This is a genomic window from Rhizobium sp. KNZ2-6A (genome assembly GCF_056755475.1).
Map to the genome: position 1 here is coordinate 1 of NZ_JBNDIC010000007.1, position 56,763 is coordinate 56,763.

At 60.3% G+C, this 56,763-nt stretch carries 52 protein-coding genes and 1 tRNA gene (1 of these 53 only partly in view); 28 read left to right on the top strand and 25 right to left on the bottom strand.

Going from position 1 to position 56,763, the window contains the following annotated elements; all coding sequences use genetic code 11:
* Positions 1-86: 86 nt before the first annotated feature.
* Positions 87-162: transfer RNA gene (locus ACPYOP_RS07075), tRNA-Thr, on the bottom strand.
* Positions 163-332: 170 nt separating this feature from the next.
* Between ACPYOP_RS07075 and ACPYOP_RS07080 the strand changes: the two genes are divergently transcribed.
* Positions 333-1,106 (top strand): NAD kinase, encoded by a 774-nt coding sequence (locus ACPYOP_RS07080; protein WP_481409684.1) that lies wholly within the window; start codon positions 333-335, stop codon positions 1,104-1,106.
* A gap of 89 nt (positions 1,107-1,195) precedes the next feature.
* Here the strand turns inward: ACPYOP_RS07080 and prfB are convergent.
* From prfB to ACPYOP_RS07095, 3 genes are all read right to left on the bottom strand, one after another.
* A protein-coding gene (prfB, locus tag ACPYOP_RS07085) for a peptide chain release factor 2 (RefSeq protein WP_481409685.1) occupies positions 1,196-2,327 on the bottom strand; the annotation gives its coding sequence in 2 pieces (ribosomal slippage) (positions 1,196-2,257 and positions 2,259-2,327; 1,131 coding nt in all).
* A gap of 126 nt (positions 2,328-2,453) precedes the next feature.
* Positions 2,454-4,916 carry a penicillin-binding protein 1A gene (locus tag ACPYOP_RS07090; protein ID WP_481409686.1) on the bottom strand — a complete coding sequence of 821 codons (2,463 nt, stop codon included), beginning with the start codon at positions 4,914-4,916 and terminating at the stop codon, positions 2,454-2,456.
* Between the two features lie 258 nt (positions 4,917-5,174).
* A complete protein-coding gene (locus tag ACPYOP_RS07095; RefSeq protein ID WP_481409687.1) occupies positions 5,175-6,425 on the bottom strand; it encodes an N-acetylmuramoyl-L-alanine amidase in 1,251 nt (416 codons plus the stop codon).
* Between the two features lie 641 nt (positions 6,426-7,066).
* On the opposite strand from ACPYOP_RS07095, the gene ACPYOP_RS07100 reads away from it, so the two are divergent.
* A complete protein-coding gene (locus ACPYOP_RS07100; protein WP_481409688.1) occupies positions 7,067-9,943 on the top strand; it encodes an Rne/Rng family ribonuclease in 2,877 nt (958 codons plus the stop codon).
* Between the two features lie 151 nt (positions 9,944-10,094).
* On the opposite strand, the gene ACPYOP_RS07105 is transcribed toward ACPYOP_RS07100, so the two are convergent.
* The gene (locus ACPYOP_RS07105; RefSeq protein ID WP_481409689.1) at positions 10,095-11,252 is read right to left on the bottom strand and encodes a pyridoxal phosphate-dependent aminotransferase; all 1,158 of its coding nucleotides are present in this window, start codon (positions 11,250-11,252) and stop codon (positions 10,095-10,097) included.
* 212 nt (positions 11,253-11,464) lie between these two features.
* Between ACPYOP_RS07105 and ACPYOP_RS07110 the strand changes: the two genes are divergently transcribed.
* The 6 genes from ACPYOP_RS07110 (at position 11,465) to ACPYOP_RS07135 (ending at position 16,329) form a co-directional block, all read left to right on the top strand.
* Positions 11,465-12,232 carry a DsbA family protein gene (locus tag ACPYOP_RS07110; protein ID WP_481409690.1) on the top strand — a complete coding sequence of 256 codons (768 nt, stop codon included), beginning with the start codon at positions 11,465-11,467 and terminating at the stop codon, positions 12,230-12,232.
* Positions 12,233-12,437: 205 nt separating this feature from the next.
* Positions 12,438-12,875: a type II 3-dehydroquinate dehydratase gene (aroQ, locus tag ACPYOP_RS07115; protein ID WP_481409691.1), complete on the top strand. Its 438-nt coding sequence runs from the start codon at positions 12,438-12,440 to the stop codon at positions 12,873-12,875.
* A gap of 24 nt (positions 12,876-12,899) precedes the next feature.
* Positions 12,900-13,373, top strand: a complete 474-nt coding sequence (accB, locus tag ACPYOP_RS07120; RefSeq protein ID WP_481409692.1) for an acetyl-CoA carboxylase biotin carboxyl carrier protein — start codon at positions 12,900-12,902, stop codon at positions 13,371-13,373.
* Between the two features lie 5 nt (positions 13,374-13,378).
* The gene (gene accC, locus ACPYOP_RS07125) at positions 13,379-14,731 is read left to right on the top strand and encodes an acetyl-CoA carboxylase biotin carboxylase subunit (RefSeq protein ID WP_481409693.1); all 1,353 of its coding nucleotides are present in this window, start codon (positions 13,379-13,381) and stop codon (positions 14,729-14,731) included.
* A 3-nt stretch (positions 14,732-14,734) separates the two neighbouring features.
* Positions 14,735-15,364, top strand: a complete 630-nt coding sequence (gene aat / locus ACPYOP_RS07130; protein ID WP_481409694.1) for a leucyl/phenylalanyl-tRNA--protein transferase — start codon at positions 14,735-14,737, stop codon at positions 15,362-15,364.
* Between the two features lie 329 nt (positions 15,365-15,693).
* A complete protein-coding gene (locus ACPYOP_RS07135; protein ID WP_481409695.1) occupies positions 15,694-16,329 on the top strand; it encodes a DUF1062 domain-containing protein in 636 nt (211 codons plus the stop codon).
* 66 nt (positions 16,330-16,395) lie between these two features.
* Here ACPYOP_RS07135 and ACPYOP_RS07140 read toward each other — a convergent pair whose 3' ends face one another.
* From ACPYOP_RS07140 to ACPYOP_RS07150, 3 genes are all read right to left on the bottom strand, one after another.
* Positions 16,396-16,836 (bottom strand): DUF2155 domain-containing protein, encoded by a 441-nt coding sequence (locus ACPYOP_RS07140; protein ID WP_481409696.1) that lies wholly within the window; start codon positions 16,834-16,836, stop codon positions 16,396-16,398.
* Positions 16,837-16,956: 120 nt separating this feature from the next.
* Complete coding sequence (locus ACPYOP_RS07145) at positions 16,957-17,355, bottom strand: NADH:ubiquinone oxidoreductase subunit NDUFA12 (RefSeq protein ID WP_481409697.1); 399 nt, start codon at positions 17,353-17,355, stop codon at positions 16,957-16,959.
* A gap of 106 nt (positions 17,356-17,461) precedes the next feature.
* Positions 17,462-17,929: an N-acetyltransferase family protein gene (locus ACPYOP_RS07150; RefSeq protein ID WP_481409698.1), complete on the bottom strand. Its 468-nt coding sequence runs from the start codon at positions 17,927-17,929 to the stop codon at positions 17,462-17,464.
* A 47-nt stretch (positions 17,930-17,976) separates the two neighbouring features.
* On the opposite strand from ACPYOP_RS07150, the gene ACPYOP_RS07155 reads away from it, so the two are divergent.
* Complete coding sequence (locus ACPYOP_RS07155; RefSeq protein WP_481409699.1) at positions 17,977-18,612, top strand: hypothetical protein; 636 nt, start codon at positions 17,977-17,979, stop codon at positions 18,610-18,612.
* A 68-nt stretch (positions 18,613-18,680) separates the two neighbouring features.
* On the opposite strand, the gene ACPYOP_RS07160 is transcribed toward ACPYOP_RS07155, so the two are convergent.
* From ACPYOP_RS07160 to ACPYOP_RS07170, 3 genes are all read right to left on the bottom strand, one after another.
* Entirely contained in the window at positions 18,681-19,181 is a 501-nt protein-coding gene (locus ACPYOP_RS07160) for an N-acetyltransferase family protein (protein WP_481409700.1), read from the bottom strand.
* 3 nt (positions 19,182-19,184) lie between these two features.
* Positions 19,185-20,690 (bottom strand): Asp-tRNA(Asn)/Glu-tRNA(Gln) amidotransferase subunit GatB, encoded by a 1,506-nt coding sequence (gatB, locus tag ACPYOP_RS07165; RefSeq protein ID WP_481409701.1) that lies wholly within the window; start codon positions 20,688-20,690, stop codon positions 19,185-19,187.
* Positions 20,691-20,778: 88 nt separating this feature from the next.
* Positions 20,779-21,288 (bottom strand): N-acetyltransferase family protein, encoded by a 510-nt coding sequence (locus ACPYOP_RS07170; RefSeq protein ID WP_481409702.1) that lies wholly within the window; start codon positions 21,286-21,288, stop codon positions 20,779-20,781.
* 300 nt (positions 21,289-21,588) lie between these two features.
* Here ACPYOP_RS07170 and ACPYOP_RS07175 point away from each other — a divergent pair, with 300 nt between their 5' ends.
* The gene (locus tag ACPYOP_RS07175; RefSeq protein ID WP_481409703.1) at positions 21,589-21,846 is read left to right on the top strand and encodes a YjhX family toxin; all 258 of its coding nucleotides are present in this window, start codon (positions 21,589-21,591) and stop codon (positions 21,844-21,846) included.
* A 494-nt stretch (positions 21,847-22,340) separates the two neighbouring features.
* On the opposite strand, the gene ACPYOP_RS07180 is transcribed toward ACPYOP_RS07175, so the two are convergent.
* From ACPYOP_RS07180 to ACPYOP_RS07195, 4 genes are all read right to left on the bottom strand, one after another.
* Positions 22,341-24,338, bottom strand: coding sequence for a DUF4139 domain-containing protein (locus ACPYOP_RS07180; RefSeq protein ID WP_481409704.1), 1,998 nt, complete (start codon positions 24,336-24,338; stop codon positions 22,341-22,343).
* A gap of 214 nt (positions 24,339-24,552) precedes the next feature.
* Positions 24,553-26,034, bottom strand: coding sequence for an Asp-tRNA(Asn)/Glu-tRNA(Gln) amidotransferase subunit GatA (gene gatA / locus ACPYOP_RS07185; protein ID WP_481409705.1), 1,482 nt, complete (start codon positions 26,032-26,034; stop codon positions 24,553-24,555).
* 59 nt (positions 26,035-26,093) lie between these two features.
* Complete coding sequence (gatC, locus tag ACPYOP_RS07190) at positions 26,094-26,381, bottom strand: Asp-tRNA(Asn)/Glu-tRNA(Gln) amidotransferase subunit GatC (RefSeq protein ID WP_120663643.1); 288 nt, start codon at positions 26,379-26,381, stop codon at positions 26,094-26,096.
* A 67-nt stretch (positions 26,382-26,448) separates the two neighbouring features.
* Positions 26,449-27,159: a metal-dependent hydrolase gene (locus ACPYOP_RS07195; RefSeq protein ID WP_481409706.1), complete on the bottom strand. Its 711-nt coding sequence runs from the start codon at positions 27,157-27,159 to the stop codon at positions 26,449-26,451.
* A gap of 116 nt (positions 27,160-27,275) precedes the next feature.
* On the opposite strand from ACPYOP_RS07195, the gene ruvX reads away from it, so the two are divergent.
* A complete protein-coding gene (gene ruvX, locus ACPYOP_RS07200; RefSeq protein WP_481409707.1) occupies positions 27,276-27,770 on the top strand; it encodes a Holliday junction resolvase RuvX in 495 nt (164 codons plus the stop codon).
* Here ruvX and ACPYOP_RS07205 read toward each other — a convergent pair.
* The gene (locus tag ACPYOP_RS07205; RefSeq protein ID WP_481409708.1) at positions 27,707-28,039 is read right to left on the bottom strand and encodes a DUF6105 family protein; all 333 of its coding nucleotides are present in this window, start codon (positions 28,037-28,039) and stop codon (positions 27,707-27,709) included. The genes ruvX and ACPYOP_RS07205 overlap by 64 nt on opposite strands.
* 66 nt (positions 28,040-28,105) lie before the next feature.
* Here ACPYOP_RS07205 and ACPYOP_RS07210 point away from each other — a divergent pair, with 66 nt between their 5' ends.
* A complete protein-coding gene (locus ACPYOP_RS07210; RefSeq protein WP_481409804.1) occupies positions 28,106-28,330 on the top strand; it encodes a hypothetical protein in 225 nt (74 codons plus the stop codon).
* 9 nt (positions 28,331-28,339) lie between these two features.
* On the opposite strand, the gene ACPYOP_RS07215 is transcribed toward ACPYOP_RS07210, so the two are convergent.
* The 5 genes from ACPYOP_RS07215 to ACPYOP_RS07235 form a co-directional block, all read right to left on the bottom strand.
* A complete protein-coding gene (locus tag ACPYOP_RS07215; RefSeq protein ID WP_481409709.1) occupies positions 28,340-28,996 on the bottom strand; it encodes a TetR/AcrR family transcriptional regulator in 657 nt (218 codons plus the stop codon).
* Between the two features lie 103 nt (positions 28,997-29,099).
* Positions 29,100-29,717, bottom strand: coding sequence for a GNAT family N-acetyltransferase (locus ACPYOP_RS07220; RefSeq protein WP_481409710.1), 618 nt, complete (start codon positions 29,715-29,717; stop codon positions 29,100-29,102).
* 52 nt (positions 29,718-29,769) lie between these two features.
* Positions 29,770-30,081: a type II toxin-antitoxin system RelE/ParE family toxin gene (locus tag ACPYOP_RS07225; protein WP_481409711.1), complete on the bottom strand. Its 312-nt coding sequence runs from the start codon at positions 30,079-30,081 to the stop codon at positions 29,770-29,772.
* Entirely contained in the window at positions 30,071-30,316 is a 246-nt protein-coding gene (locus tag ACPYOP_RS07230; RefSeq protein WP_481409712.1) for a type II toxin-antitoxin system ParD family antitoxin, read from the bottom strand. Before ACPYOP_RS07230 ends, ACPYOP_RS07225 begins: the two co-directional genes overlap by 11 nt.
* Before the next feature lie 88 nt (positions 30,317-30,404).
* On the bottom strand, positions 30,405-32,063 hold the full coding sequence (locus tag ACPYOP_RS07235; RefSeq protein WP_481409713.1) for an acyl-CoA dehydrogenase family protein: 1,659 nt from the start codon (positions 32,061-32,063) through the stop codon (positions 30,405-30,407).
* Positions 32,064-32,248: 185 nt separating this feature from the next.
* Between ACPYOP_RS07235 and ACPYOP_RS07240 the strand changes: the two genes are divergently transcribed.
* The 10 genes from ACPYOP_RS07240 (at position 32,249) to rpmG (ending at position 43,753) form a co-directional block, all read left to right on the top strand.
* Positions 32,249-33,205 carry an aspartate carbamoyltransferase catalytic subunit gene (locus tag ACPYOP_RS07240; RefSeq protein WP_481409714.1) on the top strand — a complete coding sequence of 319 codons (957 nt, stop codon included), beginning with the start codon at positions 32,249-32,251 and terminating at the stop codon, positions 33,203-33,205.
* The gene (locus ACPYOP_RS07245) at positions 33,202-34,491 is read left to right on the top strand and encodes a dihydroorotase (RefSeq protein WP_481409715.1); all 1,290 of its coding nucleotides are present in this window, start codon (positions 33,202-33,204) and stop codon (positions 34,489-34,491) included. The genes ACPYOP_RS07240 and ACPYOP_RS07245 overlap by 4 nt, the downstream gene beginning before the upstream one ends.
* Before the next feature lie 33 nt (positions 34,492-34,524).
* A complete protein-coding gene (gene plsY / locus ACPYOP_RS07250; protein WP_481409797.1) occupies positions 34,525-35,142 on the top strand; it encodes a glycerol-3-phosphate 1-O-acyltransferase PlsY in 618 nt (205 codons plus the stop codon).
* Entirely contained in the window at positions 35,142-36,290 is a 1,149-nt protein-coding gene (dprA, locus tag ACPYOP_RS07255) for a DNA-processing protein DprA (protein ID WP_481409716.1), read from the top strand. The genes plsY and dprA overlap by 1 nt, the downstream gene beginning before the upstream one ends.
* 175 nt (positions 36,291-36,465) lie before the next feature.
* Positions 36,466-39,135 carry a type I DNA topoisomerase gene (gene topA / locus ACPYOP_RS07260; RefSeq protein WP_481409798.1) on the top strand — a complete coding sequence of 890 codons (2,670 nt, stop codon included), beginning with the start codon at positions 36,466-36,468 and terminating at the stop codon, positions 39,133-39,135.
* Positions 39,132-41,510 carry a ribonuclease R gene (rnr, locus tag ACPYOP_RS07265; RefSeq protein ID WP_481409717.1) on the top strand — a complete coding sequence of 793 codons (2,379 nt, stop codon included), beginning with the start codon at positions 39,132-39,134 and terminating at the stop codon, positions 41,508-41,510. Before topA ends, rnr begins: the two co-directional genes overlap by 4 nt.
* 32 nt (positions 41,511-41,542) lie before the next feature.
* A complete protein-coding gene (locus ACPYOP_RS07270; protein ID WP_481409718.1) occupies positions 41,543-41,998 on the top strand; it encodes a DUF983 domain-containing protein in 456 nt (151 codons plus the stop codon).
* Positions 41,995-42,312: a hypothetical protein gene (locus tag ACPYOP_RS07275; RefSeq protein WP_481409719.1), complete on the top strand. Its 318-nt coding sequence runs from the start codon at positions 41,995-41,997 to the stop codon at positions 42,310-42,312. The genes ACPYOP_RS07270 and ACPYOP_RS07275 overlap by 4 nt, the downstream gene beginning before the upstream one ends.
* Positions 42,305-43,489 carry an MFS transporter gene (locus ACPYOP_RS07280; RefSeq protein ID WP_481409720.1) on the top strand — a complete coding sequence of 395 codons (1,185 nt, stop codon included), beginning with the start codon at positions 42,305-42,307 and terminating at the stop codon, positions 43,487-43,489. The genes ACPYOP_RS07275 and ACPYOP_RS07280 overlap by 8 nt, the downstream gene beginning before the upstream one ends.
* A 96-nt stretch (positions 43,490-43,585) precedes the next feature.
* A complete protein-coding gene (rpmG, locus tag ACPYOP_RS07285) occupies positions 43,586-43,753 on the top strand; it encodes a 50S ribosomal protein L33 (protein WP_003547442.1) in 168 nt (55 codons plus the stop codon).
* 812 nt (positions 43,754-44,565) lie between these two features.
* On the opposite strand, the gene ACPYOP_RS07290 is transcribed toward rpmG, so the two are convergent.
* Together ACPYOP_RS07290 and ACPYOP_RS07295 are read right to left on the bottom strand one after the other, a co-directional pair.
* Positions 44,566-45,939: a PleD family two-component system response regulator gene (locus tag ACPYOP_RS07290; protein WP_481409721.1), complete on the bottom strand. Its 1,374-nt coding sequence runs from the start codon at positions 45,937-45,939 to the stop codon at positions 44,566-44,568.
* A 16-nt stretch (positions 45,940-45,955) separates the two neighbouring features.
* A complete protein-coding gene (locus ACPYOP_RS07295; RefSeq protein WP_028754034.1) occupies positions 45,956-46,327 on the bottom strand; it encodes a response regulator in 372 nt (123 codons plus the stop codon).
* A gap of 131 nt (positions 46,328-46,458) precedes the next feature.
* Here ACPYOP_RS07295 and ACPYOP_RS07300 point away from each other — a divergent pair, with 131 nt between their 5' ends.
* The gene (locus tag ACPYOP_RS07300) at positions 46,459-46,767 is read left to right on the top strand and encodes a DUF3572 domain-containing protein (RefSeq protein WP_481409722.1); all 309 of its coding nucleotides are present in this window, start codon (positions 46,459-46,461) and stop codon (positions 46,765-46,767) included.
* Positions 46,768-46,769: 2 nt separating this feature from the next.
* Complete coding sequence (locus ACPYOP_RS07305) at positions 46,770-47,417, top strand: hypothetical protein (RefSeq protein WP_481409723.1); 648 nt, start codon at positions 46,770-46,772, stop codon at positions 47,415-47,417.
* Positions 47,418-47,548: 131 nt separating this feature from the next.
* Here the strand turns inward: ACPYOP_RS07305 and ACPYOP_RS07310 are convergent, their stop codons facing one another.
* On the bottom strand, positions 47,549-48,127 hold the full coding sequence (locus tag ACPYOP_RS07310) for a GNAT family N-acetyltransferase (protein ID WP_481409724.1): 579 nt from the start codon (positions 48,125-48,127) through the stop codon (positions 47,549-47,551).
* Between the two features lie 83 nt (positions 48,128-48,210).
* Between ACPYOP_RS07310 and ACPYOP_RS07315 the strand changes: the two genes are divergently transcribed.
* From ACPYOP_RS07315 to ACPYOP_RS07325, 3 genes are all read left to right on the top strand, one after another.
* Entirely contained in the window at positions 48,211-49,500 is a 1,290-nt protein-coding gene (locus ACPYOP_RS07315; protein WP_481409725.1) for a DNA polymerase IV, read from the top strand.
* Positions 49,501-49,690: 190 nt separating this feature from the next.
* Positions 49,691-50,731: a glycoside hydrolase family 25 protein gene (locus tag ACPYOP_RS07320; RefSeq protein WP_481409726.1), complete on the top strand. Its 1,041-nt coding sequence runs from the start codon at positions 49,691-49,693 to the stop codon at positions 50,729-50,731.
* A 198-nt stretch (positions 50,732-50,929) separates the two neighbouring features.
* Positions 50,930-52,201 (top strand): L,D-transpeptidase family protein, encoded by a 1,272-nt coding sequence (locus tag ACPYOP_RS07325; RefSeq protein ID WP_481409727.1) that lies wholly within the window; start codon positions 50,930-50,932, stop codon positions 52,199-52,201.
* Between the two features lie 202 nt (positions 52,202-52,403).
* Here the strand turns inward: ACPYOP_RS07325 and dnaE are convergent, their stop codons facing one another.
* Positions 52,404-55,898 (bottom strand): DNA polymerase III subunit alpha, encoded by a 3,495-nt coding sequence (dnaE, locus tag ACPYOP_RS07330; protein WP_481409728.1) that lies wholly within the window; start codon positions 55,896-55,898, stop codon positions 52,404-52,406.
* A gap of 356 nt (positions 55,899-56,254) precedes the next feature.
* Between dnaE and ACPYOP_RS07335 the strand changes: the two genes are divergently transcribed.
* Positions 56,255-56,763, top strand: partial view of a hypothetical protein gene (locus tag ACPYOP_RS07335; RefSeq protein ID WP_481409729.1) — the 5' portion only. 85 nt of this gene lie beyond the right edge of the window; only the first 509 of its 594 coding nucleotides appear in the window; it begins with the start codon at positions 56,255-56,257; its stop codon lies off the right edge, out of view.

Here is a 56,763-nt window from a genome sequence, read left to right on the forward strand (position 1 = left end):
TTTGCCGAACCCTTTCGGTCCAAAAGTGTTACCTATGTCTCAGGAATAAACCGTAACCTATGTGTCCAGAACGGACCGGAAAAATCTGGTGCCCCCGGCAGGGTTCGAACCCGCGACCCCCTGATTACAAATCAGGTGCTCTACCAACTGAGCTACAAGGGCATATGGGCATGCCAACTAACAGATTTTGAAATCCTGTAAAGGGAAAATCACTCGTTCGGTCTTAAAGCTGGGGATCAGTGTGTGGCTTCAACGATTTACCAGTCCGAGTGAAACGTCTTGTCGCAGGAGGGGAATAACATTACCTAGTATGGCCACTTAAAGGACATTGCATGTCACGCAATCTTCAATCCGTTTGCTTTCTCGCCTCCACCGCGCCGGAGGCTCAGGCGGCGCAGCAGGAACTGATTCTCCTCTATGGCCAGACGCCACAGGAGAGTGCGGATGTCGTCGTAGCGCTCGGTGGCGACGGCTTCATGCTGCAGACACTGCATAGCACCATGAATTCCGGCAAGTGCGTCTATGGCATGAACCGCGGTTCGATCGGCTTCCTCATGAATGACTATCGAACGGATTGCCTGGCCGAGCGCATCGAGGCGGCTGTCGAAAATGCGTTCCATCCGCTGCAGATGACCACGCGCAATGCGGATGGCAGCTCCCGCGTCGCGCTGGCCATCAACGAGGTGTCGCTGTTTCGCCAGTCCTATCAGACGGCGAAACTGAAGGTCGAGATCGACGGCCGGGTTCGTCTGCCGGAGCTGATCTGCGATGGCCTGATGGTAACGACGCCGGCGGGCTCCACGGCCTATAATCTCTCCGCCCACGGCCCTATCCTGCCGCTGGAGGCACCGCTGCTGGCCATGACGCCGGTCAGCGCCTTCCGTCCCCGTCGCTGGCGCGGAGCGCTGCTGCCGAACAAGGTCACGGTCGACATCACCGTGCTCGAAGCGGAAAAACGCCCGGTCAACGCCGCCGCCGACAATGCCGAGGTCAAATCCGTCCTCGGCATCCAAATCCGCCAGAGCGAAGATACGACAGCCCGCATTCTTTCCGATCCGGACAGATCGTGGTCGGATCGGATCCTCGCGGAACAGTTTTCGGATTGAAGCTAGAATTTACGGCGTATCAACAGCGCACCTGCCAATGAAAAAGCCCCGTCTCCGGGGCTTTTTCATTGGTGCTGATATGTTCGAACTTACTCGACGTCGTCGACGACCGCATCGGCGGCACCGCTGATGCGGTGCGCAAGGGCGGCTTCCATGAATTCGTTGAGATCACCGTCCAGAACATCGCCGGGAGCCGTGCTGGCAACGCCGGTGCGCAGATCCTTGACCAGCTGGTAGGGCTGCAGGACATAGGAACGGATCTGGTGACCCCAGCCGATATCCGTCTTGGAAGCGGCTTCGGCGTTGGCAGCCTCTTCCCGCTTCATCAGTTCCGCCTCGTACATGCGGGCGCGCAGCATGTCCCAGGCCTTGGCGCGGTTCTTGTGCTGCGAGCGTTCCTGCTGGCACTGCACAACGATCCCGGTCGGGATATGCGTGATGCGCACGGCCGAATCGGTGGTGTTGACGTGCTGGCCGCCGGCGCCGGACGAGCGATAGGTGTCGATACGGCAATCGCTTTCGTTGATATCGATCTGGATCGAGTCGTCGACGACCGGGTAGACCCAGATCGACGAGAACGACGTATGACGACGGGCATTGCTGTCATAGGGCGAGATGCGCACAAGGCGATGCACGCCCGATTCGGTCTTCAGCCAGCCATAGGCATTGTGGCCCTTGACGAGCAGCGTCGCGGACTTGATGCCGGCTTCTTCGCCGTCATGGACTTCCAGCAGCTCCACCTTGAAGCGCTGACGCTCGGCCCAGCGGGTATACATGCGCAGCAGCATGTTCGCCCAATCCTGGCTCTCGGTGCCGCCGGCGCCCGAATGGACTTCGACATAGGTATCGTTGGAATCGGCCTCGCCGGAGAGCATGGCTTCCACCTGCCGGCGGGCAGCTTCGGCCTTGAGGCCCTTCAGGGCTTCTTCCGCGTCGCGCACGACGTCGGCGTCGCCCTCTTCCTCGCCGAGCTCGATCAGCTCGACATTGTCGGCAAGCTGCTGTTCGAGGGCGCGCACGCCGCTGATGCCGTCATCGAGCTGCTGGCGCTCGCGCATCAGTTTCTGTGCTTCGGAAGCATCATTCCAGAGGGTCGGATCCTCTGACTTGTTATTCAACCAGTCCAGTCGTCTTACCGCCTGGTCCCAGTCAAAGATGCCTCCTCAGCAGGGTGATAGCCTGCTTGGTTTCGTCGACTATTTTCTCGATTTCGGCTCTCATGATCCTGCTTCTTGATTTCGCCGCTCGAGACGAACGGCCATCCAATTCAAAGAGTGCTGGTGACATAGATATACATGCCGCGGCTGTAAAGCCCCGCGGCATGGCGATCTGACAAATAGGATGGGATCAGAAGAGACCGCCCGCCCCGGACGTAACCGCCTGGTTCGCCTGCGGTGATGTCCTTAGAATTTCCTCCGGCGCCACCTGCGCGGCAGCATCGCCGCCGCCAATGACCTGGAGGCTCGTTGCCGGGCCGGTGCCGGGCTTGAAGGCTTCCATGATGGCATTCGGATCGCCCTGCTGCGCGGCCATGCCGGTCGCGCGATTGACCGCGACCATTGTCATGCCAGCCGGAACCTGGAACTTCTCCGGCGGTTCATCCTTCGTCGCCACCTGCATGAATTCGTTGAAGACTGGTGCTGCGAGCGCGCCGCCGGTGCCGCCCCGGCCGAGCGTGATCGGCGTGTCGTAGCCGATGTAGAGGCCGGCAACGAGGCTCGGCGTGAAGCCGACGAACCAGGCATCCTTTTCATCGTTGGTGGTGCCGGTCTTGCCGGCGACATCGGTGTTGAGCTTGATCTTGCCGGCGGCCGTACCGCGAATGATGACGCCCTGCATCATCGACGTAACCTGATAGGCCGTCATCGGATCGAGCACCTGCTCGCGATTATCGGCGATGACCGGCTCGTCCTGATTCTGCCAGGCATTCACATTGCAGTTGTCGCAGACGCGCTCCTCATGCTTGAAGATCGTCTTGCCGTAGCGGTCCTGGATGCGGTCGATCAAGGTTGGCTTGATCTGCTTGCCGCCGTTGGCCATGACCGAATAGGCCGAAACCATGCGCAGCACCGTCGTTTCGCCGGCACCCAACGACATGGCGAGAACCGGGTTCATATGGTCGTAGATGCCGAAGCGCTCGGCATATTCGGCCACCAGCGGCATGCCCATGTCGGAAGCGAGACGGACCGTCATCAAGTTGCGGGAGTGTTCGATGGCGAAGCGCAGTGTGTGCACGCCGCCACCCTCGCCTTCGTAGTTCGTCGGTTTCCACACATCGCCGTTGCTGAGCGTGATCTGCAGCGGATCGTCGAGAATGACGGAGGCCGGCGTATAGCCGTTATCCATCGCGGCCGCGTAGACGAACGGCTTGAACGACGAACCCGGCTGACGCTTTGCTTGGGTCGCGCGGTTGAATTCGGACTGTGCATAGGAGAAGCCGCCGACCATGGCGAGCACGCGGCCGGTATGTGGATCCATGACGACCAGGCCGCCCTGCACCTTTGGCGGCTGACGCAGGCGATAGCTGCCGGAATCGGCGTTGCCGGTCTTCTGGACGTAAATCACATCACCGGCACCCAGCACACCGCTCGGCGATTTCACCGACTTGCCGCCCGCCGACCGGTAGGCCCAGCGCATATCGGCGGCGGCGATCGTGCCGCGCCTGCGCTCGGCCGAAACCTTGCCCGCCGCATCGACGCTCGGCTGCAATCCGATATCGACGCCCTGATCGGAGGTGGAGAGGACGACGGCGACCTGCCATTCCGGCACGTCGCTCAGCGCGGGAACCTTGGCAAGCTCGGCGCCCCAATCCTGCGAGGTCGCGATCTGCTTGAGCGGGCCGCGGTAACCGCGACGCTCGTCATAATCGACCAGGCCGTCCTGCAGGGCCTTGCGTGCTTCGAGCTGCATCTGCGGGTCTAGTGAGGTGCGGACGGAAAGACCGCCTTCATAAAGGGTCTTTTCGCCGTATTGGTCGATCAGCTGGCGCCGGACTTCTTCGGCGAAGTAATCCGAGGCGAAGAGCGACGGGCCGCTCTTCGGCGGCACGACGCCGAGCGGCTGCTTCTTTGCCTCTTCGCCGTCGCTCTGGCTGACATAGCCGTTCTCCACCATGCGGTCGATCACCCAATTGCGGCGGGTCAGCGCTGCCTCGGAGCGGCGGAACGGATTGTAGTTGGACGGGCCCTTGGGAAGCGAGGCCAGATAGGCCGTTTCGGCAATGGTCAGCTCGTTGACGGACTTGTCGAAATAGGTGAGCGCGGCGCCGGCGATGCCGTAGGAATTCAGGCCGAAATAGATCTCGTTCAGATAGAGCTCGAGGATCTTGTCCTTGCTGTAGGCCTGCTCGATGCGGAAGGAGAGAATGGCTTCCTTGATCTTGCGATCGAAGGTCTGGTCGGCGGAAAGCAGGAAGTTCTTGGCGACCTGCTGAGTGATGGTCGACGCGCCGACGAAGCGGCGGCCGGAACCGATGTTCTGCAGGTTCACCACAATGGCGCGTGCCAGACCACCGACGTCGACGCCGGGATGATTGTAGAAATTCTTGTCTTCCGCGGAAAGGAATGCTGCCTTGACGCGATCGGGAATGGCCTGGATCGGCACGAAAAGCCGGTTCTCCCGCGAATATTCCTTCATCAAGGCGCCGTTGCCGGCATGAATGCGTGTCGTCACCGGCGGTGCGTATTTCGCAAGCACCTCATAGTCGGGAAGTTCCTTGGAGACCACGCTCAGATAGATGGCCGCCGCAGCCGCCACACCCAGAAACAGGAGGCAGCCCAGCCCAAAGAAATATCCAATCAGTCTGATCATGTGATACTACCGGTGCTTGTTCTTCATGCGGCATGTGCGCGAGATCATCGCATAACCACGGGCGTTTTGCATGCTCGCGGTGTTAATGCAAGACGGCATTGAAACAAAGCCGTGCTTCACTCGCGAGCGGATGATAGTTCGCTGTAAAGGCGGGAATGTGAGCAAAATAGGGCTCGCCCCCGTATTCCAAGTTTCATTCAATTCTAATATTTAAAGCTGTGACATGGAAGCCACGGCCGATCATGGCATTCCGCGCCGTCAGCCGCCGTTCGCGATGATCGATACGCGATACTTCTTCACCGCCTCGGCCAGCCTGTCGGCGACCTTTTGCCGCCAATCGAGATCGAGCAACAGCTTCTCGTCTTCCTTGTTGGAGAGAAAGCCGAGCTCCAGCAGGATCGAGGGCACATCCGGCGCCGTCAGGACCTGGAAGCCGGCGTGGCGGTGCGGATTGTTGATCATGGAGACCTGGCCATTGAACGAAGACAACACATCCTGTGCCAGCGAGATGGAGAAGGCCTGCGTCTCGCGGCGGGTCAGGTCCATCAAAATGTCGTTGACGGCGGCCGGCTGCGCCTGAGCGTCGGCCCCGGCGATCTGATCGGAATTGTTTTCACGATCGGCGACTTCGCCGGCAAGCCGGTCCGAAGCCTTGTCCGAGATCGTATAGACGGTCGCGCCGCGGATATCCTTCTGCTTCAGCGTATCGGCGTGCAGCGAGATGAAAAGCGAGGCGCGATTCTGGCGCGCGATGGTCACCCGCTCCGACAGCGATAAATATTGATCCTTGTCGCGCGTAAGGAAGGCCTTGATGCCGGGCTGGGCATTCAGCTTGTCGGCAAACATCTTCGCGAAGGCGAGCGTGATGTCCTTTTCCTGCGTGACGCCGTCGGTGCCGGTCGCGCCCGCGTCGATGCCGCCATGACCGGCGTCAACGGCGACGAGGAAGATATTCGGATCGGCCTTCTGCGTCGGCTCGACCGGACCGACGTCCCTGGCGGTATCGTCGCTCGTCCAGCTCTGCTTCTTCACCAGTTCGGCAAATTGTTCGGCGGGCACCATCTCGGCATCGAGCACGAGCCGCTGCCCCTTGCCGCCTTCATCGGCCTGTACCTTGGCCATGACCAGCTTCACCGGCTTTTTCGCCGTCAGCACGATGCGGGCGCTGTCTGCATCCATCGTGCCGTAGCGGATATCCTTGAAGAGACCGGTCGGCTTGAGATCCGCGGCCGGGAAGCCGAATGCTGTTGCCGGCAGATCAACCACCACGCGGGCGGGATTGTCGAGATAATGGACCGTGAAGACCGGCTCTCGGTCCATGTCGATGACGATGCGTGTGCGGGCATCGTCGCCTGCTATGCGCGCGCCATAGGCGAGCAACGGGCCATCCGCCGCCGAGGCAGGCGCAAATGCCGAAAACACGACAAGAATCACAAGGGCAAGGGCCGCTGCCGCAAATCGCAAAGCCCTCACGCCAATCTCCGCCACATGCCGCAATCCCTTTACCAAGTGTCCAACGCGCCCCATATTGGTTTCAGCGTTGTTTTTGAAGCCCCAATAGCGGGAACCAGGTTTGACGTGATGGCCGCACCGACGATGCGCCGGGAGACGAATCGTTGATACATCCTCTCGCGTCCTCATCATCCGACGAATCCATCAATATTATGGCATACTTGGCTTTTCCCTTGCTATTGTGACAGATAAAACATACAACGCATATTAGGGTAGAAGTGTTGACGGGATAGAGTCGCCGCAAAGGCAGCCGCCTCGAGTACCAGGCGCCATAAGCGGCAGTCATCCGCCGTCTGCAGTACTTCCGCTCCGAACAGTGGATATCTGAATTTCCGGTTTCAGACGGGAAATTCATCGGTGGAGAGCCACCAAACGCTCTTTAAAGAGCACATTCATCGGACCCCTTTGTGGGTCTAAGGCATAGTCGATCTCGCTTGGTTACGGATGTTACCGCAGCAGCTTTTTCAGAAAGTCAACAGACCCCAGGGAACTGATGCCCCGGCTGCCGTCTGGATGCTGTCATCGCCGAACCACTTGCGACTTTCATTATCCGGTGCAGCAATGGCGGACCATGTCCGGCTTGTCCCAGTGACAGGCAGGCCCCCATCCGCTTGTCTGCGCCGAGGAGCACAGCTTTCATGGCAGACAAAATGCTTATCGATGCGTCTCACGAGGAAGAGACGCGCGTCGTTGTCGTTCGCGGGAACCGCATAGAAGAATTTGACTTCGAGTCTCAGCACAAGAAGCAAATCCGCGGCAACATCTATCTTGCAAAAGTAACGAGGGTCGAGCCTTCGCTTCAGGCCGCTTTCGTGGATTACGGCGGCAACCGGCATGGCTTCCTGGCCTTTGCCGAAATCCATCCCGATTATTATCAGATCCCCCTCGCCGATCGCCAGGCGCTTCTGAAGGCCGAGGCCGAAGAGCATCGCCGCGACGATGATGTCGAGCACGTCGAAACCGCGCTCGACCTTTCGCAACAGGAACAGCCCGATATCGGCATCGTTCCCAAGGGGAGCGAAGAAGCCGAAGTGCCGGCCGCGATCGCGGAAGAGGCCTCTGCCCCGGAGGCAGCGCCCGCCGAGGAAGCAGTTCCGGCCAAGAAGGCGAAGCCGCGCCGCAGCCGCAAGAAGGTGGTAGCGGAGGCTCCCGCCGAAGAGGCCGCTCCGGAAGCGACGGTAGCCGTCGATGCGCCGAGCGAGGACGAGGACGGTCCGTCGGGCGAAATGGCCGCCATGGTCGAAACCGATTCGATCTCCGAAGACGTCCGCTCCTCCAAGCGTCGCCATGATGACGACGACGATGACGATCACGACCATGAAGAGGAAGTGATCGAATCCGTCGGCGCCGAAGATGCGATGGAAGAGGTTCCCGATCGTACCCAGCGCAAACCGCGCAAACAGTACCGCATCCAGGAAGTCATCAAGCGCCGCCAGATCCTGCTGGTGCAGGTCGCCAAGGAAGAGCGCGGCAACAAGGGTGCAGCACTCACCACCTATCTCTCGCTCGCAGGCCGCTACTCGGTTCTGATGCCGAATACGGCGCGTGGCGGCGGCATTTCCCGCAAGATCACCAACCCGCAGGACCGTAAGCGCCTGAAGGAAATTGCCAAGCTGCTCGAAGTGCCGCAAGGCATGGGCGTCATCCTGCGCACGGCCGGTGCAAACCGCACCAAGGTCGAGGTCAAGCGCGACTTCGAATATCTGATGCGCCTGTGGGAAAACGTCCGCACGCTGACGCTCGCTTCGACCGCTCCCTGCCTCGTCTATGAAGAAGGCAGCCTGATCAAGCGCTCGATCCGCGACCTCTACAATAAGGATATCGGCGAGATCATCGTCTCCGGCGAGGAAGGCTATCGTGAAGCGAAAGACTTCATGAAGATGCTGATGCCGAGCCATGCCAAGGTGGTCCAGCCCTATCGCGACATCCATCCGATCTTCTCGCGCTCCGGCATCGAGGCACAGCTCGACCGCATGCTGCAGCCACAGGTCACGCTGAAGTCCGGCGGCTATCTGATCATGAACCAGACGGAAGCCCTGGTTTCGATCGACGTCAACTCGGGCCGCTCGACCCGTGAACATTCGATCGAGGATACCGCGCTCCAGACGAACCTGGAGGCCGCCGATGAAGTGGCCCGTCAGCTTCGTCTACGCGACCTTGCCGGCCTGATCGTCATCGACTTCATCGACATGGAAGAAAAGCGCAACAACCGCGCCGTCGAGAAGAAGCTGAAGGAGTGCCTGAAGAACGACCGCGCCCGCATCCAGGTCGGCCGCATCTCGCATTTCGGCCTTCTGGAAATGTCGCGCCAGCGCATCCGCGCCTCGGTTCTGGAAAGCACGACGCAGATCTGCTCGCATTGCGGCGGTACGGGCCATGTGCGTTCGCAGTCCTCCGTCGCGCTGCACGTCCTGCGCGGCATCGAGGAATACCTGCTCAAGAACACGACGCACGACATCACCGTGCGCACGACGCCGGACATCGCGCTCTATCTCCTCAATCACAAGCGCCAGACGATCATCGATTACGAAAGCCGCTTCGGCGTCGCGATCGTTATCGATGCCGACAATGCCGTCGGGACGCAGCATTTCGCGATCGACCGCGGCGAGCCTGTCGCCAATCCGGTGAAGATCGAAAGCCTGTTCAACTTCGCAGCCATCCCCGACGATGATGACGACGATATCGTCATCGAGGCCGATGAGGACGAAGACGAGGAGCTGGAAGAAAAGGCTGCGAGCACGGAACAGCAGCCCGCCCGCGCCGAAAGCAATGAAAATGGCCGCAAGCGCAAGCGCCGCCGCCGTCGTCGTGGTCGCGGCAACGATGCCCAGACAGCATCGGCTTCCGATGATGTCTCTGCTGCAGAAGACGCTGACGGTGAAGAGGGCGACGAGGATGAGAGCGATGCCGGCGCCGAGAACGCCGCATCCGCCGACAATGAAGACGACGCACAGCAGAAGCGCAAGCGCCGCCGGCGCGGCAAGCGCGGCGGCCGTCGCAACCGTGAAGGCCAGGGTGACGAACAAGCCGAAGGTAGCGAATCGGAAGCCGGTGAGGCCTTCGAGGCCGACAGCGACGACGCTGGCAGCGAAGAAGAGGCAAGCGTAACGGTGGCAGAGATTGCCGTTGTCGAAGGCGAAGCCGCTGTCGAGGCTCAGCCGGCCATGGCAGCCGTCGAAACGGCAGCGACCGTCACCGAGGATGTGAAGCCCGCCAAGGGCCGCGGTCGCCGGAAAGCAAAGGCTGCCGAGGCATCGCCGGTCGAGACGCCTGTTGTCGAGGAAGCATCCGCGACCGAGGGCGAAACCGAAACGGTTGCCGAAGCTCTCGACAATGCAGCCACGTCAGAGGCAATCGAGGACGAAGCCAAACCGGCGCGCGCGAACCGCGAGTCCAATGTTTCCTCGTCGGCACCGGTGGTAACCTCCAACCGCACCAATGAAGGCGGCGACGGCGAAGGTGAGCCGACCAAGCCGAAGAAGGCTGGCTGGTGGCAGCGCCGCGGCTTCTTCTAAGAAGCCCGATAACGAATGAATTGAGAAAGATCCGGCCGTGGCGACGCGGCCGGATTTTTGTTTTAAAGCATGTTTCAGCCACGTACAGGCGTACGGCGTCGCGACTTGCGAAAGCAGTTCCGCAAGCTCGTTTAATTCATTGATCCCTAATTTATTTCAGCCAGGCCGCCATGCGTTCGGTGGCTTCCTCGATTTCGGCATTCGAGCCAGCATAGGAGATCCGCATCGCGCGATGTCCATCCACGGGATCGAAGTCGAGGCCGGGCGTGGCGGCGACATTTATTTCCGCCAGCATCTTACGGGCAAAGGCCATGCTGTCGTTTGTAAATCGGCTGACGTCGACATAGGCGTAGAAGGCGCCATCCATCGGCGAGGCGATGCGTAAGCCGATCTCAGGCAGTCGGCGCATCAGGAAATCGCGGTTGCGGCCATAGCTCTCGCGATAGACATCGAGCTCGGCGCCAGCGCCAAGTGCCGCCTCGGCGGCGATCTGCGACAATTCCGGCGCGGAAATGTAGAGGCTCTGCGCCACGCGCTCGATGGGCCGCACCAGCCGCTCCGGCAAGACCATCCAGCCGATGCGCCAGCCGGTCATGCAATAATATTTCGAGAAGGAATTGATGACGATCGCCTCGTCGGTCAGCTCCAGCGCGCTCGTCTCCTCGCCGACGAAGGTCAGCCCATGATAGATCTCGTCGGAGATGAAGGCGATGGAACGGTCGGCGCAATAATCGGCAAGCACCTTCAGCGCCGCCCTGCCCGTCACCGTGCCCGTGGGATTGGCGGGGCTTGCCAGCAATACGCCCTTCAACCGCTTACCGCTTGCCGCCTGTGCCGCCTCCAGACTTTCAGGCGTGAGCGTAAACTGGGTCTCCTCGGTGACCGGGACCTCGACGACATCAAGGCCGAGCGCTGCAAGGATATTGCGATAGGCTGGATAGCCCGGCCGGGCGATGGCGACGCTGTCGCCGGCGTCGAACAATGTCAGGAAGGCGAGATTGAAGCCGGCCGACGAGCCGGTGGTGATGGCAATCCGCTTCGGATCGATGCTCAAGCCGTGGCGCGCCTGATAATGAGCGGAGAGCGCCTGCCGCAGGGCAAGCGTTCCCAGCGCATCCGTATAGCCGATGCGACCATGGCCAAGGGCTGCGCGCGCTGCCTCCAATGCCGCCTGCGGCGTGGGATGCGAGGGTTGCCCGACCGCCATGGAAATGACCGAGTGCCCGGCCTGGCGGCGGCGCGTCGCCTCCGCCAGGACATCCATGGCATGAAAGGGTTCGACATCGCTGCGCTTGGATAGGGAAAACAAGATCAATTCTCTCTCGGATCGGATCGGCATGCGACATTTGCCGCAATATCGGCTCGTTCACAATCCTGCGATTGCGGCTTTGTCGTGAAAATTCCTGTTTCTGGAAATAAGCAGGCACCGTAAATTGTCGATGCATGTTTGCGGATGTTAACCCGACGATGCTATGGCGCATCCGAGAATGACGTCTCCGCTCAGATCCAAACGAGGACCCAATGACCTTTTCTCTCAAAAGCCTGCTGACGGTTTCGGCGATTGCCCTGACAGCGTCCTTCGCCGCAATCCAGCCGGCCGCCGCGCTGGATGACCAGCAGAAGAAGGAAATCGGGGATTTCATCAAGGAATATCTCGTCGAGCATCCGGAGGTGCTGCTGGACGCCCAGGCGGCACTTGAGAAAAAGCAGGACGACGCCCGCGTCGCACAATCGTCCCAGGTGATCGACCAGAACAAGGACGCGATCTTCAATTCCAAGGATGATGTGGCCATCGGCAATCCGAAGGGCAGTATCACCGTCGTGGAATTCTTCGACTATAATTGCACCTACTGCCGGCATGCGCTCGGCGACATGGACACGCTGCTGAAGCAGGACAAGGACGTGCGCTTCGTGCTGAAGGAATTCCCGATCCTCGGCCAGGATTCGGTCGCCGCCTCCCGCGTCTCCAACGCTTTCCGCGAGCTTGCGCCTGAAAAATACGAGCAGTTCCACCGCAAGCTCCTGGGCAGCGATGGCCGCGCCTCCGAAGATACAGCCATCGAGGTCGCCACCTCGCTCGGCGTCAGCGAATCCGCCATCCGCGCCGAAATGGCAAAAGCACCGAACACCGACATGATCAAGGCAACCTACCAGCTTGCCTCCGATCTCAACGTCACAGGCACGCCGGCCTATGTCATCGGCAACGAAATGATCTCCGGGGCGATCGGCCTCGACGCCATCAAGCAGAAGATCGCCAATGTCCGCGGCTGCGGCAAAACCAGCTGCTGATTGGCGCGACAACCACCTTCACGACGGAAAAGCGAATAGCCCGCCCGCATTTTCATATCTTCGAATCGGCGCCGCGTCCTTGCGCGGCGCAAAAATGCCAAAATCGCGGCGTTTCCACACCTAGAGACATGCAACCTTCGCTCCGGGGCTTTCCTACAGGGCCTCGGGAGTCTATAGGTTGCGCTGCACTTTGACGGAACATCTGATGGCGCAAACAATTTTTGTCCTCAACGGACCCAATTTGAATGCCTTGGGCAAGCGCGAGCCGGGCATCTATGGCGGCAAGACGCTGAAGGATATCGAAGCCGACTGCAAGTCCGCGGGCGAAAGCCTGGGCTTCGTTATCGATTTCCGGCAGAGCAATCACGAAGGCGTGCTGGTCGACTGGATGCATGAGGCGGACGACAAGGCCGCCGGCATCGCGATCAATCCCGGCGCCTACGGTCATACGTCGATCGCACTGCATGATGCGATCCGCGCCATTTCCATTCCCGTGGTGGAGGTGCACATCTCCAACATCCACGCACGCGAAGAATTCCGGCACAAATCGATGATCGCGCCCGCTGCAAAGGGCATGATCTGCGGTTTCGGACCTTATGGCTACATCCTGGCGCTTCATGCGCTTAAATCCATCACCCAATAACAAAAATACAGGGCAAGAAATCCAATGGCTGAAAAGAAATCGGGTATCGACCAGGCGCTGATTCGCGATCTCGCCAACATTCTCAACGACACGGATCTGACCGAGATCGAAGTCGAACAGGAAGATCTGCGCATCCGCGTGTCGCGCGCCGGCACGATGCAATATGTTCAGGCGCCGATCGCCGCCCCGGCTGCCTATGCCGCTCCGGCTGCAGCAGCCGCCGCCCCGGCCGCCGCAGCACCCGCAGGCAAGACCCGCAATCCCGATAACGTCGTCAGCGCACCGATGGTCGGCACCGCCTACCTGGCGCCGGCACCGGGCTCGGCCGCCTTCATCCAGGTCGGCTCGACCATCAAGGAGGGCCAGACCCTGCTGATCATCGAAGCCATGAAGACGATGAACCAGATCCCGGCGCCAAAGTCCGGCACGGTGACTGAAATCCTCGTTCAGGACGGACGCCCGGTCGAGTACGGCGAAGCCCTGGTCGTCATCGAGTAAACGCCATGCCCATGATTTCGAAGATTCTCATAGCCAATCGCGGAGAGATCGCCCTGCGGGTGCTGCGCGCCTGCAAGGAACTCGGCATTGCGAGCGTTGCGGTGCATTCCACCGCCGATGCCGACGCAATGCATGTACGGCTTGCGGATGAGAGCGTTTGCATCGGCCCGCCGCAGTCGCGCGAAAGCTATCTCAACATCCATCAGATCGTCGCCGCCTGCGAGATCACCGGCGCGGACGCCGTGCATCCCGGCTATGGGTTCCTTTCGGAAAATGCCAAGTTCGCCGATATTCTCGAGGCGCACGGCATCACCTTCATCGGTCCGACGGCGGAACATATCCGCCTCATGGGCGACAAGATCACCGCCAAAGCCACCGCGCAGCAGCTCGGCATTCCCGTCGTTCCGGGTTCCGACGGCGAGGTGAAGACCGAGGCGGACGCGCTGAAGACAGCGCGCGAGATCGGCTATCCGGTGCTCATCAAGGCAACCGCCGGCGGCGGCGGCCGCGGCATGAAGGTCGCCCGCACGGAAGAAGACCTGATCGAGGCCTGGTCGACGGCCCGCACGGAGGCCGCAGCCGCCTTCGGCAATGAATCCGTCTATATGGAAAAGTACCTCGGCAAGCCGCGCCACATCGAAATCCAGGTTTTCGGCGACGGCGAAGGCAATGCGGTCCATCTCGGCGAACGCGACTGCTCGCTGCAGCGCCGTCACCAGAAGGTCTGGGAAGAGGCCAATTCTCCGGCGCTCAACGTCGAGCAGCGGATGAAGATCGGCAAGATCTGCGCCGACGCTATGAAGAAGCTGAAGTATCGCGGCGCCGGCACCATCGAGTTCCTCTACGAGAACGGCGAGTTCTATTTCATCGAAATGAACACCCGCCTGCAGGTGGAGCATCCGGTGACTGAGGCCATTACCGGCATCGACCTCGTGCATGAGCAGATCCGCGTCGCCTCCGGCGGTGGTCTCTCGGTGACGCAGGATGAAGTGCATTTCCAGGGCCATGCCATCGAATGCCGCATCAATGCCGAAGACGCCCGCACCTTCATCCCCTCGCCCGGCACGATCACGCATTTCCATGCGCCCGGCGGACTCGGTGTGCGCATCGATTCGGGCGCCTATCAGGGCTACAAGATCCCTCCCTACTACGACAGCCTGATCGGCAAGCTGATCGTGCATGGCCGCACCCGCGTCGAATGCATGATGCGCCTGCGCCGCGCGCTTGACGAGTTCGTGGTGGACGGCATCAAGACCACCCTGCCGCTCTTCCAGGATCTGGTTTCCAATCAGGATATCGCCAACGGCGATTACGATATCCACTGGCTGGAAAACTACCTGGCAAAAACATCGGCCTAGCCAGTGCCCGGAGCGCGCGGCAAACATACCGGCATTACCCCGGAGATTTTGCTGCGCGCCTACTCCATCGGGCTTTTCCCGATGGCTGAATCGGCAGACGACCCGGAAATCTTCTGGGTCGAGCCGGAATTGCGGGGCATCATCCCTCTCGATACGTTTCATGTCTCGAAGAGTCTCGCGAAGAAGATTCGTCAAAATCCCTTCGATATTCGCTTCGACACGGATTTCGAGGCTGTCATCGCAGCCTGCGGCGAACAGACCAGTAACCGCCCGAGCACCTGGATCAACGAGACGATCCGCTCGCTCTACTCCACCCTGCACCACATCGGCCATGCCCATTCGGTGGAGGCCTGGGAAGGCGATCAGCTGGTCGGCGGTCTTTACGGCGTTTCGCTGGGGTCCGCCTTCTTCGGGGAAAGCATGTTTTCCCGCCGCACGGACGCCTCGAAGATCTGCCTCGTCTATCTGGTGGAGCGCCTGCGCGAACGCGGCTTCACCCTGCTCGACACGCAATTCACCACCGAGCATCTAAAGACATTCGGTGCCATCGACGTGCCGAAGGATGCTTATGCGAAGATGCTGGAGGAAGCGATGGAATCGCCCAATCTCAGCTTCTCCGACGATCAGCCTTGAGCGCTGGACGCTTTGGACCACTTCAAATTCCGGTTGTGGTCTGCTATCCCTTCAGGCGAAGAGCGTTGGTGCATAGAGGTTCCACTTTGCCGTCGTAAATACCGGTCTCATCCAAATCACCCAGTGCATCGGGGCAGCATAACGCCGTCCGATGCATGATCATGTCCATCGGGTGACGGCCTGAGACCGGTTTGGCATTGTCAAAACGCGCCTAACGCAGCAACCGCTGTCTCAGCTCTTCAGCCGTCCCGCAATATCGCCATACCGTGCCCTGACGGGCTTGTCTCACCGCCAGCTTGGTGGACTTCCAGACGGAAGACCACGACGGTATGTGCAATATTCTTCAGGTCCGTTGGACCATTTCTCCTCGAACCTCGCCTCAGCCATGGATCGCCTGCAGCGGCTGCGGATCTCCGAGACCCTTCAGATCGAGCGGCAAGATCAGGCTCAATGCCAATGGCAAGAGGCTCGATGCCTGGCTCGTCTATAAATGCATCGATTGCGACAAGACGTGGAACCGGACGCTTTTCGAGCGCCGGACCGTTCACGATCTCGGCCCCTCCACACTCGAGGCACTGCAGCGCAGCGATCCGCAGTGGGTCCGGACGCAGGAATTCGATCTCGACGGGCTGAAGCGGAAAACCAAGCGCGTCGAAGAGCCGCCGGATGTCATCATTCGGAAGGAGACGATGCGTGAGGCAAGCGGCTGGACTGTGCTTGATATCGAGATATCAGCAGAATTCCCGATAAACCTTCGCCTTGATCGGCTGCTGGCGTCGGAACTGCCGATCTCACGTTCGCGGCTCCAAGCTCTCCAGGATGGTGGTCAATTGAAAACCTGTCCGGACCGCAGCGGCTTCCTGCGACACAGGCCGAAAGACGGGATGCGGATTACTCTCGACCTGTCGGAAATCGCCGATCGCCAAGCGATAGCTACAGCGGCCACCAATCCGGAGCGAAGCTAAAATCACGCCCGCAGGAGCGAGGCTTCTGCGGGTTGTACAATTCTGCCGCATATGTCTCGAAAGCGATTATTTCGCGCCGGCGGTGTCCGGCGGCGGAAGGTCGGACTTCTGCTTGCACTCTTTCAGCCAGACGTCATAGATCGGGTGCTCGACGGCATTGAGGCCAGGGCTATCGGCGAACATCCAGCCGGTGAAAATGCGACGGATGCGACGATCGAGCGTAATTTCGTCCACCTCGACGAAACCGTCCACCTTCTGCTGCTCGGTTTCGTCTCGCGAATAGCAGGCGCGCGGCGTCACCTGTAGCGCGCCGAACTGCACGGTTTCATTGACATAGACATCGAAGGTCGTGATGCGGCCGGTGATCTTGTCGAGGCCGGAGAAGACGGCAACCGGATTGGCAATGCGGGCAGCCTCTGCAGTGGAAACTGCCATGATGCCGGCGAAGAGAGCAACACCCGCTAAAGCTGCTGCACGCAAAGAAGCGCTCCGCGTGGAAAACGTCATATCCGCCAATCTCCGCTTGGTCTCGGTCAAAGCGCCGAGCAGAAGCCGGCATATGTCGCGCCTAAAGTCCAATTGTGGCCAAAGGACGAGCCGGACCTCTCCGCTCGGTCACCGGGCCGTTCAGTTGCCCGGGGTCCACGCGTCGTAGTCGCCGGTCACGCGCGGACGCTCGCCGGCAACGGCGAGAGAACCCGGCGGACGATAAGCCTGCGGCGAGCCCGTGGGGTTGGCGCGATGTTCTTTCTGCCAGTCCTTGCCGACATAGTTTTCCTTGGAAGGCGGAACGTCGGTACGATGATGCATCCAGCCGTGCCAGCCCGGAGGAATGGCGGAGGCTTCGGCATAGCCCTTGTAGATCACCCAGCGCTTCGGAAGGCCGTAGGAGGACATGCCGCCTTCGTAATAGACATTGCCGAATTCATCCTCGCCGACACGCTTGCCAAACCGCCAGGTCGCGAACCGCGTCCCCATGGTCTGACTGTTCCACCAGGTGAAGGTCTGTACGATGAGATTCCACATGTCTTTTCCTCGATACCCGCTAAGCGGCGAGCGATACCAGAATTCGATAGCTTGCTTATGCCGCCACTGAACCGGCTTGTCCAGTGATTCCAGCAGGCAAACAGGCTCATTTCAATGTCATCTTGAAGCCCAGATGCGTCGGCTTGAAGCCCAATCTCTCATAGAAGCGATGCGCATCCTTGCGCACCGCATTCGAGGTCAGCTGCACCATCCGCATGCCGCGGTTTTTTGCCTCTTCAATGCAGAAATTGATCATCGTCGCCCCGATCCCCTGCCCGCGCATCTCGGCCCGCGTCTGAACCGCCTCGATAATCATGGCGGACGATCCCCGTCCGGTGAGCGTCGTCGTGATCATCGTCTGGAACGTCCCGACCACTTCGCCGGCGCGTTCGGTGACATAGAGCGTCTGCTCGGGCAACGCCGCGATGGCGCGAAACGCACGGAGATAATCGTCATAGGCAGACGGGTCGGTCGTATCGCCGTGACCGCCCACGGCGTCGGCGGCAAAGAGCCCGATCAAGGCACGAAGGTCGGATTCTTTCGCTTCGCGGATAAGTAGTTCTTGTGAGGGCAATGTATCGTACCTACGTCTTTGTTCCGTGGAGGAACTGAAAAGCAATCATGTCGACCAGCGAAACGTATACGATCGAATACGCCAATTCTGCGTTGGGATCCGAGGCGGCAGCGTATATATTTTTCACGATATTGCTTGTTTTTATAGCCTTTCTTTCAAGAAGTCACATCATCACAAGCATCGCGTGGATATCACTTGCGTTGATTACCGCCTGCCTTGCTGTCGTGGCATTGCTCAAGCTTATTTTTCGAGCACGAAAGGCAATTTTGATCATATCGCCGGAAGGCATAAAGGATGCGCGATTGGGATCCGATTTTATCCCTTGGGACGATATCGAGAAAATTGACGTCCCTGCGCCCCGGCGAAGCCTATGGACGGTGTTGGGCATCATATTTCTGGGCCTTTGCTTATTCGTCGTTGCGATAACCCTGACCGATGGTGTGTTTTCCTTCGTCGAGCCGCTCGATTGGAGTCAACCAAACCATCATATTTGGTTGCTGTTAGCCCCAGGGCGCAGCGTTACAAGGAAGCTTCGTGACTCAAAGCACTCAATCCGGCCGGCGGCTGAGGATATGCAGCACGTCTGTATCCCAGTTTCGGATTTGACGTACGGAAAGCAACGGCTTCTGGAGCTGATGGTGAAATTCCATGCACGGTATAAGAAGGCGGAAAAGAATGAATAGGCGGCCTAGGCACCAAAAGCCGTGCCATCGACCAAAAGCCAACAACACAGCTCGAACCCAGCCGACTATTACGCAGCCAAAGGCTTCTCAAAGATCAGCGCCGGAATGCCCGACTGCCCGTCGCCGCAGTTTTCCGTGCGGCCGACCTCGACAAAGCCATGGGCTTGGTAAAAGGCGATCGCCGGCTCGTTTTGCGGTTCGACCTCGAGGCGCATGATCTCGGCGTCCGGAAAGCAGGTCTCAAGCTCGGCGAAGATATCGCGGCCGATGCCTTCTCGTTGATGCTTTGGGCTGACATAGAGCATATGGAGCATGACCGTCTTGGTCATTTCCGTGGACATGGCGGCATAGCCCATGCCGCCGATCGCCCGGCCGTCGTCGGCGACGAGGAATTCGGCGTTCTTCTTCGCCAGCCGCGCCTTCAGCGATGCCAAAGAGTGCCAGGAGGCATGCAACTCGCTGACCTTGTCGGCCCCATAGATATGGTCGTAGGTCGCATGCCAGGTTTCGCGCAGCAGAGCACGGACCTTTTCCAGATCCTGCTCGCCGGCGGTGCGGACGAAGAACACCTGCTATTCCTCTTCGATGCCGAGCTTGGCCTTGACCAGCGCCTGTACGGCCTGCGGGTTGGCCTTGCCGCCCGTCGACTTCATGACCTGGCCGACGAACCAGCCGGCAAGCGTCGGCTTGGCCTTGACCTTAGCAACCTGATCGGGATTGGCGGCGATGATCTCGTCGACGGCCTTTTCGATCGCGCCGGTATCGGTGACCTGCTTCATCCCACGCGCTTCGACGATCTCGGCGGGATCGCCGCCCTCGTTGAGCACGATTTCGAACAGATCCTTGGCGATCTTGCCGGAGATGGTTTCGGCCTTGATGAGATCGATGATCGCGCCGAGCTGAGCGGGCGAAACCGGAGTCTCTTCAATAGCTTTGCCTGATTTGTTCAAAGCCCCTAGCAGGTCGTTGATGACCCAGTTGGCAGCCATTTTGCCGTCGCGGCCGGCGGCAACCGCTTCGAAATAATCGGCGATAGCCTTTTCCGAAACCAGAACGGAAGCGTCGTAGATCGAGAGGCCGAGCTCGCGGACGAAACGCTCCTTCTTGTCGTCGGGCAACTCAGGCAGATGCTGGGCAAGCTCCGCAACGAAGGCGTCGTCGAATTCCAGCGGCAACAGATCCGGATCGGGGAAATAGCGATAGTCATGCGCATCTTCCTTGGTGCGCAGCGAACGGGTCTCGCCCTTGTTCGGATCGAACAGGCGTGTCTCCTGATCGATCTTACCGCCGTCTTCTAGAATGCCGATCTGCCGGCGCGCTTCATACTCGATCGCCTGACCGATGAAGCGGATGGAGTTGACGTTCTTGATTTCACAGCGCGTGCCGAATTCGCCGCCTGGACGACGGACCGAAACGTTGACGTCGGCACGCATCGAGCCTTCGTCCATATTGCCGTCGCATGTGCCGAGATAGCGCACGATCGAGCGCAGCTTGGTCATATAGGCCTTCGCCTCGTCGGACGAGCGGATGTCCGGCTTGGAGACGATTTCCATCAGCGCGACGCCGGAACGGTTCAGATCGACATAGGACATCGTCGCATGCTGGTCGTGCATCGACTTGCCGGCATCCTGTTCCAGATGCAGGCGCTCGATGCCAATCTCGATATCCTCGAACTGGCCCTGACGATCCGGGCCAAGGGATATGACGATCTTGCCCTCGCCGACGATCGGATCCTTGAACTGAGAGATCTGATAGCCCTGCGGCAGGTCGGGATAGAAATAGTTCTTGCGGTCGAAGATCGAACGCTTGTTGATCTGCGCCTTCAGGCCGAGACCGGTGCGCACGGCCTGCTTGACGCATTCCTCGTTGATGACGGGCAGCATGCCGGGCATGGCGGCATCGACGAGCGACACGTTGGAATTCTGAGGATTGCCGAACTCCGTCGAGGCGCCGGAGAAGAGCTTGGACTTGCTCAGCACCTGGGCGTGGACTTCCATCCCGATAACGACTTCCCAGTCACCGGTGGCACCGGGAATGAAGCGTTTCGGATCTGGCGTACGGACGTCGACAATGGTCATGGGAAGCTCTTGTATGATGCTGTTTTCTGCTTTGGTGAGGTAGAGCAATTGGCGAGGCGGCGCAAGACTTTCGGCGTACGGCGGTGCGCTATATGCCCGGTCCATAGGCGCCGTCGCTCTCTTCGACCAGCGATTTCGAAAGACCGATCGTCGGCACGTCGCTGTCGAGCTTCGGGGAATAGACGATCGACAGCCAGCGGATCTCATAGCCCCGCGCCCTGAAGAAGGCGATGGCGTCCGTATTCCCCGCATGGCTCTGCAGGGAGACCTTTTCCAGCCCCTGCCCGCGCACGTCCTCTTCGATCCGCGCAAGGAGAGCGGAGCCGAGACCCCGCCGAACGAAATCAGGATCGATCCAGAAATCGGAGATCGCCTCGTCCAGCGCCTCGCGCGCGGCCCATCCCACAGCCTCGCCGTTCAACTCTATGACTGATATCGTCAGCCAGAGATTGCGGGTGAAATTTTCAAAGGCTTCGCTGGCGCTTTCCAACAGCTCGCCTGTGCCGCCGATGGCACCCATGGCCTGCTGCCAGGAGCGCAGGCCGATGCTCGCCAATACTGCCGTTTCACCTTCATGGGCATTGCGAATATGGATCATCGAGCCCCCGCCATCTGCGAGTAGTAAAGCACCGGCCAAAGGCTTTTGCCAGCGGCGAGATTCGCCGGCACGGCTGACGATGGAAAAGCGCCTACAGAGTTGAGCTTGACCGCGAGACGCAACCTGTTTTAGAAAAGTGCATTAATGGAGTCTTGATGTCTAACTTTTGTCAGTCCCGGTAAAGGCCCCGCTCGCAAGTCTTCTTGCGTGCCGGGCCTGAAAAACGAAGCCCCGACTTCCCCAAGGGAAGGCTCGGATCGTTTTTGTGCGCCCTTTGGCGCTATACGGATTCTGACAACAATGGACATTTCCCGCGCCGAACAGCGCATCCTTCATTTGCTCGCCCAAGGCGGGCGCATCGAAATCGAACGCAGCGAAAACAAGAAGATCGAGACCGCCAATTGCTTTACGCGTGACGGCTGGGTCTACCCTGATTTCGATATCGACCTCTTCCGGCGGCTGAAACGCCTCAAGGCCATCAAATCCAAGGACGGTCACCCCTACCGCATCAGCGAAAAGGGATTGCGGCTGGTGAGGGCGCAGTTGAACAATCGATAGAATGGGCGGCGCTTCTGTGATCGGCGGGCGCTTACGGTCCGCTGGTTTCGTTATTTCTTCTTCTCTTGATCGCGATGCCACTTAATGGCGAAGAACATGCCCGTGCCTAACACGAGAATCTTGAGCGGAAAGAAGACGATAGGGAACCAATCCCACATTTTCGATATTTCCAGGCTATTACATGACACTATCTATCGGGAGGAGCACTACCTGAAAACTGCTGCATACAACATCAGCCATGTTGACGCAGATGAGATCATAACATTCCCATCACATCGCATGAGTGAGCTTGCCCCATGTTTCCGGACAGGTTGTTTAACCTGACAAGCTGGTGACCGCTTCTGGCGCATTCTTGCCACCTCTGTCACAACCGCAGCGTCCGAAACGGGCCAACGTTCCTGGTCAATGTGCTGGGAAAACAGCGCTTACCGAGAGCCGCCCTATCGGGCGGCTCTCACCGATTGAGGCAGGTGACGTGTGGACGTGCTTGGCGATCAGAATGTCCTGATGATCCCGGCCACCTGGTCGCCCAGACGATCGCTGTCCTCCTGCATCGCAGCGCGCTTCTGATCGACTGCAGCGATTTGATCCTCGCTGTCAGCCAAAGCCTTCAAGTAACGCTTCTTCAGATCGCTATTCTCTGGCACGGCGCCGATATTGCGTCTTATCCGCTCCTGCTCATTGGTGATCTTCTCCATTTCGCTATCGAAGCTTGCGAGCTCGTTCTGGGCAGCGATCTGCTTCTTGCGCGCCTCCGCCAGGTTTGCGAGCTTGTCCGTCAGCGCCTTATCTTGCGTTGACGCAGACCACCCGAGCAGCATGTCCGGCTCGGCATCGACCAGGGCGTAACTGTTGCTCTGAAGCTGCTCGTCGACAGCCGTCAGCGTCTTTTCCGTGCCGGCCGGCACAACCACCTTGAGCCGCTGGTGCGTTGCCGTCTTGCCGAAGCTCTCGGACGAGGAAAACGACCAGCCGTCCCTGATCGGGTGCTCGATGACAACGGTTCTTTCGCCGTCGAGTGCCCCTGACACGGTGTATGTCGTCGTCTGGCGATATTTAACGACGGCATTCATCATGCCATCGGAAACCTTCAGCGAGGCGATCTCCTCCGTCGGTGTCTGCTGCTCGCTGATCGATACCTTTCGATCGGTCGCGAAACTGGCGAGGCGCGTGTCCTCCTTGGGCAATGCCGAGAGCTGGGAATCGCCGATATAGCCGGTCTTGCCGTTGTATAGCGTCAGAATCCCCGGCGGCATGCTGACCCCGGTGGTGTTCTTGAGCATCACGGCGGCGATGGGATTGCGATAAGCGCTGCCGGCCCGATACATATCCACCATGTCGGCCTCCACCTCAGCATCCATGATCGGCACCGACAAGGTATCGCCATTGGCCAGATCGTAGGTCCCCGGAAGCTCGAAAGTGGCCGAGATATCGCTTTCGGTCGCGGCGGTGGGATTGGCGGCGGCAATTTGCATCGGCGCGACTGGACTTTCCAGCACGTCAGCCGCGTACTCCTTTCTGCTGAAGCCGCCCATCATTGCCTTGGCAGGCGCGGGCGCGGCCCGCTCCTCGGCATTCGAAGCGAGACGCTGCCTGTTGGAGAGATCTCCACTGTCGGGATCAGGGACATTGTTGGACGCCGTGTTAACAGGCACTTCCTGCCGCTCTCTCCAATAAAGCTGGTGCAGACCCTGCTTCAGCGTCACCGGCTCGGCAGACGTCAGCGTCAGCTTGACACCCTTCCAATCCTCGCCGCTCGCATTTTCCAACACCGTCCATGCCTGCAAGTGCGCCTTGTCATTTCCCTCGATGACGACCTTATAGGCGGTTTTCCAGATCGGCGACGGCACGACATAAGTGAGGCCGATATCGCCGCTGTTTCCTGCACCATTCACCTTGATATCGATGGTACGCGTGCGATCGTTCTTGCCGCGGGCAATGGCCGCAGCCGCCTTGGCGAGCTTTGCCCGCATGTCGGGATCGTCAAGCCGGACGGACGCATCCTCGCCGAGCGCCAGCGTCTCCACCGCACCATCCTTATCGATAATAGTCAGCAGGTGCACCGTCGCTTTCTCGTCGGCCTTCCTCGTCTCTATCCCAAGAATGTTTCCCTCAACGGTCTTGCCGCCGCTGGTGACCGACACCTTGGCGCCCTGCATCGATGTCAGAAGCGATGGCACGGATGAGAGCGCTTCCAGACTGAACGGCAGGCCCTTAAAGATCTCCTGCAAGGGCTGCGGCCCCGCCAGCGACATGCCAGCCACCGAGCCTGCAGACCCGTTGACCACCAGGCTCTTCAGGATGTCGTCGACCTGATCAAGGGGAACCTCGATCCGGATCACGCCGTCACTATTGATATCGGCTGATCGGGATACCTGGGCCAGACCGCCCGAGGACAGGGTAATGGATCGAATGGCCCCATTATCGGCCGCCAGCGAGATCGCTGGACATGACACGCCGAGGAGCAGAATCGCCGTAACTTGCTTGAGCATGAAGAGACCTTCCGATTCGGTTGCAGAGGACGAGACCAAGCGGCCCGCTGCAATTTATGATCGTATTTCGGTCTAAAATGTGATGGCGTCCGGGCGGGATGTTGGCGCATGAAAAAGGGCCGCCCGGACTGCCGGACGACCCTTCCCTTAGTGGCTTTAGATGCCGTGAAACTTGACGAGGTCGTTCACTAAGCCGCTCGTCCCATTGTAATGCTTACCACCACTTCGCCGGCGTGAACTTGCCGGCGGCCTGTTCGATGACGTGGGCGGTCTTGAAGAGGGTTTCTTCTTCGAACGGCTTGCCGATGAGCTGCAGGCCGAGCGGCAGGCCCTTCGGGTCGAGGCCGGCGGGGACGGCGATGCCGGGCAGGCCGGCCATGTTGACCGTCACCGTGAAGATGTCGTTGAGGTACATCTTCACCGGATCGGAAGCGAGGTCCTCGTCGGCGATGCCGAAGGCCGAGGACGGCGTGGCGGGCGTGAGGATCGCGTCGACGCCGGCGTTGAAGGCCAGCTCGAAATCGCGCTTGATCAGCGTGCGGACCTTCTGGGCGCGCAGGTAGTAGGCGTCGTAATAGCCGGCCGAGAGAACATAGGTGCCGATCATGATGCGGCGCTTCACTTCCTGGCCGAAGCCGGCAGCGCGGGTCTTTTCATACATGTCGACGATATCCTTGCCGTCGACGCGCAGGCCGTAGCGAACGCCGTCGTAACGGGCGAGGTTCGAGGACGCCTCGGCGGGGGCGACGATGTAATAGGCCGGCAGCGCATATTTCGTGTGCGGCAGGGAGATGTTGACGATCTCGGCGCCGGCGTCCTTCAGCCAGGCAATGCCCTGCTGCCAAAGCGTTTCGATCTCTTCCGGCATGCCGTCGACGCGGTATTCGTTCGGGATGCCGATCTTCATGCCCTTCAGCGACTGGCCGAGCGCGGCTTCGTAATCCGGCACCGGCAGATCGACCGAGGTCGTGTCCTTCTTGTCGACGCTTGCCATCGACTTCAACAGGATGGCAGCGTCGCGCACGTCGCGGGCGATCGGGCCAGCCTGGTCGAGCGACGAGGCGAAGGCGACAATGCCCCAGCGCGAGCAGCGGCCGTAGGTCGGCTTGATGCCGACGGTGCCGGTGAAGGCGGCCGGCTGGCGGATGGAGCCGCCGGTGTCGGTGGCCGTCGCGCCGGCGCAGAGATGTGCCGCAACGGCAGCGGCCGAGCCGCCGGACGAGCCGCCCGGAACGAGCTGCTGGTTCGAACCCTTGGCACGCCAGGGGTTGATCACCGGGCCGTAATAAGAGCTCTCGTTGGAGGAGCCCATGGCGAACTCGTCCATGTTGAGCTTGCCCAGCATGACGGCGCCGTCGTTCCAGAGGTTCTGCGTGACCGTCGATTCATAGTGCGGTTCGAAACCATCCAGGATGTGGCTGCAGGCCTGCGTATGAATGCCTTCCGTGCCGAACAGGTCCTTGATGCCGAGCGGAATGCCCTCCAGCGCACCGGCTTTGCCTTCCGCGAGGCGGGCGTCCGACACCTTGGCCATTGCAAGCGCCTTTTGCGGCGTCACCTTCACATAGGCATTGAGCTGAGCATTGGCGGCCTCGATCGCCGAGATATAGGCCTCGGTCAGTTCGGTGGCGGTAATCTGCTTGGCGCGCAGCTTGTCGCGGGCTTCGGCAATGGTCAGGCTGGTCAGTTCGCTCATTTTGTTTCGCTTCAGATCTGGAATTGGGCAACGGGTCGGAAAAGGCTCGAAGGGAACCGTTATTCGACGACTTTGGGCACCAGGAAGAAATTCTGATCGGTATTCGGCGCATTGGCGACGATGTCGGCGGCCTTGCTGCCGTCGGTGACTTCGTCGATGCGCTTCTTCATTGCCATCGGCGTGACCGAGGTCATGGCCTCGACGCCATCGACATTCACTTCGGAGAGCTGCTCGACGAAGCCCAGAATGCCGTTCAGCTCACCCATCATCCGCTGCGCTTCGTCTTCATTGACGGCGATGCGGGCAAGATGGGCGACGCGTTTGACGGTGGCGAGATCGACGGACATGGCATTCTCCGGATAGGATTTTTCCTATCGCTATAAAGGCCATGCCCGCCATACGCAACGGGTATCGTCAGGCAGAAACGCTCTCGCCCGCCTTCGGCGCAGCAACCACGGTCTTCGAACCTTCCATGCCAGCGATGAACTTTTCCGGCGTCTCGTCGATGATCGGGAAAGTGCCGTAGTGGCAGGGAATGGCGGTCTTGAAGTTGAAGAAGCGCTGGCAGGCAAGTGCTGCCACGGCACCGCCCATGGTGAAGCGGTCGCCGATCGGCACGATGCCGATATCGGGCTGATGCAGCTCGTTGATCAGTCCCATATCCGAGAAGATGTCGGTATCGCCCATGTGGAACAGCGTCGGCTCGTCGTCGAAATGCAGCATCAGGCCGTTCGCATTGCCGAGCGCGTGGGAAACGCCGTCCTCGGTGATCTGCGCGGAGGAATGCAGCGCATTGGTGAAGGTGGCCGAGAAGCCGCCGAGCCCGACTGTGCCGCCAGTATTGCCCATTTCCAGCTTCTCGACGCCCTTGGTTCCGAGCCAGGAGGCAAGATCGGCATTGGCGAGAACGACCGCGCCCGTGTCCTTGGCGATCTGAACCGCGTCGCCGACGTGGTCCGCATGGCCATGCGTCAGCAGGATATGGGTCACGCCATCGGCAACGTCCTTAATGTTGAGACCGGCGGCAGCGAAAGAGGAATTGTAAGTCAGGAAAGGATCGATCAGTATTTTTGCCCTGGCGGTTTCGATACGAAAAGCGGAGTGGCCGAGCCAGATGATCTTCATTGGATTTCTCCTTATGACTTGATTTGAAATGGTTGGGTGGTGTCTAGGAGATATCCCAAACCGCGGCAAAGAAAAGCGGCTTTGGCTTCAATTTGTTTTGACGAGAGCGAGACCTGATGACGACGCTGACCATCGAAGACCTAGCCGTGATGCTCCTGCCCGGTCAACCGATCGCCGGCCTCGACCTCGGCACGAAGACGATCGGGCTTGCGATGTCGGATCTCGGACGGCGCTTTGCAACGCCTCGCCCCGTCCTCAAGCGGGTGAAATTCACCCAGGATGCCGAGATGCTGCTCGCCTTCGCCGAGAAGGAAAAGGTCGCAGCCTTCGTCATAGGGCTGCCTGTCAACATGGACGGCTCTTCGGGGCCGCGCGTGCAGGCAACCCGCGCCTTCGTGCGCAGCATGTCGGACAAGACCGCCCTTCCCTTCATCTTCTGGGACGAGCGGCTTTCGACAGTGGCCGCCGAACGGGCGCTTCTGGAAATGGACGTTTCGCGGGCCAAGCGCGCCGAGCGTATCGACTCGGCGGCGGCGAGCTTCATTCTTCAGGGAGCTTTGGACAGGCTGTCGGCGCTCGGAAGAGCAAGCTTGCCCGATCTCGACGCCTGACGGCGCTTCCACCACGCGATAATGGCGGCGCGGCGGCGAAATCCGAAGATCGCAAAGACCAGCAGGCTATCGAAGGCAATCGCGCGGGCAACCAGCGGCGGAATGGTTTCCGGCGGGATGCCGAGGATCTTGCCGTAGATGTCGAACACCAGGTCATGCATCTGCCGCGTCAGCATGAAGATGCCGAAGCTCATGTCGTAGTACGACAGATAATACCATGCTCCGAGAAACGAGACCGGCCCGGCCCAGCCAATCAACAACCACTTCATGCGGTACCCCTTCGACGCTGAAATTGCGTCGTGCCAGCCGAAAGGACGAACCAATTCGACAACGCCATGGCGCTCAACACCATCGCGGGCAGCGTTATATCTAGTGCGAGCACGGCGAAGAACATCATCGCCGCGACGAGAAACACTAATTTTGCGGGTTTTGACCCCATGGCTGCACGCTTGATGGTTAACTCTTCGTCTTCTCACAGTGACGAGTTAACCGCCGCGGCGCAATGTAAACCAATTGTTAAGGTTAACGGCGGAGCGGGCTTGTGGATATCCCTCGCCTGAGCCCCGGCGTCAGCCGTAGACGCCGCGCACGATCCGCTTCAAGGCCGTTGCCGCCTTCTCCCAATCCTTGCCGTTTTTCAAAGGGAGACCGGCGCATTGATCGCTGACGGCTGACGCCAGTACGATGTGCTGGATGGCGGCAAAGATCATAGCGTTGACAGCTTGGGTATCCACGCCCTTGGGCGGCACCAACGAGCCGCGCATGCGTTCGATCCAGCCGGCGAGCGCCTTGGAGCGCGCCTCCGACAGGCGGCGAACCTGCTCGCTGCTTTCGGAAACTTCCCAGGCGACGATGCGGCGCATCAGCGGATCGGCGCGCAAGGCATCGAGAAACAGCATCGAAAGCCGCTCCATCAGATCGCCGTAGGTGAGAAGGAACATGCCGCCGGTGTCGTCGGGAATGCGATCCGTTACCCAGCTTCCGAGATCCGTGCCGATCGCTTCCACGAGACCGTTGAGGCCACCGTAATAGCGATAAATCAGCTGCTTGTCGCAGCCGGCGCCGCGGGCAACCGCGTTGATGCCGAAATTCTGGAACCCCTCCTCCGCTAGCAGCCGCTTGGCGGCATCGAGGATCGCCTGCTCGGTGGCGGCGCGGTTGCGCAGCCGCTTTTCCGGAACGGGCGCTTCCACGGGGATTTTAACGGCTGCGTTTGCAATGGCCATCGACTCGGCTCCAATCTGTCACCGGGCGGTGAATAGCAAGCCGGATCGCCTCGAACAACAAAGCCTTCGGGCTCTGGTCCGTCAAACCGCACGAATCCACAGATTAGAGAAACTGACCAAACCATATCGTGGTCTCGGACGCCATACCCGGCGGCAGTTCCACGGGAACGAAACCGCGTGACGACCAGAACCGGACGCCGCCATGATTGCTCGTGTTGGCACCAAGATGAACGCCGTGGACGCCATTGGCTCGAGCATTCGCCAGCCAGCGATCCAGCAATGCCGTACCGATGCCTTTGCCCTGGGCACGCGGCAGCAGGTTCATATGAATATGTGCGGGGAAACGTTCGATAAGGAGAGCGGGCGCCTGCTCGGGATGATGGATGGCCGATATCCGCTCCTGATCCGCATCCCAGAGCGCCGGATCGCCTTGCGGATCGGCATAATGCTGCCGCAGATGCGGCCACCATTCGCGCTCCAGCCTCTCCTCGAACGCCGCGGTGTCGAAGGCGCCGGCAATGTAACCGAACACACCCTCATCATCCTCGGCGACGAAAACCAGCTCGGGATGAAGCGTGGCGTAGGGCGCGGAATAGATGTGTCCGATCAGCCGACCGTCGCGATGCAGCGGGGCCGCGTCCTTGCCGGCATCCCCCGTCCCAAGCGAGATGGCATAGAGTTGGTCGATGTCGTCGGAGCGGACGTTGCGGAGTTTGATCATGGAAGCATTTCCATATGAACTTTAAAAGCTTTGCGATCAGTCGGTCAAACGTTCAAATCTCTTTTTGGAGGTGGAGATTTACGTCCATCCGTTGGTGCAACACACGAATGATGGCGATCCGCGAATCTTGCAACAGATAATAGATCATGTGAGAACCGACGGTATATTTGAAATAGTCTTGACGAATGTCGGCGCGGTGTCCGATTTTCAAACCGGACGCTAATCCCTCCAAGGCTTCAACAATTTCCGCATGATAGGTTTCAGCCTGCCTTACCGACCAGTTCTCGACGCTATATCGCCAGATGTCCTCGAGGTCGGCCTCAGCAAGTGGAGACAGACCGTACCCGCGAGGCTTATTCGCCATGTGCCGTTCGCATCCGCCTTAGGAAGGCGGCATTGTCAAAAGGAGCCGGCTGTCCGGATTCCTCCCCGGCGATCAATGCATCCTGAAGGGTCCTGACCTTCGCCTCGTGTTCTTCCAGCAAGCGCAAGCCGGCCCGAACGACATCACTGGCAGAACCATACCGGCCTGTTTGTATCTGAGCCTCGATGAAGGCGCTAAAATGATCGCTAAGTGAAACGGACGTATTGCGAGCCATTAAAACCTCCTGCGTTCATACCAATATATAATAAATATTAGTATCCCATCGATCTGGCTAGACAGTTCGCGGAATCACCGAGCGTAAGCTAGGTGGCCGGCGGATAAAGCAGATCGACAATGTAGCTGGCGTCGAAGCGGGAATCGAGCATGCCATAAGTGGCGCGCCAGCCGCCGGCCAGACGCGTTTCGAGGAAGGCATCGGCGATCTTGCCGGCTCCGAGGCGATAAAGCTCGGCCGCACCGGCTGCGAGCGCCATCTGCTCGACCAGCAGGCGGGCAGCGCCCTCATCCTGCTCGCAGAGCGCCATGGCAGCACGCAGGACTTCGATGGTCTTCTTGCCGGCAGGCCCGAGATCGCGGGCGAGACCGGCAAAGACGGTTTCGAACAGATCCCTGCCCCGGTTCAATACGCGCAGCACGTCGAGTGCCATGACGTTGCCGGAGCCTTCCCAGATCGCGTTGACGGGGGCTTCACGATAATGGCGGGCGATCGGGCGCTCTTCGATATAGCCGCTGCCGCCGATGCACTCCATGGCCTCATAGATCAGCGCCGGCGCGATCTTGCAGCACCAGTATTTGGCAACCGGCGTCATGACGCGGGCATAGGCCGCGTCCTCGCTGCTGCCGCTTGCCTTATCGAAGGCCTCGGCCAGGCGGAAAGCAAGCGCGGTCGCGGCGGCGACATCGAGCGCCATATCGGCGAGCACACGCGTCATTATCGGCTGGTTGACCAGCATCTTGCCGAAGACACTGCGGCCACGCGCATGATGCACGGCTTCGGCGAGCGAGGCGCGCATGATGCCGGCGGATGCCAGAGCGCAGTCGAGCCGCGTCAGCGTTACCATGTCGAGGATCGTGCGGATGCCGCCATCGGGCGCCCCAAGCAGGAAGCCGAACGTGTCGGTGAACTCGACTTCGGAGGAGGCGTTCGACCGGTTGCCGAGCTTGTCCTTCAGCCTCTGGAAGTGCAGACCGTTGGCCGAGCCATCCTCCAACAGCCGCGGCACGAGGAAGCAGCCCATGCCGTCCTTGGTCTGGGCCAGCATGATGAAAGCATCGCTCATCGGCGCCGACATGAACCATTTATGGCCCGAGAGCCGGTAGATGCCTTCGCTGACCTTGTCGGCACTCGTCCTGTTGGCACGCACATCCGTGCCACCCTGTTTTTCCGTCATGCCCATGCCGATGGTGACGGCACTCTTCTGCATGGCGGGCTTGTTGGACGAATCGTATTTGCGCGAAAGGATCTTCGGTGCCCAATCCTTCTGTATTGCCGGCGAGGCCATCATGGCGGCCACGGAGGCGCTGGTCATCGTCAACGGGCACAGATGACCGCATTCGAGCTGAGCCGTCAGATAGAAGCGAGCTGCGCGCACCTTGTGCGACTGGCCCTTCGCTTCGGGATCGGCCTGTGCATCCCAGATCGAGGAATGCAGCCCCATCGCCATGGAGCGGCGCATCAGCGCATGCCAGGCGGGATGGAATTCGACGACATCCAGACGCTCGCCACGCGGACCATGGGTGCGCAGCTGCGGCGCGCCCTGGTTCGCCATGCGTGCCAGTTCCTGCGCCTCGTGCGACGTGACGAACCGCCCGTGCTGCTCCAGCTCTTCACGCGTCGAACGCGGCAGGCCGGAGGTGAGATCGACGATCAGCGGATCGGAACGATAGGCATTGATACCGGTCCAGAGGCTCGGCTGGTTCAGGTCGGCAAAGTGGTCGTCGGTCCGGGTCTGTTGGGTCATGAATCGCTTGTAGAGCAAGAAGGTTGCAAAGGGAAACCGGAAGTTACGTCTCCCACCGGCGTAGGTCCTGTAGCGGGATTCGGGCGAAATTGCATGGGGAACAAGCGGCCTCGGCGCACACCCCCGCTTGCCCCACAGGCGCTCCCTCTTTATAGACCGCCTGACGAAATCCAGAGGGCAGGTTCATGGTCTTCTTTCCCCACCGCCACCTCATCGGCATCAAAGGCCTCACCGAGCAGGATATCACCTATCTTCTCGACAAGGCCGACGAGGCGGTCAAGATCAGCCGGCAGCGCGAGAAAAAGACGTCGACGCTTCGCGGGCTGACGCAGATCAATCTCTTCTTCGAAGCCTCGACGCGCACGCAATCCTCCTTCGAGCTCGCCGGCAAACGGCTCGGCGCCGATGTGATGAACATGTCGGTCGGCAACTCATCCGTCAAAAAGGGCGAGACGCTGATCGATACGGCGATGACGCTGAATGCCATGCGGCCCGACGTGCTTGTCATCCGCCATTCGAGCGCGGGTGCAGCCGCGCTTCTGGCGCAGAAGGTGTCCTGCTCCGTCGTCAATGCCGGCGACGGCCAGCATGAGCATCCGACCCAGGCGCTGCTCGACGCGCTGACGATCCGCCGCGCCAAGGGCAAGCTCTCGCGCATCATCGTCGCGATCTGCGGCGACGTGCTGCACTCGCGCGTTGCCCGCTCCAACATCCTGCTTCTCAACACCATGGGCGCACGCGTCCGGGTCGTGGCGCCCGCCACGCTGCTGCCGGCCGGCATTGCCGACATGGGCGTCGAAGTCTTCCATTCGATGAAGGAAGGGCTGAAGGATGCCGACGTCGTGATGATGCTGCGCCTGCAGCGCGAACGCATGTCCGGCGCCTTCGTACCCTCGGTGCGCGAATACTATCATTTCTACGGGCTCGACGCCGAAACGCTCAAGGTCGCCAAGGAGGATGCGCTCGTCATGCATCCGGGTCCGATGAACCGCGGGGTGGAAATCGCCTCAGAAGTGGCCGACGGCCCGCAAAGCGTCATCGCCGAACAGGTGGAAATGGGCGTCGCCGTGCGCATGGCCGTCATGGAGACGCTGCTCGTTTCGCAGAACCAAGGACCTCGCACCGAGGGAGCGGGCGCATGACCAACTCGATCGTCCTCCAGAACGTCCGCATCATCGATCCCTCCCGCGATCTCGATGAGATCGGCACGATCGTCGTCGAAGACGGCGTGATCGTTGCTTCAGGCAAGGACGCGAAGAACCATGGTGCTCCCAAGGGCGCCAGCGTTCGCGATTGCAATGGGCTTGTCGCCATCCCCGGCCTGGTCGATGCGCGCGTGCATGTCGGCGAGCCCGGCGGCGAGCATCGCGAAACCATCGCCTCCGCCAGCCGTGCGGCAGCGGCCGGCGGCGTCACTTCCTTTATCATGATGCCGGATACGGATCCGATCATCGACGACATCGCGCTTGTCGAATTCGTCAGGAAAACGGCGCGCGATACGGCCGTCGTCAACGTCTATCCGGCAGCGGCCCTCACCAAGGGCCTTGCCGGCGAGGAGATGACGGAAATCGGCCTTCTGCGGGAAGCCGGAGCCGTCGTGTTCACAGATGCCCATTCCGGCATCCACGACAGCCAGGTCCTGCGTCGCATCATGACCTACGCGCGGGAATTCGGCGCGGTGATTTCCTGCGAGACGCGCGACAAATATCTCGGTGCAAACGGCGTCATGCACGAAGGCCTGCTTGCAAGCTGGCTCGGCCTCTCGGGCATTCCCAAGGAAGCCGAACTGATCCCTCTGGAGCGCGACCTTCGCATCGCGACGCTGACACGCAGCCATTATCATGCCGCGATGATTTCAGTGCCGGAATCGGCTGAGGCGATCCGCCTTGCCCGTTCGCGCGGCGCCAAAGTCACCTGCGGCATCTCGATCAACAATCTCGCGCTCAACGAGAACGATATCGGCGAGTACCGGACCTTCTTCAAGCTCTACCCGCCGCTGCGCTCCGAGGACGACCGCACGGGCATGATCGAAGCGCTGGCCGACGGCACGATCGACATCATCGTCTCCTCGCATGATCCGCAGGACGTCGATACGAAACGCCTGCCATTCGGCGAGGCGGAAGACGGCGCCGTCGGGCTCGAAACGCTGCTTCCGGCCGCACTCCGGCTCTATCACAGCGGCCAGGTCAGCCTGATGCGGCTCGTCGATGCGCTCTCGACGCGGCCGGCGCAGATCTTCGGATTGGATGCCGGCACGCTGAAGCCTGGCGCCAAGGCCGATATCGCGCTTGTCGATCTTGACGAGCCTTGGCTTGTCGCCAAAGACATGCTTCTGTCGCGCTCGAAGAATACACCCTTCGAAGATGCGAGGATGAGCGGCCGGGCGGTTGCGACCTATGTCGCCGGCAAGCTCGTCCACAGTCTCTAGGATAAGCCTGGGGTTTACGGAGAATAAGACGTGATGGCCGAATTCTGGACTTGGCAGCTTACCCCGCAGACCGCGCTGGCCGGCCTCGCCATCGGCTACCTGCTCGGCTCGATCCCCTTCGGCCTGCTGCTGACGCGCATGGCCGGGCTCGGCGACGTGCGCAACATCGGCTCGGGCAATATCGGGGCGACCAATGTGCTGCGCACCGGCAACAAGGGGCTTGCGGCAGCCACGCTGCTGCTCGACGCCTTCAAGGGCACGGCCGCCGTCCTGATCGTTGCGCATTTCTTCGGCGGCGATGCCGCTGTGCTGGCCGGCTTTGCCGCCTTCATCGGCCACATCTTCCCGGTCTGGATCGGCTTCAAGGGCGGCAAGGGCGTCGCGACCTATCTCGGCATCCTGCTTGGCCTCGCGCCGCTGATGGCGCTGATTTTCGCCATCGTCTGGCTGGTCATCGCCTTCACCACACGCTACTCCTCGCTTTCCGCATTGGTTGCAACCCTTGTCATACCGGTTGTATTGTGGATATTGGGCGGCGACAAGATCGCCGCCGCCATGGCGCTGATGACCGTCATTTCCTGGTACAAGCACAGGGCCAACATCATCAGGCTGACCGCCGGCACAGAAAGCAAGATCGGAGCGAAGGGGTAATGGACACAGGCAGCGCAAGACGGACCGGAGTTGCGCTGACCGAAAAACAAAGGATCGCCTGGCTCAGGCTCATTCGCTCCGACAATGTCGGTCCGTCAACCTTTCGCGATCTCATCCATCACTACGGTTCCGCCGAAACAGCACTTGCCATGCTGCCGGAGCTTTCGCAGCGCGGTGGCTCGACGCGCGCCATCCGCATTGCCGACGAGCGGGACGCCCTGCGGGAGCTGGAGGCGGCCCATCGCTTCGGCGCGCGCTTCGTCGGCATCGGCGAGCCGGACTATCCCCCCGCCCTTCGCGAGATCGACGGCGCGCCGCCGCTTCTTGCCGTCAAAGGCAGCATGCCCACAGCGACACGACCGGCAATCGGTATGGTCGGCTCCCGCAATTCTTCGATCAGCGGCGCCAAATTCACCGCCATGATCGCGCGCATGTGCGGCGAAGCAGGTTATGCCGTGGTCTCGGGCCTCGCGCGCGGGATCGATACGGCCGCCCACCGCGCCAGCCTCGCGACCGGCACGATCGCCGCTTTGGCGGGTGGGCTCGACCAACCCTATCCGCCCGAGAATATCGGCCTGCTGAACGAGATTTGCGACGGCAACGGGCTCGCCGTCAGTGAAATGCCGTTCGGCTGGGAGCCGCGAGCCCGCGACTTTCCGCGCCGCAACCGCCTGATCGCGGGTATCTCGCTCGGTGTCGTGGTCGTAGAAGCCGCAACCCGCTCCGGCTCGCTGATCACGGCGCGTCTTGCCGGCGAATTCGGCAGGCTTGTCTTTGCCGTTCCCGGCTCGCCGCTCGATCCGCGCTGCGAAGGCACCAACGGCCTGCTGAAAGACGGCGCGATGATCGTGACGACGCCGAACGATATCGTCGAGGCGTTGCGGCCGCTCGCCGAGCCGGACCTCTTTCGCCCGCGCCCGGCAGAGACACCCGCCGAACGGACCAAGCCGCTTTCAGTGCCGCCCGATGATGCCGAGCATGACCATATCGTTGAGGCGCTCGGCCCGACACCGGTCGAAATCGACGACATCGTCCGCCATACCGGCCTGCCGATATCGGCCGTTCATTCCGTCCTTCTCGAACTGGACATGGCCGGCCGGCTACATCGCCATCCCGGCGGACTGGTGTCGATCTCCATGCTGGATTGAAAACTGTGACACGCATACCAATTCTAAGCATCGCATCGCCGCGCCAAGCGCAAAAATCACCTTCGCCTCTTGACCGCGACGAATTCCCTGTCCATGTCGGAAGGCCGGGAAGCCGGAAAAACCCGGTATCTCCCGCGCCTTATATCGGCGCGACCTCTTATTCAGAGACTTGATGATGAACGTTGTAGTGGTGGAATCGCCTGCCAAGGCCAAGACAATCAATAAATATCTGGGACCCGGATATAAGGTTCTTGCTTCCTTCGGCCATGTGCGTGACCTGCCCGCCAAAGACGGTTCGGTGCTGCCGGATCAAGATTTCGAAATGCTGTGGGAAGTCGATGGCGCTTCGCAAAAGCGCATGAAGGACATCGCCGATGCGGTGAAATCCTCCGACAGCCTGTTTCTCGCGACCGACCCGGATCGCGAGGGCGAAGCCATTTCCTGGCATGTGCTCGACCTCCTGAACAAGAAGCGTGTCATCAACGGCAAGCCGGTGAAGCGCGTCGTCTTCAACGCCATCACCAAGAAGGCCGTGCTCGACGCCATGGCCGATCCGCGCGATATCGACGTGCCGCTGGTCGACGCCTATCTCGCCCGCCGCGCTCTCGACTATCTCGTCGGCTTCAACCTATCGCCGGTGCTGTGGCGCAAGCTGCCGGGCGCTCGTTCGGCCGGCCGCGTGCAATCCGTCGCACTTCGCCTCGTCTGCGATCGCGAGTCCGAAATCGAACGCTTCATCTCGGAAGAATACTGGAACCTGTCGGCGATCCTGAAGACGCCGCGCGGCGACGAATTCGAAGCGCGCCTGGTGTCTGCCGACGGCAAGCGGCTGCAGCCGCGCGCAATCGGCAACGGCGAGGAAGCCGGTAGGCTGAAGGCCTTGCTGGAGGGTGCCTCCTATGTCGTCGACACCGTCGAGGCGAAGCCGGTCAAGCGCAATCCGAGCCCGCCATTCACCACCTCGACGCTGCAACAGGCCGCCTCCTCGAAGCTCGGCTTCTCGGCTTCGCGCACCATGCAGGTGGCGCAGAAGCTTTATGAAGGCTTCGACATCGGCGGCGAGACCGTCGGTCTCATCACCTATATGCGTACCGACGGCGTCCAGATGGCCCCGGAAGCGATCGATGCAGCACGACGCGCCATCGCCAACCAGTTCGGCGACCGCTACCTGCCGGAAAAGGCGCGCTTCTATTCCACCAAGGCAAAGAATGCCCAGGAAGCACACGAAGCGATCCGCCCCACCGATTTCGACCGCGTGCCGGACCGCATCCGCAAGTTCCTCGACGACGACCAGCTCAAGCTCTACGACCTGATCTGGAAGCGCGGCATCGCCAGCCAGATGGCTTCGGCCGAAATCGAGCGCACGACCGTCGAGATCCTGGCCGACAACGCCGGCAAGAAGGCAGGCCTGCGTGCCGTCGGCTCCGTCATCCGTTTCGATGGCTTCATCGCCGCCTATACCGACCAGAAGGAAGACGGCGAACAGAGCGACGATAGCGAAGAAGGCGGCCGCCTGCCGGAGATCAATGCACGCGAAAATCTCGCCAAGCAGAAGATCAATTCGACCCAGCATTTCACCGAGCCGCCACCGCGCTATTCGGAAGCATCGCTGATCAAGAAGATGGAAGAGCTCGGCATCGGCCGACCCTCCACCTATGCTGCGACGCTCGCGACGCTGCGCGACCGCGACTACGTGACCATCGACAAGCGCAAGCTGTTGCCGCAGGCCAAGGGCCGGCTGGTGACGGCTTTCCTCGAAAGCTTCTTCACCAAATACGTGGAATATGATTTCACGGCCGATCTGGAAGAGAAACTCGACCGCATTTCGGCCGGCGAGCTGAACTGGAAGGACGTGCTGCGCGACTTCTGGCGCGACTTCTTCGCCCAGATCGAAGACACCAAGGAACTGCGCGTCACCAACGTTCTCGACGCCCTGAACGAGACGCTTGCTCCGCTCGTCTTCCCGAAGCGCGAGGACGGCAGCGATCCGCGCATCTGCCAGGTATGCGGCACGGGCAATCTCTCGCTGAAGCTCGGCAAATACGGCGCCTTCGTCGGCTGCTCGAACTATCCGGAATGCAATTATACCCGCCAGCTTTCGTCGGAGGGCGGCACGGAAGCCGAATCCAACGGATTGAACGAACCGAAGGCGCTCGGCACCGATCCGGTGACCGGCGAGGAGCTGACGCTGCGTTCGGGCCGCTTCGGACCCTATATCCAGCGGGGCGACGGCAAGGAGGCCAAGCGCGCATCGCTGCCGAAGGGCTGGAAGCCCGAGGATATCGACTATGAAAAGGCGATGGCGCTGATCTCGCTCCCACGCGATATCGGCAAGCACCCCGAAACCGGCAAGATGATTTCTTCCGGCATCGGCCGCTATGGCCCCTTCCTTCTGCATGACGGCAGCTACGCCAACCTCGAAACTGTCGAAGACGTCTTCACCGTCGGTCTGAACCGCGCCGTCACCGTTCTTGCCGAAAAGCAGAGCAAGGCAGGCGGCGGAGCGCGCGGCGGTACGCCCGCGGCGTTGAAGGATCTCGGCGCGCATCCGGATGGCGGCGGCTCGATCACCGTTCGCGACGGCAAGTATGGTCCCTACGTCAATTGGGGCAAGGTCAATGCGACGCTGCCGAAGGGTACGGATCCGCAGGCGATCACGGTCGAGGAAGCCCTGGTTCTGATCGCGGCGAAGGCCGGCAAGAGCGGCGGCACCACCAAGAAGGCGCCTGCCAAGGCAAAGGCTGCGGCAGCCGGCGCAAAAGCGACGAAAACGACCGCCAAGCCGAAGGCTGCTGCAAAGAAGCCTGCGGCCAAGACGACAGCGAAAAAGAAGAGTGCAGAGTGAGCAGAGAACCGCGCGGCAGGAATCCATCGTCGGAACGGCGTTCCGGCAAACCCGGCCGCGCCGGCGAGGCGGGCGGTGACGCCGAGCCGATGATGGCGATCGTCCACGGCGTTCTGCCGCCACGCGAGGTCATCCTGCGCTTCATCGCCGAACATCCGCAGCAGGCCTCCAAGCGCGAACTGGCCAAAGCCTTCGGCCTGAAGGGCGAGAGCCGCGTCGCGCTGAAAGACCTTCTGCGCGAGCTCGAAGAAGACGGCATGGTGCAGAAGAGCCGCAAGTCGCTCATCCGCCCCGGCGCGCTGCCGCCGATTGCCGTTCTCGACATCACCACGCGCGACAAGGATGGCGAGCTGATCGGCCGGCCCGCCGAATGGGCAGACGAAAACGGCGTCGCACCTGCCGTGATGATCAAGCAATCCTCGTCGCCCGCCGGCCGCAACGGCAAGGGCAAGGCGCCGGTCGCCGGCATGGGCGATCGCATCCTCGCAAAGATTTTCTCGGCAGTGGATCGCGGCGGTCCGGCCTATACGGCTCGCATCATCAAGGTCCTCGACAAGCGCAAGGGCGCCTCCATGGGCGTCTTCCGCGAAACGCCCGGCGGCGGCGGCCGGCTGATGCCGATCGAGCGTCGCGGCGAGGAGATGGTCATCGATCCGGATTATACCGGCGACGCCAAAGATGGCGATCTCGTCGAGGTGGAAATTGCCCGCCTCGGCCGCTTCGGCCTGCCGCGCGCCAAGGTGCTGTCGGTCATCGGCTCGGTCGCCTCGGAAAAAGCGATCTCCATGATCGCCATCCATGCGCATGGAATCCCGCACGTCTTCCCCGCCGCCGTGATTGCCGAAGCCGATGCCGCCAAGGCAGCGACCATGTCGCATCGCGAGGATTGGCGCAGCCTGCCGCTGATAACAATCGATCCGGCCGACGCCAAGGATCATGACGACGCCGTCTATGCCGAAATGGACCCGTCGCCGGATAATCCGGACGGCGTGATCGTCACCGTCGCCATCGCCGACGTCTCCTGGTATGTGCGGCCGAACTCGCCGCTCGACCGCGAGGCGCTGAAGCGCGGCAATTCGGTCTATTTCCCCGATCGCGTCGTGCCGATGTTGCCCGAGCGCATCTCCAACGATCTCTGCTCGCTGAAGGAAGGCGTCGACCGCCCCGCCCTCGCCGTGCGGATGATCTTCTCCAGGGAGGGCCGCAAGGCCGGCCACACCTTTCATCGCGTCATGATGAAGAGCGCGGCTAAGCTTTCCTACCAGCAGGCGCAGGCGGCGATCGACGGTCAGCCCGACGACAAGACCGGGCCGATGCTGGAGCCGATCCTCAAGCCGCTCTGGCACGCCTACGCCATTCTGAAGAAGGGCCGCGACCGTCGCCAGCCGCTCGAACTCGACATGCCCGAGCGCAAGATCCTGCTGAAGACTGATGGTACGGTCGATCGCGTCTTCGTGCCGCCGCGCCTCGATGCGCACAAGCTCATCGAAGAAATGATGATCCAGGCAAACGTCGCCGCCGCCGAAACGCTGGAGAAGCGGAAGCAGGCTCTCGTCTACCGCATCCATGACGGGCCGACGCTCGCCAAGCAGGAAGTACTGCGCGAATTCCTGGCGACGCTCGATATAACGCTCGCCAAGGGTGGCAATGTTCGGGCCAACAGCTTCAACGGCATCCTCGCGAAAGCCGAGGGCACGCCGCATCAGACCATGGTCAACGAGATGGTGTTGCGCTCGCAGAGCCAGGCGATCTACAGCCCCGACAATATCGGGCACTTCGGCCTGAACCTGATGAAATATGCCCACTTCACCTCGCCGATCCGCCGCTACGCCGATCTCATCGTGCATCGCGCGCTGGTCGGCTCGCGCAGTCTCGGCGAAGGCGGGATCACGCCGGACGAAGAGGCAACGCTTGACGATATCGCCGCCGAAATCTCGACCTTCGAGCGCCGCGCCATGGCGGCCGAGCGCGAGACCGTGGACCGGCTCATCGCCCATCATCTGGCCGGCAAGGTCGGTGCGGAATTCGAGGCGCGCGTCGGCGGCGTTACCAAGTCGGGACTTTTTGTCACGCTGCCGGACTATGGCGCCGACGGTTTCATCCCCATATCCACGCTGGGCTCCGATTATTTCATCTATGATGAGGCGCATCAGGCATTGACAGGCGAAAGAACGGGGCTCGGCTATCGTCTCGGCGATGACGTCAGCGTGAGGCTCGCCGAGGCTGTGCCGCTTGCCGGGGCTCTGCGCTTCGAAATGCTGAGCGAAGGCCGGTCGATGCCGACCGCGGTGCGTTCCTTTCACAAGGCGACCCGCCGCAACAAGAACCAGGCCCGCAAGGCGCCGGGCACAAGACCGCCGCGCGGACGCAGGTAAAAGGCGGCTGCCGGCAGGAAGGAAACGCATTCATGACGGGCAGCCCATCCGACTCTCCCACCCGCTTCGGTGGCTCCGATGAAAGCGAGCGCCCGCTTGGACGATCGATTTCCCGCGGCATGCTGAACCGCTGTCCGCGCTGCGGCACCGGCAGGCTCTTCCGCGCCTTCCTGAAACCGGTCGATCATTGTGCCGCATGTGGCGAGGAAATCTTTCACCAGCGCGCCGACGATCTGCCGCCCTATCTGGTGATCCTGGTTCTCGGCCACGTCGTCGTCGGCGGCTACATGCTAATGGACATGACTTTCAAATTGCCGCTCTGGGCATATTTCGCCATATGGGTGCCTATCACCGTCATCACAGCGCTTGCCGTCATTCAACCGATCAAGGGCGGCGTCATCGGCCTGCAATGGGCGCTCCGGATGCATGGATTCGGCGGACATGACGACAGTCCGAAAGAATGGGACGAAGGGAACGGCCGGTCGTGACAATGCATGTCCGTCTGCGCAATCGGCCCGGACGAAGGGCCGAGGTTGTCTCACACCATTGCCCTCTTCTATCGGGAATCACGATCGATTCGCCTCATATTCGCGATTTGCGCGAGCCGGTTCATCAGCAACAGCTTGACATCAGCGATATTTCTTGTCTGAACATGCCGCGCATCAAGGGGACCATGCCGGAGGGTTTGACCGATCTCATGAAAGCCGACCCGTCACCTGAATTTGGCCGAGCCGTGGCTTTCTATGTTGCGCATCCGGATCGATTCGCCTGCCTCATGCTCCAGGAATTAGTTTATGCTTGAACCGACGAACGACAAGGCCGGCCATGTCGAAGAAATTCACTGGCCCTCGCTCGTCGCAGCCATTGCCTCCGTGTCCGCTGTCGGCATCGCCATCGGGCTGGGCCTGCCGCTTCTCAGCATCATTCTCGAAAAGCGCGGCATTCCCTCGAGCCTGATCGGGCTCAACACGGCGATGATGGGAATAGCCTCGATGCTGGCCGCGGTCATCACGACCAAGCTCGCGCATCGCTTCGGCGTCGTCCGGACGATGATCTGGGCGGTCATCCTCTCGTCGCTGAGTTCACTCGGCTTCTATTACGCGGAAAACCTGCTGCTATGGTTTCCGCTGCGCATCCTTTTCCATGGTGGGACTACGACCCTTTTCATCCTATCGGAGTTCTGGATCAACGCGGCCTCACCGCCTTCCAAGCGCGGCTTCGTGCTCGGCCTTTATTCCACGGTTTTCTCCCTCGGATTTGCGGCAGGCCCCCTGCTCTTCTCCGTGGTCGGCAGCGAAGGCCTGATGCCCTTCATCATCGGCGCCTGCATCATCCTGGCGGCGGCCATTCCGATCTTCATTGCGCGCAATGAGAGCCCCGTCGTCAACCAAAAGCCCGAACTGCATTTCGTCCGTTACATCTTCCTGGTGCCGACGGCGACGGCGGCGGTCTTCGTGTTCGGCGCGGTAACCGTCGGCGGCGGCTCGCTGTTCACCAGCTATGCGACGCGCCTCGGCTTCAACGAATCGCAGGCCGCATTGCTGCTGACCGTCATGGGCGTAGGCAATTTCGTCTTCCAGATTCCGCTTGGGCTGCTGGCCGACCGCATGCGCGACAAGCGGCCATTGCTCTCGATCATGGCCACCATCGGCCTGGTCGGCGCGCTCTTACTGCCATCGCTGTCATCGAACTGGATCATTCTCGCCATCATCCTGCTCTTCTGGGGCGGCTGCGTTTCGGGCATGTATACGGTGGGGCTCAGCCATCTGGGTACGCGGCTGACCGGCGCCGATCTGGTGGCTGCCAACGCTGCCTTCGTCTTCTGCTATGCCATCGGCATGGTTCTCGGCCCGCCGACGATCGGCACCGCCATGGATCTCGCCAATCCCAGCGGCTTTGCCTGGGCCGTTGCCTTTTTCTTTGGCCTTTATGTCCTGCTTTCGGGGATACGGCTGCTTTTCATGGGCAACAGAGGTTGACTTTTCGGGCGCGATTTGTATTTTCGCGCCAGAATTCGCCGTGGACCCCCGCACCGGCCGTCCACGGCGTTCATTTTTATTAAAGGCAGGACGACTATGGCCAAGGCTACCACTATCAAGATCAAGCTGCTGTCGACGGCCGACACTGGTTTCTTCTACGTCACGACAAAGAACAGCCGTACGATGACGGACAAGATGACGAAGACGAAATACGACCCGGTCGCGAAGAAGCACGTCGAGTTCAAGGAAACGAAGATCAAGTAAGTTTCCTAAACTTCAGGTTACAAAAAAGGCGCAACCTGCGGGTTTGCGCCTTTTTTGTTTTTGCTGAGGATTTCCAGAACGAAGCCCGGTTTTGCGACATCATCCGGGCTGAAAGCCGGCTGCATTGATGAAGAAGAAAAAACGCCGCCTTCGACGAACGAAGAGCGGCGTTTTTAAATTGGGGGCCGGCTAGCCTGCAAAACGGCACGAGGAACCGTTCTCTTTCTGCCTGCCAGCCGACCGACCCCACGACCCAGGAGATGCGGCGGACCTGAGCATCATGGGGTATCCTGGAAACCCTTGCGGGCTGTCTTTGTACTGGACTAAAATCGCGCGAAATCGAAAGGAAATCAACAAATTCTTAATGATAAAAAATACCTGCCTGCTCGGATGGTTAAAATTCATGACTTTGAGACAAAAGAATGTCCGATAGTTTTAACGATCCGAAGTCAATAAGGCTTAAGGAATAAAGATCTAATTCCTATGGTGGCGGAAAAATCCGAATATATATATTCAAGAAAATCTAAATATATAAATTACTTTCAGTTAAACTCACGCTTATCGACTTGTATACAGTAGGGGAGTTTCAAACAATTCACAGCTATAGAATAAAATTACGGCGAGATTTCAAGATTATTCCGAATGCACACGTATTCGGCTCGAATTAAAATAAAAGTACGAGCCTTTTCTTGCAGCAATGCAGTGGCGATACGTCTCGGTGGAACAGAGAACAATTTTTTTGACCATTGTTCAAAACTTGAAAAATACCCTCAATATCAGCAGGTGATCTCCGCTTTAACAATGCACTACCGTCAAGCGGCCGACGCGACGACCCTGTTGCGGCCCGCTCTTTTCGCTTCGTAAAGCGCAAGATCCGCCTGCTTCATCAATTGCTCCGGCGCCTCGATTGTGTCCAAACGGGACGAAATGCCGAAGGATGCGGTGATGTTAAGCGCGACACCATTATCTCGCAATTTCACCGGCATATTTTCTACCGCAGCGCGCAGACGCTCGGCGACCGCCGCCGCGATATCGGCTGTCGTATCCGGCATGACGACAACGAATTCCTCGCCGCCGTAACGGCAGGCCAAATCGGCACCGCGCACCGTTGAGCGGATGCGCGCCGCGAATTCCTTCAACACCTCGTCACCGGCATCGTGACCATAGGTGTCGTTGACGGTCTTGAAACGATCTATGTCGGTGATCAGAATCGAAAGGGGGCGTCCCCGCGCCAGGGAACGATCGAAAAGCACCTTGAGGTGATTGTCCAGGTATCGCCTGTTGTGTAGGCCGGTGAGCGCGTCGGTGACGGCAAGCTCGATGGTCTGCTGCACGCTGGCACGCAGCCGGTCGTTATAGCGCTTACGCCGTATCTGAGTGAGACAGCGGGCGACGAGCTCGTTCGGATCGATCGGACGGACGATATAATCGTTGACGCCGAGGTCGAGCGCACGGACGGTCATCTCGTCGGCGCCCTGCTCCGTCACCAGCAGCACGGGCAGGAAGCGCGTGCGCTCCAGCGAGCGAAGCTGTGAGCAAAGCCGCAGCGGATCGTAGCCTTCGAAATTCGAATTCACGATGACGAGCTCGAAAGGCTGCTCGGCCGCCTCGAACAAGGCGGCCTGCGGATCGGACATTGCGACGACCTGGGCGATCGGCTTGAGCGTGCGGATGATACGCTCCTGCGAATTGGCACGGCCATCGACCAGAAGCACCTGTCCCGCTTCGTCAGCACGGCCATCGCCGGCCCGAAGCAGATCCTCGATGCCGAAATTGCGCGCGGTCTCGCTGCGCATGTTCAATTCGTCGCTCAGCGTCTTCAAGCGAAGAAGGCTTTTGACGCGGGAGATAAGCTGCAGGTCGTTGACGGGCTTCGTCAGAAAATCGTCGGCACCGGCCTTCAAGCCGCGCACACGGTCGGCCGGCTGGTCGAGCGCGGTCACCATGACGACGGGGATATGCGCCGTGTGCGGATCCGACTTCAGACGCTCGCATACTTCGAATCCGTCCATGCCGGGCATCATGATGTCGAGAAGGATGAGATCGACCTGGGCGTTCGCACAAATGGCGAGCGCCTTCAATCCGTCTTCCGCCGTCAGCACTTCGAAATATTCGGCAAGCAGCCGTGCTTCCAGAAGCTTTACGTTGGCGGGGATATCGTCGACTACCAGGATGCGTGCGGTCATCAGTTCTTCCCCATCGTCAGGCGTCGCCCAGATAGGTCTTGATGGTCTCAATGAATTTCGGCACCGAAATCGGCTTCGAGACGTAGGCCTCGCATCCGCCCTGGCGAATGCGCTCCTCGTCGCCCTTCATGGCGAAGGCGGTAACCGCAATTACGGGGATGACATGGAGATCATCGTCTTCCTTCAGCCATTTGGTGACCTCCAGGCCGGAAACCTCCGGGAGCTGGATATCCATGAGGATCAGGTCCGGACGATGCTTGCGAGCAAGATCGAGCGCTTCCATGCCGTTACGGGTCTGGATCGTCGTATAGCCGGACGCCTCGATCAGATCGCGAAAGAGCTTCATATTGAGCTCATTGTCTTCTACAATCATTACCTGCTTAGGCATGGAAAGCTGTCCCTGCATCCGGTATTGCATTCATTCTCTCGAAATATAGGGTCGCGAGGAATCGATTCCAGAAATACTTGAATCGCAAACTACCGGCATTTGGTTGAAAAATAGGTAACTCACCCTTCAAAATGCAAAGTAACTTCAAGAACCCGAAGAAGAATGCATCCGACCCGCAAGAGACCGCGATTGCCGTACTCGGCTGGCTGGCCAACGAACCGGATATGTTCGGCCGCTTCCTGGCGCTGACCGGCGTGGAGCCGGCGCAGGTGCGCAACGCCATCAACGAGCCCGCCTTTCTTGCCGGCATGCTCGACTTCCTCATGAACCATGAACCGACATTGCTGGCCTTTTGCGAGGCGAGCGGCATTCCACCGGAGGCCATCGCCGCCGCGTCGGCGCATTTTTCGCCACCCGGCCTCGCCTCTGGAGAGTATTGACCATGGACGCCCCGTTCGAATTCGACGTATCGCATATCCGGCTGCAGGAGCGGCCGCTGATCGTTTGCGATGTCGACGACGTCGTCTTGCATTTCTTTGCTCCTTTCCTGACCTTCATCGATGGCGAGGGCTACGAATTCCTGCCACGCTCTTTCCGGCTGACCGGCAACATCGTCTCCAGGGACAATGGCTCCGCCCTGGAAGAAAAGGATGTTCACCGGCTGATCGAAGCCTTCTTCGAGGCGCAGGAACAATGGCAGACGCCTTTCGAGCGCGTTGTCGATACGCTCGGCGAATTCTCGAAAGACGCCGATATCGTCTTCCTCACAGCCATGCCGCCACAATTCTGGGCCCAGAGACGCCGCCTGCTCGACAGGCTGGATCTCGCCTATCCTCTGCTGGCATCGCTGCAGCCGAAGGGGCCGATCGTGCGGTCGCTGCATCAACAGCGCGCCATGCCCGTCGCCTTCGTCGAGGACATGGCCCATAATCTGCATTCGGTCAGCGAACATGTTCCGGAGTGCCTCCTGATCAACCTCAAACCGGACTCCATCGTCCACCGCATGGCGCCAGCCGTCGCGGCAGGGATCCCCCAAGCGAACGAATGGGGCCAGGCAGCGCCACTGATCCAGGCCCATATCGTGCGCTAGAACCTTTCCGCTTTTCTTCGAATCGCGAAAACGCTCTATGCTCTTATTTTCACGCATTCCGGACGGAAAACCGCTGCGCACTTTTCCTGGAAATGCGCTGAGGCTATACAACCCGATCTCAAAGCCCGATTTCAAAGGATGAGCCGCATCAGCGGCCGGCCATCCTTACGCTTGGCAACCTCCGAAAATCCGGCCGCTTCGAATATGCGCTGCGAGCCCACATAAAGGCCGACGGATTTCGATTGCTTGGTCCGCTCGATCGGACAGCCCTCCAACAGCCTCGCACCGGATGCCTTAGCAAAGTTGACGGCCTCCGAAAGCATGCGATGACTGTATCCCTTGCCGCGATCGCGCGCATTCATGAAGAAGCAGCTGACGGCCCAGATCGAGCTATTCTCCGCATCCGCCGGATCGAGCGGGCGCGATACGGTTTTAGGCGAATTCCATTGCGGCAGCTCGGCGCGCGGACCGATCTGCACCCAGGCGATCGGCTGCCCATCGATGTAGCCAAGGAGACCGGGTGGCGGTCCAGCCGCGACACGCTCCTGCATGAACCACTTCTTGGCCGCAGCATCCATCGTCTTACGTTGCGACGTCGGAACGCGGAAATAGGTGCACCAGCAACCGTAGCAGGCGCCGCTCGGCCCGAAGAGCACCTCGAAATCGTCCCAGCGATCGGGCGTTAATGGTTGCACGCTTAAATTCTGCACTCCCTACTCCCCGACAGTTTTCCGGCTTGAGACTCAGAAGCTTAAAACATAAAGTAGCGATGTTCAATTTTTGTTCTCGTTCGATGACCAATGCGCCCGACAAGATCTCAGGTTTCTGTCGCGATTGCTTGAGCGAGCAATCGGCCGCACGAACGCGCTGTCGGAGCTGCGGCAGCCCTCGCCTCGTCTATCATCGCGAACTCTACGGACTGACGCTGGCGCATATCGACTGCGACGCCTTTTATGCCTCGATCGAGAAACGCGACAATCCGGAGCTGGCCGACAAGCCTGTCATCATCGGCGGCGGCAAACGCGGCGTCGTCTCCACCGCCTGCTATATCGCCCGCATTCATGGGGTGCGCTCCGCCATGCCGATGTTCAAGGCGCTGGAAGCCTGTCCGAACGCCGTCGTCATCCGACCGAACATGGAGAAATACGTCCGCGTCGGCCGTGAGATCCGAAGCATGATGCAGGAGCTGACGCCGTTGGTGCAGCCGCTTTCGATCGATGAGGCCTTTCTGGAGCTCGACGGCACGCAGCGGCTTCATCACGATCCGCCGGCCCGCATTCTCGCCAAATTCGCCCGGAAAGTAGAACAGGAAATCGGTATCACCATCTCGGTCGGCCTTTCCTATTGCAAATTCCTCGCCAAGGTCGCCTCAGACCTGCAGAAGCCGCGTGGCTTCTCCGTCATCGGGCGGCAAGAGGCGCTCTCCTTCCTGGAGCCACGCCCCGTCACCACGATCTGGGGCGTCGGCAAGGCCTTTGCGGCAACGCTCGAAAGCGACGGCATTCGCACGATCGGCCAATTGCAGTCCATGGAGGAAGGCGATCTGATGCGTCGCTACGGCGTCATCGGGCAACGGCTTTTCCGTCTCGCCCGCGGCATCGACGACCGCACCGTGCATCCGAACGAAGCGGCAAAGAGCGTGTCTTCCGAAACGACTTTCTTCGACGACATTTCACGCCACGACGATCTCGTGCCGATCCTGCGCGATCTCTCGGAGAAGGTTTCGCGACGCCTGAAGCGCAGCGGCATTGCCGGGCAGACCGTGGTGCTGAAGCTGAAGACCGCCGACTTCAAGATCCGCACGCGCAACCGCCGGCTGGAAGATCCGACCCAGCTTGCCGACCGGATCTTCCGCACCGGGCTACGCCTGCTCGAACACGAGACCGATGGCACGAAGTTCCGCCTCATCGGCATTGGCGTCACCGATCTTGGCGACGCGGGGCGCGCGGACCCGCCGGATCTTATCGACGTACAGGCGACGCGACGCGCGGCCGTAGAAGCTGCCATGGATAAGCTCAAAGAAAAATTCGGCAACAAGACGGTCGAGACCGGTTATACATTCGGCGACAAGCGCCATAAATAACAACGACTTAAAATAAAGTCACCGACCAGTGACATAAAAATACGCGGCGGATAATCGCGTCATGCGCGCGATTCTTTGTGACGGAAAGCTCGGATTCAAACTTTTTTGGTAAATTTCCATTAGGACTTGGATTCTGTGACTTCCGAACGGCGCGGATCCGCCGTCGATTGTGTTTTGCGTACGGGTTCCTATGCGTATATCGGCTGTATCGACCATTCTTCTTGCCTGCCTGACGATCTCAGGCTGCGCCGCCCGAGGTGAGCGCGAAGCCGCGCAAGCCAGCCCGCCTTCGAAGGAAACGACCAGCTCCATCGCAAAGAGCAACCGGCCAGTGCCGTCCGTCGAAATCGGCGAAACGGTCTCGCGCGTCGAGCAGCAACAAGCCTTGGCGGTTGCAATGCCGACGAATCTTCGTCCAGAGGGGCTCATGCCTTCCGATCAGAGCGGCGATGACACTCCCGTACCGCTGCAGCGGCCGCTCGCCATGCTCGCGCCGTCGAATCCCATGCCTCGTGCCATGCGGCAGCAGCCGATGCAGATCTATGGCCACCGCTTCCGCGATGCCAAGCCGATCAACTTCGGCTCCTCCACCTCGCCCCGGAAGCTCGCCGTGCATGGCGTCGACGTCTCGCGCTGGCAGGGAGAGATCGACTGGGACACGCTGCGCACCCAGGGTGCGAACTTCGTCTACATCAAGGCGACCGATGGCGGCGATCATCTCGATCCGATGTTCAGGAAGAACTGGCGGGCCGCCCAGCAGGCCGGTTTAAAGCATGGCGCCTATCACTTCTTCTACTGGTGCCGGACGGCCGGCGAGCAGGCCGATTGGTTCATCCGCAACGTGCCGAAGGAAGCAGGCGCCCTTCCGCCCGTCATCGATGTGGAATGGAACGGCGAGTCGAGCTGCAAGCGCCGGCCCTCGCGCGAGCAGGTCCTTGCCAAGATGCAGGTCTTTATGGACAAGCTGGAGAGGCATTACGGCCAGCGGCCGATCGTCTATACCGCACCGGATTTCTATCGCGACAATCTCAGCGGCGAACTGCTCGACTATCCCTTCTGGCTGCGCGCCGTGGCCCAACATCCGTCCAAGGTCTATCCGGGCCGGAAATGGCTGTTCTGGCAATATTCCGGCTCCGGCGTCTCTCATGGCGTCGACGGCAAGATCGATCTCAACGCCTTCCACGGCAGCGAGCAGGACTGGCACAACTGGGTAGCCTCAAGCGCGCATTGATCGTCCGTTCGATCTCCGCCGATGCCTTCATGCCGAAGCAGGGTCGCCAGCCTCGCTTCGGCATTGCTGAATCCGGCTTCGAATAGATAAACCCCAAGGTTTCGCCGGAACGAAAAGGCAGGTCTTTTCGGCAAGCCTTCCTTAAACTTCAAAGCCTAACCTTGGCGGTACGAGTATTGCGTATTGGTTTGTGTTCATATGAAGCCGTTTTTGTTGCTTGGGCTGGGGCTGTTGTCGGCCACCGCCCTCTCACATCCTTCTCTTGCCGCGCCGGATGCCCGCACGCTGCAGATCGTGGTGTCGAAGGACAGGCAATCGCTTGCCGTCTATGATGGCGACCAGGTGATCGCGACCTCAAAGGTTTCGACCGGCAAGCGGGGGCATACGACGCCGAGCGGCATCTTCTCCATTCTGGAAAAGAAGGTCTATCACGAGTCAAACCTCTACTCGGCCGCGCCCATGCCCTTCATGCAAAGGCTGACATGGTCGGGCATCGCGCTGCACGAATCCAATTCGGTTCCGAACTATCCGGCATCCCACGGCTGCGTGCGCATGCCTAAGGCCTTCGCCAAGATGCTCTACCAGATGACCGAGCGCGGCGTGCATGTCGTCATCGCCAATCAGCCACTGGTGCCGCAGCCTTTCGAGAGCGCAATGCTGTTCCAGCCGCCGGCGGCACCTCCACCGGCACTGTTTTCCGGTATCGAACTGCGCCCGATGACTGCGAGCTTTCTGCCGCAGGGGCAATCTCTGCAGGTTGCGACGAACGACGTGACCTCGATCCGGATGCCGAAGGCACGGGAAATCATTGCCCCGCCCGCCGATCAGGCGCCGCTCAGCATTCTCATTACCCGGCGCGGCCTGCGTGAAAATGTCCGCGACCTACAGGATATCCTCAACGGGATGGGCTTCATCACCGGAACGCCCGACGGCATGCTCGGGCCGGCAACGGTGCAGGCGATCGAAGATTTCAAGAAGGCGCATGACATCACGGCGACGGGCAGCCTCGTCAGCCCCACGCTGATGAAGGCTGTTTATGCCGCCGCCGGCAAGGGCGAACCTCCGAACGGCGCGGTCATGGTCCGCCAGAACTTCAAACCGCTCTTCGAGGGCCCCGCCATCATCGCCGAGCCGCAAGAGGCGCTTGGCGTGCATTTCTTCACCGCCAACGCGATCGACCGGATCAGCGGCAAGGCCGACTGGTTCGGCATGACGCTCGAAGAAGATCTCAGCAAGCAGGCAAAGAAGCGATACGGCATCACCAGCGAGGAACAATCGCAATCGCTCGATGCCGCCGGACAGGCGCTTGCCCGCATCACCATTCCCGACGATGTCCGCCACCGCATCGAGGATCTGCTGACGGCTGGTTCTTCGCTGACGATTTCCGACACCGGCGTTGGGCCGGAAACCGGCAACGGGACCGATTTCATCACCGTCACCAACAATGGCGCGCTCGGCAAGAAGGGATAAAGCCTTTCCGCTTTTCTGCGAATCGCGAAAACGCTCTGTCCTTTATTTTACGCAATTCCGGACGGAAAACCGCGACGCACTTTTCCTGGAATTGCTCTTAAAGCGCGTCGCGAATCTTACGGATTCGCTCCATGCGCTTTAAGATCTTGATTCTTCGCATGTCGTTATCGCAAAACCGCTGCACACTTTTGCGCGACATGCTTTAAACCAGCTCCACATCGATCACGCCCGGTGCCGTACGCAAGGCGGCGGCGATTTCCGGCGTGATGCGATATTTCTCAGGCAGCGCCACCTCGACCTCGCGCATCCCTTCCTCCTTGATGACGATAAAAGAGACGAGGCCGTCGCCCCTGGCGTTCAAATGCGCGGCAACGGCCTTCAGCGGTCCGGCATCGCGGACATAGACGCGCAGCGCCTTCTGCATCTGCAGTGATTTCTCCTCCAGCGACTGCGCCGTCTGCAGCCGCAGGCTGATGCCTTCCGGACGCTCATCCGCCTGGGCTGTGATGACGAAGGATTTTCCGACCTCGAGCACGTCGCGATACTGGTTGAGCGTCTCCGAGAAGAGCACGGCTTCGAACTGGCCCGACGCATCCGAGAAGACGAAGATGCCCATCTTGTTGCCGGTGCGGGTCTTGCGCTCCTGCTTCGAGATCACCGTGCCGGCCAAACGCCCATTGCTGGCGCCCTGTTTCACCGCAGCCGAGAAATCGGCGAAGGGCTGTACCCGCATCTTGTCAAGCACGCTCTTGTAAGTGTCGAGCGGATGCGCCGTCAGATAGAAGCCGAGCACCTGGAATTCGCGCAGCAGCCGCTCCGAAGCGAGCCAAGGCGTATAGGGCGGGAACACGATCTTTTCCGGGCCAGAGGCTGCACTTCCGAACATGTCGTGCTGACCACTGCGCTTGTTTTCCTGCGCCACCTGGGCATAGCCCATGACGCGGTCCAGGCCCGCGATCAGCTGCGCGCGATCGATCTCGAAGCAGTCGAAGGCGCCGGCGCAGATCAGGCTTTCCAGAACGCGGCGGTTGATCTGCTTGGGATCGATACGCAGACAGAAATCCTCGATGCCGGCGAAGGGCTGATCGCCACGCACCTCGACGATATGATCAACGGCGGATTCGCCCACACCCTTGATGGCGGCCAGCGCATAATAGATGCGGTTGTCGCCCGTCTCGAAATGGCGGAACGAAGTCTGCACCGAGGGCGCGATGACCTCGATGCCCAGGCGCTTGGCATCCTGGCGGAAGTCGTTGACCTTCTCGGTATTGGACATATCGAGCGTCATCGACGCTGCCAGGAACTCCACCGGATAGTGCGCCTTCATATAGGCGGTCTGGTAGGAGACAATGGCGTAGGCTGCGGCGTGCGACTTGTTGAAGCCGTAATTCGCGAATTTGGCGAGCAGATCGAAGATCACGTCGGCCTGCCCCTTCGACACGCCGTTCTTGATGGCGCCATCGACGAAGCGCTCGCGCTGCTGGTCCATCTCCGCCTTGATCTTCTTACCCATAGCGCGGCGCAGAAGATCGGCTTCGCCGAGCGAATAGCCAGAGAGCACCTGGGCGACCTGCATCACCTGCTCCTGGTAGACGATGACGCCCTGCGTTTCCTTCAGGAGGTAATCGATCTTCGGGTGGATCGATTCGATCTCCTCCTCGCCATGCTTGCGGGCGTTATAGACCGGAATGTTCTCCATCGGGCCGGGGCGATAGAGCGCAACCAGCGCGATGATGTCCTCGATGCAGTCCGGGCGCATGCCGATCAGCGCCTTGCGCATGCCCGCACTTTCCACCTGGAACACGCCGACCGTCTCGCCGCGCGAGAGCATGTCGTAGGTCGTCTTGTCATCCAGCGGGATGCTGGCGAGATCGATCGAGATGCCGCGCTTGGCGACGAAATCGACGGCCGTCTTCAGCACGGTCAGGGTCTTCAAGCCGAGGAAGTCGAACTTCACGAGGCCGGCCTGCTCTACCCATTTCATGTTGAACTGTGTGACCGGCATGTCGGAACGCGGGTCGCGATACATCGGGACCAGTTTCGAAAGCGGGCGATCGCCGATGACGATACCGGCGGCGTGCGTCGAGGCGTGGCGATAGAGGCCTTCGATCTTCTGGGCGATGTCGAGAAGCCGGGCGACGACCGGCTCCTTGTCCGCCTCCTCCTGCAGGCGCGGCTCCTCCTCGATCGCCTTGCTGAGCGGGGTCGGATTGGCGGGATTGTTCGGCACGAGCTTGCAGATCTTGTCGACCTGGCCATAGGGCATTTCCAACACGCGGCCGACGTCGCGAAGCGCGGCGCGCGCCTGCAGCGAACCGAAGGTGATGATCTGCGCCACCTGCTCGCGGCCATATTTGGCCTGCACGTAGCGGATCACCTCTTCACGCCGGTCCTGGCAGAAGTCGATATCGAAGTCCGGCATCGAAACGCGTTCGGGATTGAGGAAGCGCTCGAACAGCAGCGAGAAGCGCAATGGATCGACGTCGGTGATGGTGAGCGCGTAAGCCACCAGCGAGCCCGCGCCGGAGCCGCGGCCAGGGCCGACCGGGATATCATGCCGCTTGGCCCATTTGATGAAGTCGGCGACGATCAGGAAGTAGCCGGGAAACTTCATGCGCTCGATAACGCTGAGTTCGAATTCCAGCCGCTCGCGATATTCTTTCTCCTCGTAGCCCGGCGCCATGCCGAGCGAGGCGAGACGCTGGTCGAGCCCCTCGACCGCCTGGGCGCGCAACTCCGCCGACTCGGCGCGCTCGGCCTCCTCCGCATCATCGGTAGCGCCGGTGAAACGCGGCAGGATCGGCTTGCGCGTATTCAGGATGAAGGAGCAGCGGCGGGCGATCTCGACCGTATTTTCCAGTGCCTCCGGCAGATTGGCGAAAAGCTTCGCCATGTCGGCTCGGCTCTTCAGATAATGATCTGGCGTCAGGCGAAAACGCGTATCGTCCGAGACGATTGCGTTGTGGGCAACCGCCATCAGCGCGTCGTGGGCATCGTAATCGTCACGCGTCGGAAAAAAGGCTTCATTGGTTGCAACGAGCGGAATCTCATGCTCGTAGGCCATCGCGATCATCTTCTGCTCATGGCGGCGATCATAGGTGCCATGCCGCTGCAATTCGAGATAGAGCCGGTCGCCGAACAGGCGCTTCAGGGTCAGCAGGCGGGAGAGCGCCTGCGCGGCATGCCCCTCCTTCAGCGCCATATCGATCGGCCCGCTCAACGAGCCGGTCAGCGCGATCATGCCTTCCGTGCCGATCTCTTCAAGCCATGAGCTGGTGATGTGAACGGCACCATTGCCTTCGCCGCCGAGATAGGCGCGGCTGACGAGATCGACCAGGCGTTCATAGCCCCGCTCCGTGGCGGCAAGCAGCACGATGGACGGCAGCTTGGCGAGCGCCTGCTGCGGCCCTCGCTTCTCGCCCTCGCCGCCATCTTCCATGTCAATCGATACCTGGCAGCCGATGATCGGTTGCAGCCCTTCGTCCATCGCCTTCTGCGAGAATTCGAGGGCAACGAAAAGATTGTTGGTATCGGTAATCGCGATGGCCGGCTGGCTGTCGCCTACCGCCTTGGCCAATATCTTCTTGAGCGGCAGCGCGCCCTCCAGCAGGGAATAAGCGGAATGAACCCTGAGGTGCACAAATTCCGGCGTTTCGCCGGCCGGCGTCGCCGTGCCGCTGCCACCCATATCCGCCATCTCAAACCCTTCCGCATGCCCAAATGAATCGGTGACATTTTCGGCATTGCGGATCGTAAAGTCCAGAAGTTGCTCCCATCAAATATGGGAACAGCCTGTGCAAACGGGGATAAAACTTACATCGCCATCATGATGAGGGAAAAGCTGGCAACGAACATGACGATGGAGGTGAATGCTGCAACGTCTCGAATGATATCGGTCATTTACGCGCTCCTTACTCGTTATGTTTCTTTTTTGTTCTATTTTTGTTCGGAAGTCAATAGGAGCATCAATAAATTTCATCACGCGACTCTTTCGTTCTCCGATGGACGCCGAAACAGTCTGGCGCTATGGAGATGGGGGACAGGGAGACCACGATGAAATCGCTTGCCTGCGGGCTCATTCTGCTTTCGCTTGCAACCACGGCCCGCGCCGAAGACACCGCCGCGCCCGGCCGCATCATCGATGCCGCAATCGGAGACTGGAACAAGGACGGCAAACCGGATCTCGCCCTTCTGGTGGCACTCCCCTCGGATGATCAGGCTGACAATCAGATCGGCATCAATATTTATCTACGCGATGACGAGCACGCCTTGCTGAAGCTCGCCGCACGCGCTCCGAACAAAATATGGGGTAGCGTCGAGCCCGGCGGCATCGTCGGCCAGGAACCATCGATCTCGGCGCTGCCGAACGGTTCGATCGCGATCGTCTCGCAGAACGACTCCATCGGTCGCGATCGCTGGCAACAGACGCTGACGCTTGCCCATCGCAACAACAGCTTCGTGGTGGCCGGCTATACCTACGGTTCCCGCGATACGCTCGAACCGGACAACAGTCACACCTGCGACTATAACGTATTGACCGGCAAGGTGACGAAGGACGGCAA

Bases quoted from the DNA above. Each gene is read 5' to 3' on its own strand.
- ACPYOP_RS07270 (WP_481409718.1), top strand. From the start codon at position 41,543: ATGACGGGCAGCCCATCCGACTCTCCCACCCGCTTCGGTGGCTCCGAT.
- ACPYOP_RS07205 (WP_481409708.1), bottom strand. From the start codon at position 28,039: ATGAAGTGGTTGTTGATTGGCTGGGCCGGGCCGGTCTCGTTTCTCGGA.
- ACPYOP_RS07280 (WP_481409720.1), top strand. From the start codon at position 42,305: ATGCTTGAACCGACGAACGACAAGGCCGGCCATGTCGAAGAAATTCAC.
- ACPYOP_RS07230 (WP_481409712.1), bottom strand. From the start codon at position 30,316: ATGGCTCGCAATACGTCCGTTTCACTTAGCGATCATTTTAGCGCCTTC.
- ACPYOP_RS07180 (WP_481409704.1), bottom strand. From the start codon at position 24,338: ATGCTCAAGCAAGTTACGGCGATTCTGCTCCTCGGCGTGTCATGTCCA.
- ACPYOP_RS07100 (WP_481409688.1), top strand. From the start codon at position 7,067: ATGGCAGACAAAATGCTTATCGATGCGTCTCACGAGGAAGAGACGCGC.
- ACPYOP_RS07135 (WP_481409695.1), top strand. From the start codon at position 15,694: ATGTGCAATATTCTTCAGGTCCGTTGGACCATTTCTCCTCGAACCTCG.
- ACPYOP_RS07320 (WP_481409726.1), top strand. From the start codon at position 49,691: ATGCGTATATCGGCTGTATCGACCATTCTTCTTGCCTGCCTGACGATC.
- ACPYOP_RS07210 (WP_481409804.1), top strand. From the start codon at position 28,106: ATGGCGCTCAACACCATCGCGGGCAGCGTTATATCTAGTGCGAGCACG.
- ACPYOP_RS07245 (WP_481409715.1), top strand. From the start codon at position 33,202: ATGACCAACTCGATCGTCCTCCAGAACGTCCGCATCATCGATCCCTCC.
- ACPYOP_RS07090 (WP_481409686.1), bottom strand. From the start codon at position 4,916: ATGATCAGACTGATTGGATATTTCTTTGGGCTGGGCTGCCTCCTGTTT.
- dnaE (WP_481409728.1), bottom strand. From the start codon at position 55,898: ATGGCGGATATGGGTGGCAGCGGCACGGCGACGCCGGCCGGCGAAACG.
- ACPYOP_RS07325 (WP_481409727.1), top strand. From the start codon at position 50,930: ATGAAGCCGTTTTTGTTGCTTGGGCTGGGGCTGTTGTCGGCCACCGCC.
- ruvX (WP_481409707.1), top strand. From the start codon at position 27,276: ATGACGACGCTGACCATCGAAGACCTAGCCGTGATGCTCCTGCCCGGT.
- ACPYOP_RS07235 (WP_481409713.1), bottom strand. From the start codon at position 32,063: ATGACCCAACAGACCCGGACCGACGACCACTTTGCCGACCTGAACCAG.
- ACPYOP_RS07170 (WP_481409702.1), bottom strand. From the start codon at position 21,288: ATGATCCATATTCGCAATGCCCATGAAGGTGAAACGGCAGTATTGGCG.
- ACPYOP_RS07215 (WP_481409709.1), bottom strand. From the start codon at position 28,996: ATGGCCATTGCAAACGCAGCCGTTAAAATCCCCGTGGAAGCGCCCGTT.
- ACPYOP_RS07315 (WP_481409725.1), top strand. From the start codon at position 48,211: ATGACCAATGCGCCCGACAAGATCTCAGGTTTCTGTCGCGATTGCTTG.
- ACPYOP_RS07195 (WP_481409706.1), bottom strand. From the start codon at position 27,159: ATGAAGATCATCTGGCTCGGCCACTCCGCTTTTCGTATCGAAACCGCC.
- ACPYOP_RS07155 (WP_481409699.1), top strand. From the start codon at position 17,977: ATGTCGACCAGCGAAACGTATACGATCGAATACGCCAATTCTGCGTTG.
- aroQ (WP_481409691.1), top strand. From the start codon at position 12,438: ATGGCGCAAACAATTTTTGTCCTCAACGGACCCAATTTGAATGCCTTG.
- ACPYOP_RS07240 (WP_481409714.1), top strand. From the start codon at position 32,249: ATGGTCTTCTTTCCCCACCGCCACCTCATCGGCATCAAAGGCCTCACC.
- accB (WP_481409692.1), top strand. From the start codon at position 12,900: ATGGCTGAAAAGAAATCGGGTATCGACCAGGCGCTGATTCGCGATCTC.
- plsY (WP_481409797.1), top strand. From the start codon at position 34,525: ATGGCCGAATTCTGGACTTGGCAGCTTACCCCGCAGACCGCGCTGGCC.
- ACPYOP_RS07220 (WP_481409710.1), bottom strand. From the start codon at position 29,717: ATGATCAAACTCCGCAACGTCCGCTCCGACGACATCGACCAACTCTAT.
- gatB (WP_481409701.1), bottom strand. From the start codon at position 20,690: ATGACCATTGTCGACGTCCGTACGCCAGATCCGAAACGCTTCATTCCC.
- ACPYOP_RS07305 (WP_481409723.1), top strand. From the start codon at position 46,770: ATGGACGCCCCGTTCGAATTCGACGTATCGCATATCCGGCTGCAGGAG.
- topA (WP_481409798.1), top strand. From the start codon at position 36,466: ATGAACGTTGTAGTGGTGGAATCGCCTGCCAAGGCCAAGACAATCAAT.
- dprA (WP_481409716.1), top strand. From the start codon at position 35,142: ATGGACACAGGCAGCGCAAGACGGACCGGAGTTGCGCTGACCGAAAAA.
- ACPYOP_RS07145 (WP_481409697.1), bottom strand. From the start codon at position 17,355: ATGTGGAATCTCATCGTACAGACCTTCACCTGGTGGAACAGTCAGACC.
- ACPYOP_RS07290 (WP_481409721.1), bottom strand. From the start codon at position 45,939: ATGACCGCACGCATCCTGGTAGTCGACGATATCCCCGCCAACGTAAAG.
- gatA (WP_481409705.1), bottom strand. From the start codon at position 26,034: ATGAGCGAACTGACCAGCCTGACCATTGCCGAAGCCCGCGACAAGCTG.
- ACPYOP_RS07300 (WP_481409722.1), top strand. From the start codon at position 46,459: ATGCAAAGTAACTTCAAGAACCCGAAGAAGAATGCATCCGACCCGCAA.
- gatC (WP_120663643.1), bottom strand. From the start codon at position 26,381: ATGTCCGTCGATCTCGCCACCGTCAAACGCGTCGCCCATCTTGCCCGC.
- ACPYOP_RS07080 (WP_481409684.1), top strand. From the start codon at position 333: ATGTCACGCAATCTTCAATCCGTTTGCTTTCTCGCCTCCACCGCGCCG.
- ACPYOP_RS07225 (WP_481409711.1), bottom strand. From the start codon at position 30,081: ATGGCGAATAAGCCTCGCGGGTACGGTCTGTCTCCACTTGCTGAGGCC.
- ACPYOP_RS07140 (WP_481409696.1), bottom strand. From the start codon at position 16,836: ATGACGTTTTCCACGCGGAGCGCTTCTTTGCGTGCAGCAGCTTTAGCG.
- accC (WP_481409693.1), top strand. From the start codon at position 13,379: ATGCCCATGATTTCGAAGATTCTCATAGCCAATCGCGGAGAGATCGCC.
- ACPYOP_RS07175 (WP_481409703.1), top strand. From the start codon at position 21,589: ATGGACATTTCCCGCGCCGAACAGCGCATCCTTCATTTGCTCGCCCAA.
- ACPYOP_RS07295 (WP_028754034.1), bottom strand. From the start codon at position 46,327: ATGCCTAAGCAGGTAATGATTGTAGAAGACAATGAGCTCAATATGAAG.
- ACPYOP_RS07110 (WP_481409690.1), top strand. From the start codon at position 11,465: ATGACCTTTTCTCTCAAAAGCCTGCTGACGGTTTCGGCGATTGCCCTG.
- rpmG (WP_003547442.1), top strand. From the start codon at position 43,586: ATGGCCAAGGCTACCACTATCAAGATCAAGCTGCTGTCGACGGCCGAC.